Genomic DNA, 56,626 nt, shown 5'->3' on the forward strand with positions numbered 1-56,626 from the left:
CCGACCGCGACCGAGCCGACCTGGATCTTCCGGCTGACCCGGCGGTCGGCGAGCTTGGTCGGAACGGACGGCATTCCGAGAGAAATTGCAGTCATCTGCTGTGCAACCCCAAGGTGTGGATCGAGGTCCCGAGATCGGCGGGCTCCAGCACCCGAGATTACGGCACTGGCGTTCGGCGGAGCACATCGCACACGGGAAGTCCACCCAAAGGGGACGGCCGGACACGAGGAGTGTCCGGCCGTCGATGGCGTGTTCCGGTCTGCCGCCGACCCGCCGCCGGGTGCTTCCGGGGCGCTTCCGCTAGCTGATGCGCACCGGGTTGACGATGTCCGCGACCAGGACGAGCAGGGTGAAGCAGATGAAGATGCCGGCCACCACATAGGCCACGGGCATCAGCTTCGCCACGTCGAACGGCCCCGGGTCGGGGCGCCGGAACAGCTTGGCGAAGCCGCGCCGGACTGACTCCCACAGGGCGCCCGCGATATGACCGCCGTCGAGCGGGAGCAGCGGGAGCATGTTGAACAGGAAGAGCGAGAGGTTGAAGCCCGCGAGGAGCATCAGGAAGGTCGCGATGATGTTCTGCGTGGGCATGTCGAGGTTGAGGACCTCGCCGCTGAGCCGGGCCGCGCCGACCACGCCGACGGGCGAGTCCTCCGCGCGTTCGCCGTCGCCGAAGGCCGCGTCCCAGAGGGCGGGGATCTTGGTCGGCAGGGCGACGATGGACTCGGCGCCGTTCTGGATCATGTCGCCCATGCGGTCGACGGAGTCACCGAAGGAGAGCGGCAGGATCTCCGTCCTGGCGGCGAAGCCCAGGTAGCCGGCCTTCTCGTAGCCCTCGACCACCTCGCCGTCGGCGTCCTTCTTGACCACCACGTTCTCGCGGAGAGTGGCGTTCAGGGTCTGCTCGGCGCCACCCCGCTCGACGGTGATGGTGGCCGGGCCGATGGTCTCGCGGATGCGCTCGGAGAGGGTGGGCCAGTCGGCGACCGGCTGCCCGTTGAAGGCGACGATCTTGTCGCCCTCCTTCAGGCCCGCCTCCAGGGCCGGCGAGGGGTCGTCCGCGGCGGTGCAGGTGTCGCGCTTCTCGCTCTGCTCGATGACGCACTTCTGGACGCCGGCGACCTCGGTGGTCTGGGTGGGCGTGCCGAAGCTCATCATCACGCCGAGGAAGATCGCCACCGCGAGGACCAGGTTCATGAACGGTCCGGCGAACATCACGATCACGCGCTTCCACGGCTTGCGCGTGTAGAAGAGGCGCGTCTCGTCGCCCGGCTGGAGCTCCTCGTAGGCGGCGGTGCGGGCGTCCTCGATCATGCCCCGCCAGGGGGAGGTCGAGCGGGCCTCGATCCTGCCGTCGTCGCCGGGCGGGAACATGCCGATCATCCGGATGTAGCCGCCCATGGGGATGGCCTTGATGCCGTACTCGGTCTCCCCCTTCTGGCGGGAGAACAGGGTCGGGCCGAAGCCGACCATGTACTGCGGCACCCGGATGCCGAACAGCTTCGCCGTCGACAGATGGCCCAGCTCGTGCCAGGCGATGGAGATCAGCAGCCCCACGCCGAACAGCACTATGCCGAGGACCGTCAACAGAATCGTCATGCGCGAGCCTCCGCGGGCCGTTCACCGCCGCTGTGGGCGTACTTCGCTGCCGTCTCACGGGCCCGGGTGCGGGCCCAGGCGTCCGCTTCGAGGACGTCCGCCACCGTGAGGGAGGTTCCGGGCGCGGGCGTGCCGTGCTCGGAGACCACCTCGGTGACCGTATCCATGATGGCGTTGAACGGCAGCCTTCCGGCGAGGAAAGCCTCCACGCACTCCTCGTTCGCCGCATTGAACACGGCGGGGGCGGTGCCGCCCAGCTCCCCCACGTGGCGGGCGAGTCCCACGGAGGGGAAGGCCTCGTTGTCGAGGGGGAAGAACTCCCAGGTGGAGGCGGTGGACCAGTCGAAGGCGGGGGCCGCGTCGGGCACCCGCTCGGGCCAGCCGATGCCGATGGCGATGGGACCGCGCATATCCGGCGGGGTGGCCTGGGCGAGGGTCGAGCCGTCCGTGAACTCCACCATCGAGTGGACATAGGACTGCGGGTGGACGACGACCTCGATCCGGTCGAAGGGGATGTCGTAGAGCAGATGCGCCTCGATCACCTCCAGCCCCTTGTTCACCAGGGTCGCGCTGTTGACGGTGATCACCGGGCCCATCGCCCAGGTGGGGTGCGCGAGGGCGTCCTCGCGGGTGACCCCCTCCAGCTCGGCGCGGGTGCGGCCGCGGAAGGGGCCGCCGGAGGCGGTCACCACCAGCTTGCGCACATCGGCGCGGGTGCCGGCGGCGAGCGCCTGGAAGAGGGCCGCGTGCTCGGAGTCGACGGGGATGATCTGCCCCGGCTTGGCGAGGGCCTTGACCAGCGGCCCGCCGACGATCAGGGACTCCTTGTTGGCCAGGGCGAGGGTGCGGCCCGCCTCCAGCGCGGCGAGGGTCGGCGCGAGGCCGATGGAGCCGGTGATGCCGTTGAGGACCGTGTGGCAGGGGGAGGCGGCCAGCTCGGTCGCCGCCTCCGGGCCCGCCAGGATCTCGGGCAGCGGCTCGGTGCCGTAGCGGGCGGCCAGCGCCTCGCGCAGGGCGGGCACGGCCTCCTCGCGGGCGACCGCGACGGTGTCGACGCCCAGCTCGCGCGCCTGCTCGGCGAGCAGGTCGACCCGCCCGCCGGCGGCGGAGAGCGCGGTCACGCGGAAGCGGTCGGGGTGGCGCAGGACGAGGTCGATCGCCTGCGTGCCGATGGACCCGGTCGAGCCGAGGACCACGACGTCACGGCGTCCCGGTGCGGGATCGAACGTGAGATGCGGATCGGCGAGGGGTGCTGGGCTGTCGCTCATCCCCCCATTGTGGCCGCTGAACCTGTCACTCCGGGCACGGCCCCACCCGAGTCGGACGCGGGCACGGCCCCACCTGAGTGGGACGCGGGCGGGACCGTGGCACCGGCGGGCGGGGCCGCCGCGGGGAGGCGGGTCAGCGGATCGGGCGGTGGACGTTCTCCCGGGTGGACGGCCCGGGGGTCTGGTCGGCGATCCAGGGGCCCTCGCCGCTCGGGTCGACGATGCCGTCCTCCAGCCAGGTGTACGTCCCCGACAGCACGCCCTTGACGACGGTGGTGTCGATGTCGTCGGTGTTGGACCACAGCCGGCCGAACAGCTCCTCGACGCGCAGCCGGGCCTGCCGGCAGAACACGTCGGCGAGCTGGTACGCCTCGCGGCCGTGCTCGCCCGAGGCCCGCAGGTGCTCCGCCCGCACGCAGGCGGCGCTCATCGCGAACAGCTCCGCGCCGATGTCCACGATCCGGCCGAGGAAGCCCTGCTTGGTCTCCATCCGGCCCTGCCAGCGGGACATCGCGTAGAACGTGGAGCGCGCGAGCTTGCGGGAGGTGCGCTCCACGTACCGCAGGTGGACGGCGAGGTCCGGGTGGCCGGCCGGGTGGAACTCGCGGTACGCGACGGGGACCTGCCCGGCGCCGGTGACCAGCCTGGGCAGCCAGCGGGCGTAGAAGGCGGCCGCGTTGGCGCCCGCCCGGGCCTTGTCCTTGGCGGTCTTGTCCGGGTCGATGATGTCCCCGGCGACGGCCAGGTGGGCGTCGACCGCCTCCCGGGCGATCAGCAGGTGCATGATCTCGGTGGAGCCCTCGAAGATGCGGTTGATCCGCAGGTCGCGCAGCAACTGCTCGGCCGGTACGCCCTTCTCGCCGCGCGCGGTGAGGGAGTCGGCGGTCTCGAAGCCCCGGCCGCCGCGGATCTGGACCGTCTCGTCGGCCATCAGCCAGGCCATCTCGGAGCCGTAGAGCTTGGCGAGGGCGGCCTCGATGCGGATGTCGTTGCGGTCCTCGTCCGCCATCTGGGAGGAGAGGTCGAGCACGGCCTCCAGGGCGAAGGTGGTGGCGGCGATGAAGGAGATCTTCGCGCCGACGGCCTCGTGGCGGGCGACCGGCTTGCCCCACTGCTCGCGGACGGCCGACCACTCGCGGGCGATCTTCAGACACCACTTGCCCGCGCCGACGCACATCGCGGGCAGCGAGAGGCGCCCGGTGTTGAGCGTGGTCAGCGCGATCTTCAGCCCGGCGCCCTCCGGACCGATCCGGTTGGCCGCGGGCACCCGGACCCGGTGGAAGCGGGTGACGCCGTTCTCCAGGCCGCGCAGGCCCATGAAGGCGTTCCGGTTCTCGACGGTGATGCCCTCGCTGTCCGCCTCGACGACGAAGGCGGTGATACCGCCCTTGTGCCCCTCGCTCTTCGGGACCCGGGCCATGACGACGAGGAGGTCCGCGACGACGCCGTTGGTGGTCCACAGCTTCACGCCGTCGAGGACGTAGTCGTCCCCGTCCGGGACGGCGGTGGTGGCGAGGCGGGCCGGGTCGGAGCCCACGTCCGGCTCGGTGAGCAGGAAGGCGGAGATGTCGGTGCGCGCCAGGCGGGGCAGGAACCGCTCCTTCTGCTCCTCGGTGCCGAACTGCTTGAGGGGCTGCGGCACGCCGATGGACTGGTGCGCGGAGAGCAGCGCGCCGATCGCGGGGCTGGCCGAACCGACCAGGGCGAGCGCCTTGTTGTAGTAGACCTGGGTGAGGCCGAGGCCCCCGTACTTGGGGTCGATCTTCATACCGAGGGCGCCCAGTTCGCGCAGGCCGTTGACGACCTCGTCGGGGATACGGGCGTCCCGCTCGATCCGCGCGCCGTCGACGTGTTCCTCGCAGAAGCGGCGGAGCCTGTTCAAAAACTCCTCGCCGCGGCGGGTGGCCTCGCCGGTGGGCATGGGGTGCGGGTGGATCAGGTCGAGCCGGAAGCGGCCGAGGAAGAGCTCCTTGGCGAAGCTGGGCTTGCGCCAGTCCTGTTCACGCGCCGCCTCGGCCACCCGGCGCGCCTCGCGCTCGGTGACCTTGGGCTGGGCGCGGGTGGGGTCGGCAGCCGGGTCGATCGGCTTGTCGGGTGGGGCGGACATACAGCTCACCTCGCCACGGGTAGGGGCCGGACGGAAGGACTACCGGCCGGTACTGCCACTCGTCCCCTCGTACCCGATAAAAACAGCCCGCACCAGCCCTGCAACGGGATGTTCCGGACACGCGAAGCGGCCGGAGCCCCCGCACAGTGGGCTCCGGCCGCGGTCTCGCGGGCGCGCCGGCTACAGGGCCAGTCCGGTGAGGACCAGGACGCGCTCGTAGGTGTAGTCCGCCATGGCGTAGGCGACGCCCTCGCGGCCGACGCCGGACTGCTTGGCTCCGCCGTAGGGCATCTGGTCGGCGCGGTAGGACGGGACGTCGCCGATGATCACGCCGCCGACCTCCAGGGCGCGGTGGGCGCGGAAGGCGGTCTGCAGGTCGTGGGTGAACACGCCCGCCTGGAGGCCGTACTTGGAGTCGTTGACCGCGGCGAACGCCTCGGCCTCGCCGTCGGCGCGGGTGACGCTGAGGACCGGGCCGAAGACCTCCTCGCCGGCGAGGGTGACGCCGTCGGGCAGGTCGGTGAGGACGGTCGGCGCGTAGGAGGCGCCGTCGCGCTTGCCGCCGGCGAGCAGCTTGGCGCCCGCGGCGACGGCCTCGTCGACCCAGGACTCCACGCGCTTGGCGGCGTCCTCGCTGACCAGGGGGCCGACGTCGGTGGCGTCGTCGGTCGGGTCGCCGGTGACCTGGGCCTCGACCGCGGCGACGATCTTCGGCAGCAGGCGGTCGTAGACGCTCGCGTCCGCGATCACGCGCTGCACGGAGATGCAGGACTGGCCGCCCTGGTAGTTGGAGAAGGTGGCGATACGGCTCGCCGCCCAGTCCAGGTCCTGCTCGCTCGACCAGTCGGCGAGGACGACGGCCGCGCCGTTGCCGCCGAGCTCCAGGGTGCAGTGCTTGCGCGGCACCGAGTCCATGATCGCGTAGCCGACCGGGCCGGAGCCGGTGAAGGAGATGACCGGCAGGCGCTCGTCCTGGACGAGGGCGGGCATCCGGTCGTTCGGCACGGGCAGCACGGACCAGGAGCCGGCGGGCAGCTCGGTCTCGGCGAGCAGCTCGCCGAGGATCAGCGCGGAGATCGGGGTGGCCGGGGCCGGCTTGAGGATGATCGGCGCGCCGACGGCGATGGCCGGGGCGACCTTGTGGGCGCTGAGGTTCAGCGGGAAGTTGAACGGGGCGATGCCGAGGACGACGCCCTTGGGGATGCGACGGGTCAGCGCGAGGCGGCCCTGGCCGCCGAGGTCGGTGTCGAGGCGCTGCGCCTCGCCGCCGTTGAAGCGGCGGGCCTCCTCGGCCGCGAACCGGAACACGGACACGGCCCGGCCGACCTCGCCGCGGGCCCACTTGACCGGCTTGCCGTTCTCGGCGGAGATCAGCCGCGCGATCTCCTCGGTCCGCTCGACGAGCCGCCGCGACACATGGTCCAGGGCGGCGGCGCGGACATGGGCGGGCGTGGCGGCGAACTCGTCCACCACGGCGTACGCGGCGGCGACGGCCTCCTCGACCTGCGCCTCGGTGGGCACGGACACCTGGCCGACGAGGCTGCCGTCCCAGGGGGAGGTGACGTCGAACGCGGTCTCGCCGGTGGCCTGGCGGCCGGCGAGCCAGAAGGCGTGGGTGGAAGTCATAGCGGGGGTCCGGCCCTTCCGAAGTGATGGGGGTTACTGCCTCTGCCCACACGGTAGGGCCGCGGGGCGGTTCGGTCGTTTGTCCGCGGTGGAGTGGTGCGGCGCGGGGGCTCGCCGCTTTGGCGGGGCGGGTGGGCGGGGCGTCCCGCCCGGGACGAGGAATGACCTTCGCCAGGCACTGCGTGCGCACGCTGATGGTCGCGCTTCTCGTATGCGGCGGCGCCGCTTGCGGATCGGACGGCGGGACGAGTACGCAGGGGTCGTCGTCCTGTGCCCGGTTCTTCACCTTCGAGGGCAGGGAGTACCGGGACGTGGGGGACTTCCCTGCCGAAGCGGGCAGGCACGTCGGTACCGCCGTCCAGCCCGCGTGCGGCCGGCACGGAGGGGACGGGGAGAAGAGGGGGCCGGACAAGGCGGCCTACGAGGTGAAGGGTGTCTCGCCGGACGTGGCGATCGCGGTGGGCGACGATCCGGACGACGTGGAGATATTCGTTTCCTACGACGGGACGGAACCTCCCCCGGAGGTGCGGAAGCTGGAAGACGCGTCGCGCCAGACGGAAACACGCGCTCCGCGCGGCCCGGGCCCGGCGTTCGCCCCGTCTCGGGGAGTCGAACCGAGCCCTCAGTATTTCAGCGCCAGCCAGAGTTCCATGCGGACGTCCGGGTCGTCGAGGGAGCGGCCGAGGATTTCCTCGACGCGGCGCATGCGGTAGCGCAGGGTGTGGCGGTGCACGCCGAGGTCGGCCGCGGCCGCGTCCCACTGGCCGTGGCGGGAGAGCCAGGCGCGCAGGGAGGCGACGAGGTCGCCGCGGCCGGTGGCGTCGTGTTCGCGGAGGGCGCGGAGGAGGCCGTCGGCGAAGGCGCGGACCGCGTCGTCGGCGAGGAGGGGGACGATGGAGCCCGTCGCCAGTTCCTCGTGTTCGACGAAGGCGCGGCCCCGGCGGCGGGCCACCGAGAGGGCCTGTTCGGCCTGTTTGTACGCGCCCGCCGCCGCGGTCGGGCCGGTCGGGGCGGAGAGGCCGAGGAAGAGCCCGGCGTCCTCCGCCTCCGCGTCCCCGTACGCGGCCGCGCAGTGCGCGGCGACCGTGCCGCCGTCGGCGGCCAGGACGGTCAGCCGGTCGCCCGGGCCGGGGACGACGAGTACGGGCTCCCCCGCCTTGGCCGCCGCGGCCTCCAGGGCCTCGGCCAGGGCGGGCAGCGGCCGGGCGGCCGCGTCCCGGACGCCCCCGCCCTCGCGTTCGCCGCCCTCGACCCGCTCGCCCGCGGGCTCCGCGACCAGCAGCCGGAAGGGCACGTCGAGCAGGTCGCCGTACAGGTCGCCCGCGACGGCCCGGGCGTGGTCGGGCTGCCCCGCGAGCAGCATCCGGACCACGGCCGCGCCGAGGCGCTGCTCCGCCGCCTGGAGGGTGCGCGAGCGGGCGGTGGCGAGGGTGAGGAGGGCGACTGCCGAGTGGACGGCGTACCGCTCGCCGGTGCCGAGCGGCGCCCCGGTCCCGACCGCGAGCGCGCCGCGCACCCGGCGCCCGGTGCCCAGGGACTGGAGCTCCACGCGGTCGTCGCCGTCGGCGTCCCCCACCACGGCGCTGGCCGGGGCGGCCCGCTCCCGCAGGCGCACCACGTCGGCGGTGTGGCGGGCGGCCCGGCGGGCGGCCCACTCGGGGGCGGAGGCGACGACCGCGCCGGAGGCGTCGTACAGGGCCGCCCAGCCGTCGACATGGGCGGCGAGCCGGGCGACGACCGCGGCGGGGCCCTCGGCGAGGGCCGCGCGGGTCAGTTCGCGCTGCGCCTCGAAGCCCGCGGTCACGGACCGGTACTGCTCGGCGGCGATGGCGGCCGAGACCGCCTTGGCGATGGCGAGGAAGGGGGTGCGCCGGGGTACGGCGAGCAGCGGCAGCCCCTCCTCCTCGGCGGCCCGGACCAGGGCGTCCGGCACGTCCTCGTAGTAGACGCCGACGGCGAAGCCGAGCCCCACGACGCCCGCGCCGACCAGGCGGCGCACATAGCGGCGCATCGCGTCCGGGTCCTCGGCGTCCAGGGTCATGGCGGTGACGAGCAGCAGTTCGCCGCCCTCCATGTACGGGACGGGGTCGGCCAGCTCACTGACATGGGCCCAGCGCACCGGCGTCTCCAGCCGGTCCGCCCCGGCACGCACGGTGAGCTTGAGCGCCGAGTGCTGCACGAGCGAGGCGAGTGTGGGCGGCATGGGTCCTCGGGGGCTTCGTCGGGGGCTTCGCGGGCGGGGCCGTGGCGGCGCGCGCCGCCACGGGTTTACGCCGTCTCGTATGAACGGCCACCCCCGATTCTGCCAGGGAGTACCAAAGCAGGGGGTACCACGGGGAGTGGCCGCACGCGCTCCCGTCAGGCACGCCCCGCGCCCCCGCCCCGTCAGGTGCGCAGGTCCACCAGGAGCGGCGGCGCGTGGTCGCCGCCGACGCTGGTGAGGGAGAGCACGGCGTGCCCGGCCGGCACGGCGTGGGCGAGGTCGGAGGCGGACCAGCGGGCGCGTTCCACCTCGCGCACGGTGACCGCCTCGGCGGTGGCCGCCTTGCCCGTGACCAGGCGGCGCATCATGTGCAGGGCCTTGGTCAGGGGCTCGTCGGAGATGATCTGCCGGTTGGTGACGTCCCGGGTCTGGACCCACTCGGTGCCCCAGGTCTCCGCGAAGCGGTTGCCGTCCCAGGGGGCGAGCCCGGCGAAGGCCATCCGGCAGCCGACGGCCCCCAGCAGCGGCCCGCGCAGGGTCTCGGGGACGTCCTCCAGGCTGCGCAGGGCGAAGACGACCCCGGCGTTGGCGCTGCGCAGCCGCTGGACGGCGCGGACCGCGTCGGCGGTCACCGTGTAGGAGGCGTCGTCCAGGACGAGGCAGGCGAAGAGGGACCGGTCGTCGCGAGTGAGGGCCGCGTCGGTGAACTGGGCGAGGACCAGGCGGGCGATGATCCGGGACGCCTCGGCGTGGCCGCGTTCGGGGAGGTCGACGCGGACCCGCAGGGGGTGCTCGATCGCCCGCAGGGAGAAGGGGCGTCCGCCGCCGTCGGTGCGGAAGGACCCGGCGAACGCGGGCCGGTCCAGGAAGGCGACGCGTTCCGCGAGGAGGACGCCGATGTCGTCGGCGCGGGCGGACTGGCGTTCGCGGGCGTCGAGTTCACGGAGCTGGGACGCCTCCCCCGCGGCCCGGAGGGCGGCGCGCAGGGCGCCGGTCGCCTCGGGCGCTCCGCCGAGGAGCTCGCGGAGTTCGGGGATGCCGGGGAAGTGCCCGTGGACGGCGCGGTAGGGGCCGATGAGCTGGGCGAGGGCGGTGGCGGCCCGCCGGCTGTCGCCGCCGGGCAGCGCGGCGGCGAGGTCGCCGACCAGGGCCTCGGCGAGGGTGCGGGCGGCCTCGTCGGGGTCGTCGGCGCCGCCGTAGAGGTCCAGGTCGTGGGTGGAGTCGGGGCGGCCGACGGAGACGACCAGGTCGAAGGCGTCGTCGGGGGCGATCCCGGAGCCCTGGGCGGTGACGGCGACGACGGCGGCCCGGTTGGCGAGGGCCAGCAGGCACAGCGACTCGACGACCGGGCGCACCAGGCGCACGCTCTTGCCGGAGCCGGAGGGGCCGACGGCGACGAGGGAGGTGCCGAGCAGGGCGGGCTCCAGGGCGAGCCCGGTGGTGCGCCGAGCGTACGGGTTGCGGTCGTCGTCGACGACGGTGCCGATGCGCACCTGGGCGGTGGCGAGGTCGTGGCGGGCGGTGCGCACGGGCAGGTCGCGCAGTCCGGACGGGTGGCCGCAGGCGGCGGGGCCGTCGCGGCGCACGGTCTCGGCGAAGGCGGCGAGGCGTTCGGGGCGGGCGTGCACGCTCTGCCAGGCGCGCCGGATGCGGGCCACGTCGACGTCGCCGAGGGCGCCGGAGCGGGTGGCCTCGGCGAGCCGGGCGGCGGCCTCGGGCAGTCCGGCGCGCTGGATCTCGGGCCATTCGGCGGGGTCGGCCCCGGGCGGGGGCGGAGCCGCGGGGCCGCCCCGCCGGGCGTCCAGCCGGCGCCGCACGGCGGGCCAGCGGCCGGCCCGGCCGACGGCGGCGACCAGGGCGACGGCGAGCAGCACCCAGTAGACGTTGGACACCCACAGCAGCCAGCTGGTGCGGGGCATCTCCCGCCACACCCCGGGCAGCAGCACGAACAGCGGCCAGACCGGCACACCGAAGCGCTGCCACACCTCGCCCCAGTTGCCGACCCGGCCGAAACCGCGGGCGAGGAGGGAGAGGATCAGGGCGTAGTAGAGGTAGGCGACGACGACGTACAGCTCGGTGTAGGAGCTCGTGCCCGAGCGCCAGTCCTCGGGGACGAGCCACAGCATCGGCAGCAGCCACCAGTCGTCGACGAAGATCCACCAGCCTTCGAGGTAGCCGTTCCAGAGCAGCGACCAGAGCAGCCAGCCGCAGAGGTACGCGATGAACGCGCCGCTGAGGAGCTGGCGGGCGGGGACGAGGTCGGGGGCTTGGTCGGGGCGCTCGACGTGGCCGAAGCGCCAGATACCCGGCGCGGCGGCGGGCCGCGCGGTGCGCAGCCATTCGACGAGGGCGGGCCGGGTGACCGGGGCGTGGGCGGGGCGCCGGGGTGCGCCCGGGGGGACGAGGGGTGCCTCGGGTGGCGGTCCGGCGGGACGGGGCACGGGATTGGCGCGTGTGCCGCGTGCGTCGAATGTGCCTTCGGATTCCATGAAACCGCTGCCCCCTGACCAGCCAGGCCCGCCGTGTGCACGGTCAATCTAGTGCCAGGCGCTGGGGAGTTCAGCGACTCGGGCGGGTGTCGGGCCGCCGGGCCCGCGCGTTCCGGCCCCGGTGCCGGACTCCCGTGCGCGCCGCCCCGCGCCCCCTATGGCCGTCACGGACAACGACACACCCCCCAACACTCCCGATCGGCGCATGCCCGCACCCCGTCCCCGGACCTAGCCTGCGAAGAAGGACATCCCGCACATCCAGCGTCCGGACACGTCCGGGCGTCCGGACACATCCGGATACACCACTCCGTACCCCCGTACCTCCCGTACACCCCCAGGAGCCCCGCATGACCGCTATCCCGCAGGAGCGCCGCGTCGTCACCGCCATCCCCGGCCCGAAGTCGCAGGAGCTTCAGGCCCGCCGCACGGCCACGGTCGCCGGCGGTGTGGGGTCCGTGCTTCCCGTGTTCACGGCCCGCGCGGGCGGCGGGATCATCGAGGACGTGGACGGCAACCGTCTGATCGACTTCGGTTCCGGCATCGCCGTGACCTCGGTCGGCGCGTCCGCCGAGGCCGTGGTCCGCCGCGCCTCCGCGCAGCTCGCCGACTTCACCCACACCTGTTTCATGGTCACCCCCTACGAGGGCTATGTGGAGGTCTGCGAGGCGCTGGCCGAGCTGACCCCGGGCGACCACGAGAAGAAGTCCGCGCTGTTCAACTCGGGCGCCGAGGCCGTCGAGAACGCGGTCAAGATCGCCCGCTCGTACACGGGCCGCCAGGCCGTCGTCGTCTTCGACCACGGCTACCACGGCCGCACCAACCTGACGATGGCGCTGACGGCGAAGAACATGCCGTACAAGAACGGCTTCGGCCCGTTCGCGCCCGAGGTGTACCGGGTGCCGGTGGCGTACGGCTACCGCTGGCCGACCGGCCCGGAGAACTGCGGCCCGGAGGCCGCCGCCCAGGCGATCGACCAGATCTCCAAGCAGGTCGGCGCGGACAACGTCGCCGCGATCATCATCGAGCCGGTGCTCGGCGAGGGCGGCTTCATCGAGCCCGCGAAGGGCTTCCTGCCCGCGATCGCGAAGTTCGCCAAGGACAACGGCATCGTCTTCGTCGCGGACGAGATCCAGTCCGGCTTCTGCCGCACCGGCCAGTGGTTCGCCTGCGAGGACGAGGGTGTGGTCCCGGACCTGATCACCACCGCCAAGGGCATCGCGGGCGGTCTGCCGCTCGCCGCCGTGACCGGCCGCGCCGAGATCATGGACGCCCCGCACGCGGGCGGCCTCGGCGGCACCTACGGCGGCAACCCGGTCGCCTGCGCCGGTGCGCTCGGCTCCATCGAGACGATGAAGGAGCTGGACCTCAACGGGAAGGCGAAGCGGATCGAGGAGGTCATGAAGGGCCGCCTCGCCGCGATGCAGGAGAAGTACGACACCATCGGTGACATCCGGGGCCGGGGCGCGATGATCGCCATCGAGCTGGTGAAGGACCCGGCGAGCAAGGAGCCCAACCCGGAGGCGGCGGGCGCGCTGGCGAAGGCGTGCCACGCGGAGGGGCTGCTCGTCCTCACCTGCGGCACCTACGGCAATGTGCTGCGCTTCCTGCCCCCGCTGGTGATCGGCGAGGACCTGCTGAACGAGGGCCTGGACATCCTGGAGCAGGCGTTCGCGGGCATCTGACCCCGGGCCCGTCCGGGCCGACCAGGAGGGGGAACCCCCGCCTGTGAAGAAGCTGTGGGGGGCCGATGGCGGGATGGGAATCCGTCTGTCGGTCCCCCGCCCTCTGCCGTACGGTCGTCGCAGATGAGAGAAACACCCGCACCGGGGGCGACCCCGGGCGACTCCGGGCCGGAGCCTCCCCAGCCCCGACCCGGTCGTGCCACCGCGCACACCGCCGGAGCCCTGGGCTCCGGGTCTCCTCACCGATCGGACGGCCGCCCGCCCCACACCCCCCGGGGCGCGCGGCGAGCCGATCAGGCCGGCCGTGACGGAACAACCCCCCCTGTTCCGATACGGCCGGCCTCTCGGCGTTCCCGGCCGGCCGCTCTGTACGCGGTGTTCGCGCTCTGCTGTGCCCTCTTCGCCCTGGTCACCTGGCAGGTGGCGGCGGACGGGCCGCTGCGGGCGGCGGACGAGCGACTGGGGCGGGCGGTCTTCCGGGACGTGCCCGACGCGGTCACCGAACCCCTGGCCGACCTCGGCAATATGACGGTCGCGCCCCTTGTGCTCGCCGTCGCGCTGGCCTGGTCGCTGTGGCGGGGCCGGCGGGACACGGGCCGGACGCCGTGGCGGCCCGCCGCGGCCGCCGTCCTCGCGCTGCCGGCCGTGCCCGCGCTCGTCGCGCCCCTGAAGGCGCTGATCGCGCGGCCGGGACCGCTGGAGCCGGGCACGGGCTGGTACCCCTCCGGGCACACGGCGACCGCGATGGTCGCCTATCTGTGTGCGGCCCTGCTGGTCACCCCGTATCTGCGCCGCCGATGGGCGATGCCCGTCGCCGTGGTGCTCACGGTGGCGACGGGCGTCGGGCTGGTGCTGCGCGGCTACCACTGGCCGCTGGACGTGCTCGGGAGCTGGTGCCTGTTCGGCGCGGTGCTGCTGCTCCCGGCCGTGGTCCGCGGGCTCCCGGGTGTGCCGCGCCGGGGTCAGCGCCAGGCGTAGGCGTCGAAGTTCCGGGAGAACTCCCAGCCGTTGAAGCGGTCCCAGTTGATCGACCAGGTCATCAGTCCGCGCAGGGCGGGCCAGGTGCCGTGGGTGCGGTAGGAGCCGCAGTCGGTGCCGCGGGTGAGGCAGTCGAGCGCCTTGTTCACCTCGGCCGGGGTGGTGTACCCGTTGCCCGCCTGGGTGGAGGCGGGCAGGCCGATGGCGACCTGCTCGGGGCGCAGCGCGGGGAAGAAGCGGTTCTGGTCGCCCGCGACGGGGAAGCCGGCGAGCAGCATGTCGGTCATGGCGATGTGGAAGTCCGCGCCGCCCATGGAGTGGTACTGGTTGTCGAGGCCCATGATCGGGCCGGAGTTGTAGTCCTGGACGTGCAGCAGGGTCAGGTCGTCGCGCAGGGCGTGGATGACCGGCAGATAGGCGCCGGCGCGCGGGTCCTGGCCGCCCCAGGGCCCGGAGCCGTAGAACTGGTAGCCGAGCTGGACGAAGAAGGTCTCCGGGGCCATGGTCAGCACGAAGTCCTCGCCGTACTTCGCCTTGATGGTCTTCACCGCCGAGATCAGGTTGACGATCACGGGTGAGGTGGGGTTGCGGAAGTCGGTGTCGCCGGTGTCGAGGGAGAGCGAGTGGCCCTCGAAGTCGATGTCCAGGCCGTCGAGCCCGTACTCGTCGATGATCTTCGAGACGGAGGTGACGAAGGCGTCCCGGGCGGCCGTGGAGGCGAGCTGCACCTGGCCGTTGGCGCCGCCGATGGAGATGAGGACCTTCTTGCCGGCGGCCTGCTTGGCCTTGATCGCCGCCTTGAACTCGGCCTCCGACTCCACGTTCGGGCACTCGCTCTTCGGGCAGAGGGAGAAGCGGATGTCGCCGGAGGTGGCGGTGGTCGGCTCCCCGAAGGCGAGGTTGACGACGTCCCAGGAGTCCGGCACGTCCGCCATCCGCGTGTAGCCGGAGCCGTTGGCGAAGCTCGCGTGCAGATAGCCGACCAGGGCGTGGGCAGGGAGTTCGGCCCCGCCGCCCCCGCCGCTCTCCGTGGTGGTGGCGGAGACGGCGGCGGACTTCGCCGACTCCCCCGCGTCGTTGTACGCGGAGACCTGGAAGCTGTACGCGGTCGCGGGGGTCAGCCCGGTGACGGTGGCCGAGGTGCCGGTGACCGTGGCGACCCGCTGGGCGCCCCGGTAGACGTGGTAGCCGCTCGCGCCCGCCGAGGCGTTCCAGCTCAGCGGCACGAAGGTGGCGCCGGGGGCGCCCGCGCGCAGGTTCCCCGGGGCCGCGGGGACGGTGACCGGGTCGCCGCCGGGGCCGAGGACGGAGAGGTCGTCGGCGAGGTAGGCGGGGGTGCCGTACCAGCCGTGGGTGTAGATGGTGACGGACCGGGTGGCGGGGCCGGTGCGGAAGGTGGTGGTGAGCTTCTGCCAGGTGGGTGCGGAGGCGGTCCAGGTGGACACGTCGGTGGTGCCGGTGCCGGAGGCGCCCAGGTAGACGTAGGAGCCCTGGACCCAGCCGCTGAGGGTGTAGGTGGAGTCGGGCTGAACGGTGACGGTCTGGGAGCAGCGGGCGTTGTCGGAGCCGGCCGGGGTGGCCCGCAGGGCCGAGGTGCCGGTGCGGACGGGCGAGGTGACGGCCTGGCCGCTGCCGGCGGTGCAGCTCCAGCCGGTCAGCCCGGCCTCGAAGCCGCCGTTGCGGGCGAGTTCGGTGTCCGCGGCGGTGGCGGCCGGGGCGAGGGCGACGAGCAGGGAAGCGGCCAGGGCGGTGGCGGCGAGAACGGCGGCGGGTCTGGTGCGGTGCACAACTGCCTCCGGACAGGGGGGTGGTGGAGAGGTGCGGCGCGCACAACATGGTCCAGACCAATCATGTTGTCAAGACCTGTGGCACGCGCCGGCCGCTCACTCCCCCGGCCGCGCCCGGGCGATCCCCGCCGCCGCCTCGTGCATCGCCAGCTCCAGCAACTGGGGGTCGTTGAGGGTGCCCGAGCCGTCCGGGACGACGAGCCAGCGCACCTTGCCCGCCGTACGCCCCGGGTAGGGGACCACGATCCAGGTGCCGCTGCCCGCCGTGCGGATACCGGTGCCGATCCAGCGGCCCGCGGTGCCGGGCGGCACGAAGAAGCCCATCCGCTCCTCGCCGAAGTCGGCCAGCACCGGACCGGGCCTGCCGACCAGGCGGTTGAGCACGTCCAGCGTGGGATACCCCAGCTCACCGGGGAGGATCAGGACGTCCCAGCGCCTGCCCGCGGGCAGCAGCGCGATCCCGTGCGGGTTGCGCTCCCATGCCCACCGGCAGGCGCCGGGATCCGGTGCCGCCGACGCCAGCCATTCCACCGCGTTCCTGGCCCCCGAGCCGCTCATCGTGGTCTCCATTCCGTGTGGGGACGGTGCTGTCCCCCACAGAGAGAGCCCGGAACGGTGTTCATTACGCGACTTCGGCGATCTCGTCGGAGTGAACCGGGTCACCGCGACGGCCCGCGGGTCTTTGGCGGCTAGCTGTCGAAGCCGAGCCCCAGCCGGTCCATCGCCCGCAGCCACAGATTGCGCCGGCCGCCGTGGGCGTCCGCGCGGGCCAGGGACCACTTGGTGATCCCGATGCCCGCCCAGGCCACCGGCTCCGGCGGGAACGGCAGCGGCTTGCTGCGCACCATCTCCAGCCGGGTCCGCTCGGTGTCCTCGCCGCCGAGGAGGTCGAGCATCACGTCCGCGCCGAACCGGGTCGCGCCGACACCCAGGCCGGTGTACCCGGCGGCATAGGCGACCCGGCCGCCGTGGGCGGTGCCGAAGAAGGCGGAGAAGCGGGAGCAGGTGTCGATCGCCCCGCCCCAGGCGTGCGAGAAGCGCAGCCCTTCGAGCTGCGGGAAGCAGCGGAAGAAGTGCCCGGCCAGCTTGAGGTACGTCTCCGGCCGGTGGTCCATCGCCTCGCTCAGCCGGCCGCCGTACGGGTAGATCGCGTCGTAGCCGCCCCACAGGATGCGGTGGTCGGCGGTGATGCGGAAGTAGTGGAACTGGTTGGCGCTGTCGCCGAGCCCCTGCCGCCGCTGCCAGCCCACGGACTTCAGCTGCTCCGGGCTCAGCGGCTCGGTCATCAGCGCGTAGTCGTAGACCGGGACGGTGTACGGGCGCACCCGGCGCACCAGGGACGGGAAGACGTTGGTGCCCAGGGCCACCTGCCGGGCGTACACCCGGCCGTACGGGGTGCGCACGGCCATCCCCGCCCCGGCGCGGGCGAGTTCGAGGCCGGGCGTGTTCTCGAAGATCCGTACGCCCTTCTCCTCGCAGACCCGCTTCAGGCCCCAGGCGAGTTTCGCGGGGTGCAGCATCGCGACGCCCTCGCGGTCCCAGAGGCCGCCGAGGAAGGTCGGTGAGTCGACCTCGGCTCGCACCGCGTCCCGGTCCAGCAGCTCCAGCCCGGTGAAGCCCAGCCGGGCGGCCTCCTGGTGCATCTCCTCCAGTTCGCGCAGCTGGTGGGGTTCGGTGGCGACGTCGATCTCGCCGGTGCGCTCGAAGTCGCAGTCGATGCCGTAGCGGGCGACGGTCTCCCCGATGGCGTCCAGGTTGCGCAGCCCCAGCTCCTCCAGCAGGGGCAGCTCCCCCGGCCAGCGGGCGAGGCCGTTGCCGAGGCCGTGGGTGAGGGAGGCGGCGCAGAAGCCGCCGTTGCGGCCGGAGGCGGCCCAGCCCGCCTCCCGGCCCTCGATCAGGACGACGTCCCGCCCGGGGTCGCGCTCCTTGGCGAGCAGGGCGGTCCACAGTCCGCTGTAGCCGCCGCCGACGACCAGCAGGTCGCAGCGCTCGGTGCCGGTCAGGGCGGGCAGCGCGCCCGGCTTGCCGGGGTCCTCCAGCCAGAAGGGGACGGGCTGGGCGTCCGCGAGCGATGAGGCAAAGGTCATGGCTGCTGGGGCCATGGTTTCCACTCCTTCGTCGGCCGCCCGGGGGCGGCCTCCTGGTGCACCGGCCTGCTGCTTCAGGGCGGTTACAGCGCGGTCTTCTTCCGGCGGTTGCCGATCACCTGCGCGGCGACCACGACCAGGACCGCGATCACGAACATCGCGGTGCCGATCACATTGATCTGCACGGGGGTACCGCGCTGCGCCGAGCCCCACACGAACATGGGGAAGGTGACGGTGGAGCCGGAGTTGAAGTTGGTGATGATGAAGTCGTCGAAGGACAGCGCGAAGGCGAGCATCGCACCGGCCGCGATACCGGGCGCGGCGATCGGCAGGGTGACGCGCCAGAAGGTCTGGAACGGCCCCGCGTACAGATCGCGGGCGGCCTCCTCCAGCCGGGGGTCCATCGACATCACACGGGCCTTGACCGCGACCACCACGAAGCTGAGGCAGAACATGGTGTGCGCGATGAGGATGGTCCAGAAGCCGAGCTGCACACCGAGGTTGAGGAAGAGGGTGAGCAGCGAGGCGGCCATGACGACCTCGGGCATGGCCATCGGCAGGAAGATCAGCGAATTGATGGTGCCCCGCGCCCGGAAGCGGTAGCGCACCAGGGCGAAGGCGATCATCGCGCCGAGCAGGGTCGCGCCGACGGTGGCCCAGAAGGCGATCTGGAGGGACAGCACCAGGGAGCCGCACATGTCGGCGACACCGCAGGGGTCGGTCCAGGCGTCGGTGGAGAACTCCTGCCAGGAGTAGTTGAACCGGCCGGCCGGCTTGTTGAAGGAGAACACCATCACGATGATGTTCGGCACGATCAGATAGGCCAGCGTGAGCACGCCCGCCAGGACCACGAGGTTCCGCTTGAGCCACCGCATCAGACCAGGTCCTCCGTTCCCGCCCGGCGGATGTAGACGGTGACCGTGACCAGCACGACCGCCATGAGGATGAACGACAGCGCCGCGGCCGTCGGATAGTCGAGCACCCGCAGGAACTGCGACTGGATCACGTTGCCGATCATGCGGGTGTCGGTGGAGCCGAGGAGTTCGGCGTTGACGTAGTCGCCGCTGGCCGGGATGAAGGTCAGCAGGGTGCCGGAGACCACACCGGGCATCGACAGCGGGAAGGTCACCTTCCGGAAGACCGTCGAGGGGCTCGCGTACAGGTCGCCGGCCGCCTCGTGCAGCCGCGGGTCGATCCGCTCCAGCGAGGTGTAGAGCGGCAGGATCATGAACGGCAGGAAGTTGTACGTCAGACCGGTGACGACCGCGAGCGGGGTGGCGAGCACCCGTTCGCCCTCGGTCAGGCCGAGCCAGGCGGTGACGTCCAGAAAGTGGATGGTGTTGAGGAAGTCCACGACCGGGCCGCCGTCGGCGAGGATCGTCTTCCACGCCAGGGTGCGGATCAGGAAGCTGGTGAAGAAGGGGGCGATCACCAGCACCAGCAGCAGATTGCGCCAGCGCCCGGCCTTGAAGGCGATCAGATACGCCAGCGGGTAGCCCAGCAGCAGGCAGAGCAGGGTCGCGGTGCCGGCGTACAGCAGCGAGCGCAGGAACTGGGGCCAGTAGTCGGTCAGGGCGTCCCAGTAGGTCGCGAAGTGCCAGGTGACCTCGAAGCCCTGCTCCAGGGAGCCGGTCTGCACGGAGGTGGACGCCTGGTAGACCAGCGGCAGGGCGAAGAAGACCAGCAGCCACAGGATGCCCGGCAGCAGCAGCCAGTACGGGACCAGCCGGCGGCGCATCGACCGCTTGTGCACGACGGGCCCGCCGGGGGCCGGAGACGGGGACGCGGGCGGCGCCTCGGTGACGGTCACGGCGTCTCCTCCACCGACTCCACGCCCGCCGAGATGTCCTGGTCGGCGTCGAGCCCGAAGGTGTGCTCCGGGTTCCAGTGCAGGACGACCTCGGCGCCCGGGACCAGCCCGGCCTGCCGCTCCACGTTCTGCGCGTACACCTCAAGGCCCTTGCCCGCGGGGCTCTCCACGACGTACTGGGTGGAGACGCCGATGAACGAGGAGTCGGAGATCCGGCCGGTGACGGTGTTGCGGCCGGCGGCCACGGACTCGGCCGCGTCCGCCGGTACCAGGGAGATCTTCTCCGGGCGGATGCCGACGAGGAGCCGCCCGCCGGTGCGGGCGCCGTCCGGGCACCGGCTCTTCGGCAGGCGCAGCGTCCCGCCGCCGGCGCTCACCGTGATCTCCTCGCCCGCGGTGCCGACGACCTCGGCCTCGATGAGGTTGGAGGTGCCGAGGAAGTTGGCGACGAAGGTGGTGCGCGGGTTCTCGTACAGCTCCTGGGGCGCGCCGAGTTGCTCGACCCGGCCGCCGTTCATGACCGCGACCGTGTCGGCCATGGTCATGGCCTCCTCCTGGTCGTGGGTGACATGGACGAAGGTGATGCCGACCTCGGTCTGGATGCGCTTGAGCTCCAACTGCATCTGGCGGCGCAGCTTGAGGTCGAGGGCGCCGAGCGGCTCGTCGAGGAGCAGGACCTGGGGGTGGTTGATCAGGGCGCGGGCCACGGCGACGCGCTGCTGCTGGCCGCCGGAGAGCTGGTGCGGTTTACGCTGGGCGAAGTCGCCGAGCTGGACCAGGTCGAGCATCTCGGCGACCTGCTTCTTCACCGACTTCACGCCCCGACGGCGCAGGCCGAAGGCGACGTTCTCGTGGATGCTCAGGTGCGGGAAGAGGGCGTAGCTCTGGAAGACCGTGTTCACCGGGCGCTTGTGCGGCGGCAGGTCGGTGACGTCCCGCCCGCCCAGCGAGACGGTGCCGGTGCTGGGCTCCTCCAGGCCGGCGATCATGCGCAGGGTGGTGGTCTTGCCGCAGCCGGACGCGCCGAGCAGGGCGAAGAAGGAGCCCTGCGGGATGGTCAGGTCCAGGGGGTGCACGGCCGTGAAGGAGCCGTAGGTCTTGCCGAGCCCGGCGAGGCGGACGTCCCCGCCCGCGGTGGTGTCAGTCATGCGTCGCGTCCTGGTGTGTCGGTCGGTCCGGTGGCGGGGCCCGGCCCCGGGTGGCCCGGGGCGGGTGCCGGCAGCGGAGGGGCAGCTCCGGGTGGGGCGGAGGTCAGGCTCCGATGAGCCCGGCGAACTTCTCCTCGTACGCGGTCTCCTCGTCGGCGCTGAGCGAGCGGAAGGAGTGGGACTTCGCGGCCATGGCCTCGTCCGGGAGGATCAGCGGGTTCTTCGCGAGCTCGGGGTCGATCTTCGCCAGCTCGGGGCCGACGCCGGCGACCGGGGTGACGTAGTTGATGTAGGCGGCGAGCTGGGCCGCGACCGGGAGTTCGTAGTAGTAGTCGATGAGCCGGGTGGCGTTCTTCTTGTGCCGGGCCTGGGCGGGCACCAGCAGGTTGTCGGTGGCGGTCATGTAGCCGGCCGTGGGGATGGCGTAGCGGATGTCCGGGTTGTCCACCTGGAGCTGGATCAGGTCGCCGGCCCAGGCGACGCAGGCGGCGATGTCGCCCTTGTCGAGGTCCGAGGTGTAGTCGTTGCCGGTGAAGCGGCGGATCTGCTTCTTGTCGACGGCCTTCTGGAGGCGGCCGAGGGCCGCGTCGTAGTCGGCGTCGGTGACCTTCTCCGGGTCCTTGCCCATGTCGAGGAGGGTGAGCCCGACGGTGTCGCGCATCTCGGTGAGCAGGCTGACCCGGCCCTTGAGGCGGGGGTCGTCCAGGAGCTGGGTCATGGAGGTGACCTTGCGGCCGCCCGTCGCCCTGATGTTGTAGGCGATCACGGCCGGGATGCCGGTCCACGGGTAGCTGTAGGCCCGGCCCGGGTCCCAGTCGGGGCTGCGGAACTGCGGGGAGAGGTTGGCGTAGGCGTGCGGGAGCAGCGCGGGGTCGAGTTTCTGCACCCAGCCGAGGCGGATCATCCGGGCGGCGAGCCAGTCGGTGACGTTGATCAGGTCGCGGCCGGTGTCCTGGCCCGCGGCGAGCTGGGGCTGGATCTTGCCGAAGAACTCGACGTTGTCGTTGATGTCCTCGGTGTACTTGACCGCGATGCCGGTGCGCTTGGTGAACGCGGCGAGGGTGGGGCGGGTCCTCCCGTCCTCGCTGATGTCCATGTACTCGGTCCAGTTGGAGAAGCTGAGCCGCTTCTCCTGGTCCGAGCGGTCGTCCGACTCGGCGGCGCCCGCCTCGCGCTTGGCGGGCGGGATACCGCACGCGCTCAGCACGCCGGCGCCGCCGGCCGTGAGCGCGCCGATGCCCGAGGCGCGCAGCAGGGAACGGCGGGAGAGGGCGCCCCGGCCGCTGGTCATGCTGCGTCGCATCGCGGCGAGCTGGGCCGCCGAGAGGCGTTCGGGCTCGTACTGCTCCATGGCGCTCTGCCCTTTCGGGTGCTGCGGCCGCCGCCGTGCGGGCTGGTCCCCGCGCGGCGGGCGGCCGTGGGTCGTTACGGTCGGTCCCCGAAGATCGTGCGGTGCCAGTCCTTCCGGGCGACCGCGGTGTTGTCGTACATCACATGCTTGACCTGCGTGTACTCCTCGAAGGAGTACGCCGACATGTCCTTGCCGTAGCCCGATGCCTTGTAGCCGCCGTGCGGCATCTCGCTGATGATCGGGATGTGGTCGTTGATCCAGACGCAGCCGGCCTGGATCTCGCGGGTGGCGCGGCCGGTGCGGTAGACGTCGCGGCTCCAGGCGGAGGCGGCGAGGCCGTAGGGGGTGTCGTTGGCGAGGGCGATGCCCTCGTCGTCGGTGTCGAAGGGGAGGACCACGAGGACCGGGCCGAAGATCTCGGACTGCACGACCTCGCTGTCCTGGGCGGCGCCGGTGATCAGGGTGGGCCGGTAGTAGGCGCCGGCCGCGAGGTCGCCGCCGGGGGCCTCGCCGCCGGTGACGACGGTCGCGTAGCCGCGGGCGCGGTCGACGAAGCCGGCGACGCGGTCGCGCTGGGCGTGGGAGACCAGGGGGCCGAGGTCGGTGGCGGGGTCGAGCGGGTCGCCGAGGCGGACCCCGGCCATCAGCTCGGCGACCGCCGCGACGAAGGCGTCGAACAGCGGGCGCTGGACGTAGGCACGGGTGGCGGCGGTGCAGTCCTGCCCGGAGTTGATCAGTGATCCGGCGACGGCCCCGTGCGCGGCGGCCACCACGTCGGCGTCGTCGAACACCACGAAGGGGGCTTTGCCGCCCAGTTCGAGGTGGAGGCGCTTGACGGTGGCGGTCGCGAGCTCGGCGACGCGCCGGCCGACGGCGGTGGATCCGGTGAACGACGTCATGGCGATGTCCGGGTGTCCGACGAGGTGTTCACCCGCGTCCCGCCCGGCGCCGCTGACGATGTTGACGACGCCGTCCGGGATTCCCGCCGCGGAGGCGGCCTCCGCGAAGAGGAGCGAGGTCAGAGGGGTGATCTCGGCAGGCTTCAAAACGATGGTATTACCGGCGGCGACGGCCGGGAGGATCTTCCAGGCGGCCATCTGGAGCGGATAGTTCCAGGGCGCGATCGAGCCGACGGCGCCGATCGGCTCCCGGCGTACGTAGGAGGTGTGGTCCGCGCTGTACTCCCCTGCTGACTGGCCCTGGAGGTGCCGGGCGGCCCCGGCGAAGAAGGCGGTGTTGTCCACGGTGCCGGGGACGTCGAACTCGGTGGTGAGCCTGATCGGCTTCCCGCACTGGACGCTCTCGGTGCGCGCGAACTCCTCGGACCGCTCGGCGAGGACCCCGGCGAAGCGGTGCAGGGCGTCCGAGCGCTCGCCCGGGGTGGCGCCCGCCCAGCCGGGCAGGGCCTCGCGGGCGGCGGAGACGGCCGCGTCGACGTCGGCGGGGCCGGCGAGTTCGTAGGTGTGGAGGGTCTTGCCGGTGGCCGGGTCGACGATGTCCTGTGTCCGTCCCGAGGTGCCGGGGCGCAGCCGTCCGCCGATGTACTGCGCACCGGCCGCGAACCGTTCCTGGACCGGGTCGGGGTTGCCCATGACGCTCTCCGTTGTTCCAGCTCGATGTGAGTGCCGATCCTGACAGAGGGTGACCCACGCAACAAGGGATTCCGTTGTTGCCTTTGATTACGCAACGGAATCGGTCGACCATCTGTCGATCCCGCGGCGGAATACCCGTACGCAGTGTCCGTGGCTGCTGCGAGACTCCCGTGCATGGGGAACACCGGTAGAGACGGGTTGATCGAGCAGGCTGCCGCGGGACAGCGAATCAAGTACCTGCACTTCTGGGGCCACGCGCCACGCCGCGACGGCCGGATCGGCGCGAGCTGCCTCAGCCAGTGGTGGCCGTCGCCCTTCGAGGCCGGCGGGGTGCGCTACGCGACCGCGGAGCACTGGATGATGGCCGCCAAGGCGCGCCTCTTCGGGGACGCGGAGGCGGAGCGCCGGGCGCTCGCGGCGGGGCACCCGGCGGAGGCGAAGAAGGCGGGGCGGCTGGTGCGCGGCTTCGAGGAGGGGGTCTGGAAGCGGGAGCGGTTCGCGATCGTGCGCGAGGGCAGCGTCCACAAGTTCGGGCAGGACCCGGAGCTGCGGGCGTTCCTGCTGGGCACCGGGGACCGGGTGCTGGTGGAGGCGAGCCCGGTGGACCGGATCTGGGGCATCGGCCTGGCCGCGGACGACGAGCGCGCGGCGGACCCGCTGCGGTGGCGGGGGCTGAATCTGCTGGGCTTCGCGCTGATGGAGGCGCGGGAGGAACTGCGGGCGGCGGTCTGACCCCGCCCGCGCGACCCCGGGGCGCCCCGGCGCGAGGGTGGCCCGGACGCGCGGGCCCGGTCCGAGGCCGTGCGGGCTCCGGGGCCTGCGTGCCCCGGGGGCCGGCTGCTTCGGGCGGCCGGCTGCTTCGGGGGCGCGGCGACCCGGGGGCCGGCCCGGTCGTTCCGGGCCCGGCCCTCCCGGGGTCAGCGGCGGGTGTCGAGCACCAGGCTGTTCGAGTACGAGTCGTAGTCGGACTCCCAGCGGTCCTGCCGCTTCTCCTCCTCGTTGATCGCGGTGGTGATCCCCCACGCGATCAGCACGATGAAGACGATCCCGAACACGATGCCGATCGAGCCCGTGATGATGCCCGCCAGCGCCATGCCGCCGTTGGTCGCCTCGCCCCGCTGGGCGCGCTTGCGGCCGAGGATGCCGAAGATCAGGCCCAGCGCGCCGAGGATGATCCCGACGACGCCGTACAGGCAGAACAGGCACACGGACAGGATGCCGAGGACCATCGCGGCGATGCCCAGGCCGTTGGCGGGCTGCGGCGCCCAGCCGCCGGCCGGACCCGCGTAGGGCGCCGGGTAGCCGGCGCCGTACGGGTCGCCGGGGACGCCGAAGCCGCCCGAGGTGCCGGTGGCCGGGGGCGGCGGCATGCTCGCGGCCGGGTAGCCGTACCCGGGGGTGGCAGAGGTGTCCGGGTAGCCGTAGCCCGGTGTGGCCGTGGCGCCGGGGTAGCCGTAGCCGCCCGTGGCGGGGCCGCCCGGCGCGACCGGGGGCGGCGGGACGGACCCGGGGTCGCCGCCCGGCGCTCCGGGCATCCCGATGATCGTCGGCTGGTCGTGCACGCTCGGCGGGGTCGGCCCGGACGGCGGCTGCGACGGCTGCTTGTCCAGGGGCACCCGGTCCTGCGGAGCGCCGCCGGCCGGCGGTGCCCACGGGTCGTTCGGCTGCTGCGCCCCCGCGGGCTCCTGATTGTCAGACATTCATCTCCCCCATCGGTGGTCCGGCCATGCTACGGCCTCGGCCTCCGGCCCCCGGGGGCGCCTACGATGGTCCCCCGGCCAGGAGCGGCGCATCGCACACGGAGGTACCCGATGACCGATCTGCACCCCTTCATCGCAGGTCTCCCGAAAGCCGAGCTGCATGTGCACCACGTGGGCTCCGCGTCACCGCGGATCGTCGCCGAACTCGCCGCGCGGCACCCGGACTCCAGGGTTCCGACCGACCCCGAGGCGCTGGCCGACTACTTCGTCTTCACCGACTTCGCGCACTTCATCGAGGTCTATCTGTCGGTCGTCGACCTGATCCGCACCCCGGAGGACGTGCGCCTGCTCACCTTCGAGGTGGCACGGGACATGGCCCGGCAGAACATCCGGTACGCGGAGCTGACCGTCACCCCGTTCTCCTCGACCCGGCGCGGGATCGAGGAGAAGGCGTTCATGGCCGCGATCGAGGACGCGCGGACGGCGGCCGAACGGGAGTTGGGCGTGGTCCTGCGCTGGTGCTTCGACATCCCGGGCGAGGCCGGGCTGGAGGCGGCCGAGGAGACCGCGCGGCTCGCGGTGGACCTGCGCCCCGAGGGGCTGGTCTCCTTCGGGCTCGGCGGCCCCGAGATCGGCGTGCCCCGCCCGCAGTTCAAGCCCTACTTCGACCGCGCCCGCGCCGCCGGTCTGCGCTCCGTGCCGCACGCGGGCGAGACCACCGGCCCTCAGACCGTGTGGGACGCCCTCAACGAGCTGGGCGCCGAACGCATCGGCCACGGCACCAGCTCCGTCCAGGACCCGGCCCTGCTGGCGCACCTCGCCGAGCACCGGATCGCGCTGGAGGTCTGCCCGACCTCCAACATCGCCACCCGCGCGGTCGCCGACATCGAACGGCACCCCGTCCGGGAGATGGTCGCGGCCGGGGTCCTGGTCACCGTCAACAGCGACGACCCGCCGATGTTCGGCACCGACCTCAACAACGAGTACGCGGTCGCCGCCCGGCTGCTGGACCTGGACGAGCGGGGCGTGGCCGGACTGGCGAAGAACGCGGTCGAGGCGTCCTTCCTGGACCCGGCGGGCAAGGCCCGGATTTCCGACGAGATCGACGCGTACACCACCGCCTGGCTCGCCCGGTGAGCGCCGCCGCCGAGGCCCGGCCGGGTCACGGGCCGCGCCGCGTCACGGTCGTCGGCCACCGCGGCGACCCGTACCGGGTGCGGGAGAACACCCTGCCGTCGCTGCGGTCCGCCTTCGAACGCGGGGCGGACGTCGTCGAGATCGACGTCCGCCTCACCCGGGACGGTGTGCCGGTGCTGCTGCACGACGACTCGCTGAAGCGGCTGTGGGAGCACGACCGCCCGCTCGCCCGGCTCACCGCCGAGGAGGTCCGGGAGCTGACCGGGGGCGGGGTGCCGACCCTGGCCGAGGCGCTCACCGCGACGGAGGGCCGCCGTCTGCTGATCGACCTGCCGGGCGCGACCCCGGCGTCGGTGCGCACGGTCCTGGGGACCGTGCGCGAGTGCGGGGCGGCGGAGCGGGTCGCGTACTGCGCGGGCACCTCCACGATGCTCTCCGTCCGCGCCGCCGACCCCGGCGCCGAGATCTCCCTGACCTGGACCACCCTGGCCCCGCCCCGCCCGGTCCTGCTGGACGCGGTCCGCCCCAAGTGGCTCAACTACCGCTTCGGCCTGGTCCGCCCCGACCTCGCCGCCCGCGTCCACGACCGGGGCCTCCTCCTCTCCGTCTGGACCCCCGACACCCGCCGCACCCTCCGCCGCCTGCTCGCCGCGGGCGTCGACTCGATCACGACGAACCGGGTGGACGTCCTGGGGAACCTGCTGGACCGGGGCGGCCGGGGGGCCTGACCGGCCGCCACGCGCCGGTCACAACCCCACGATCGCGTTCCACCGCCCCGCCAGTTCCGTGCGTTCGTCCGCCGTGATGTCGCGGGCGATGGCGAGGCGGGCGCGCATCGCGGTGTCGGGGAAGATCAGGGGGTCCTCGGCGAGGGCGGCGGTGTCCGGGTCCTTGGCGGCGGCCAGGACGTCGCGGGCGGCCGGGACGGGGCAGACGTAGTTGACCCAGGCGGCGAGTTCGGCGGCGACCTCGGGGTCGTAGTAGTGGTCGATCAGGGCCTCGGCGTTGCGCTTGTGGCGGGCGAGGTTCGGGATCATCAGGCTCTCGGCCCAGAGTTCGCCGCCCTCCTCGGGGACGACGAACTCGATGTCCGGGTTGTCGGCCTGGAGTTGGATGACGTCGCCGGAGTACGCCTGGCAGGCGAGGACGTCCCCGGTGGAGAGGTCCTTGATGTAGTCGTTGCCGGTGAAGCGGCGGATATGACGGGCCCTCACCAGCTTCTCGACGCGCTCGCACATCCGGTGGAAGTCCTCGGTGCGCCAGCGCGTGACGTCGACCCCGTCCCCGCGCATCAGCAGGGCGAACGCCTCGTCGAGGCCGGAGAGCAGGGTCACCCGGCCGCGCAGGTCGTCCGCCCACAGGTCGGCGGTGGCGCGGATCTCCCGGCCGAGGCGGCGGCGGTCGTAGGCGATGCCGGTGATGCCGCTCTGCCAGGGGACGCTGGAGCGGCGGCCCGGGTCGAACGCCGGGGAGAGCAGCTGCGGGTCGAGGTGGGCGGCGACGTTCGGCTGGCGTGCGCGGTCCATCTCCTGCACCCAGCCGAGCCGGACGAAGCGGGCGGCCATCCAGTCGCTGACGACGATCAGGTCCCGGCCGGTCTCCTGACGGTTGATCAGGGACGGGCTGATCTTGCCGAAGAACTCGTCGTTGTCGTTGATCTCCTCCGAGTAGCGGACCGCGATCCCGGTGCGGCGGCTGAACGCCTCCAGGGTGGGCCGGCGGGAGGTCTCCTCGTCGGTGTCGATGTAGAGCGGCCAGTTGGCGAAGTCGACCCGGCGCTCCCGCCCCGAGAGGTCGGCGCGGGCGCGGTCCCCGGGCGCCACCCGTGCGGGCGGGACCCCGCAGCCGGCGAGCGCGAGACCGGCGCCGCCCGCACCGAGGGCGCGGAGCAGGGACCGGCGGGAGGGAGCGGGCAGGGGGTGCTTCCGGATCACCGTCACGCCCGCAGGATGTCGCCGGGTGCGGACGCCCGGCAATGGACGCTGCGTCGACCACTCCGGGTCCTCCGGGCGACAGCCTGTCGAGCACCGGGCGGGCGTCCGGGGCCCGGGCCACCCGCCCGGCACCCGGGCCGAGGCCGAGCGCAAGTCCGGCCCGCACGCCCACGCGAAGGGGCCCGGGGGAGCAATGCGCTCCCCCGGGCCCCTCAAGCCGCCGGCCGGCGGCTCACGCGTCCAGGGACGTCATCACGTGCTTGACGCGCGTGTAGTCGTCGAAGCCGTACGCCGAGAGGTCCTTGCCGTAGCCGGACTTCTTGAAGCCGCCGTGCGGCATCTCCGCGACCAGCGGGATGTGCGTGTTGATCCAGACGCAGCCGAAGTCCAGCGCCTTCGACATCCGCATCGCCCGCGCGTGGTCCTTCGTCCAGACCGACGAGGCGAGCGCGTACTCGACACCGTTCGCCCACTCCAGCGCCTGCGCCTCGTCCGTGAAGGACTGGACGGTGATGACCGGGCCGAAGACCTCGTTCTGGATGATCTCGTCGTCCTGCTTGAGGCCGGAGACGACGGTCGGGGCGTAGAAGTAGCCCTTGTCGCCGACCCGGTGGCCGCCCGCCTCGACCTTGGCGTGGGCAGGGAGGCGGTCCACGAAGCCGGAGACCTGGTCGAGCTGGTTGGCGTTGTTCAGCGGGCCGTAGAGCACGTCCTCGTCGTCCGGCGCGCCGGTCCTGGTCTCGGCGGCGGCCTTGGCGAGGGCGGCCACGAACTCGTCGTGGATGGACTCCTGCACCAGCACCCGGGTCGCGGCCGTACAGTCCTGGCCGGCGTTGAAGAAGCCCGCCACCGAGATGTCCTCGACGGCCTTGGGGATGTCGGTGTCCTCGAAGACGACGACCGGGGCCTTGCCGCCCAGCTCCAGGTGGACGCGCTTGACGTCCTTGGCGGCCGAGGCGGCGACCTGGATGCCGGCGCGTACCGAACCGGTGATGGAGGCCATCGCCGGGGTCGGGTGCTCGACCATCAGGCGGCCGGTGTCGCGGTCGCCGCAGACCACGTTGAAGACGCCCTTGGGCGCGATGGCGCCGATGATCTCGGCGATCAGCACGGTGGAGGCCGGGGTGGTGTCGGACGGCTTCAGCACGACGGTGTTGCCCGCCGCCAGCGCCGGGGCGAACTTCCACACGGCCATCATCATCGGGTAGTTCCACGGCGCGACCTGCGCGCAGACGCCCACCGGCTCACGGCGGACGATCGAGGTCAGACCCTCCATGTACTCGCCCGCCGAACGGCCCTCCAGCATCCGCGCGGCGCCCGCGAAGAAGCGGATCTGGTCCACCATCGGAGGGATCTCCTCGGTGCGGGTCAGCTCCAGCGGCTTGCCGGTGTTCTCCGACTCGGCCGCGATCAGGTCCTCGGCGCGCTCCTCGAAGGCGTCCGCGATCTTCAGCAGGACCTTCTGGCGCTCGGCGGGGGTCGTGTCGCGCCACGCGGGGAAGGCGGCGGCGGCGGCCGCCATGGCCGCGTCGACGTCGGCCTGACCGGACAGCGGCGAGGTGGCGTACGCCTCCCCGGTGACGGGGTTGACGACGTCGATGGTCCGGCCGTCGGCGGCGTCCTTGAACTCCCCGTTGATGTAGTTGCGCAGACGACGCAGCTCGGTGGTCACTGTTGCCACCCCTCCTGTGAGATGTCCGATGGGTGAGACACACCCACCCTAGTCCGAGTGCCGACGTTTTCAACAGGCCCGACCCTCCCGCACTTCGGATTCAGTCAGATCGAGAGCCCGATTCAACGAATTTCATCGATTTGGGGTTGCGAGACCGACGAGTCCCGGTGCAGAGTGAGCTCGTGGCCAGCCGTAGCGCAGACTCCAGGAACGGGACCGGCAGCGGATCGTCGCCGACGATCGACGCCGTCTCCCTCGCGATCATCGAACAGCTCCAGGAGGACGGTCGCCGTCCGTACGCCGCGATAGGCAAGGCCGTGGGCCTTTCCGAGGCGGCCGTCCGGCAGCGCGTCCAGAAGCTGCTCGACCAGGGCGTGATGCAGATCGTCGCCGTCACCGACCCCCTCACCGTGGGTCTGCGACGCCAGGCGATGGTCGGCATCACCGTCGAGGGAGACCTCGACCCCGTCGCCGACGCGCTCACGGCCATGGCCGAATGCGAGTACGTGGTGATGACCGCGGGCTCGTTCGATCTGATGGTCGAGATCGTCTGCGAGGACGACGACCACCTGCTCGAAGTGATCAACAAGCGGATCCGCGCGCTCCCCGGCGTGCGCTCCACCCAGAGCTTCGTCTACCTCAAGCTCAAGAAGCAGACCTACATGTGGGGAACCCGATAGCCGTGAGCCAGGACCGCAGCGACCTCTCAAAGTCCGCCTACGACCACCTGTGGATGCACTTCACCCGCATGTCGTCGTACGAGAACGCCCCCGTCCCCACCATCGTCCGCGGTGAGGGCACCTACATCTTCGACGACAAGGGCAAGCGCTACCTCGACGGCCTCGCCGGCCTCTTCGTCGTCCAGGCCGGCCACGGCCGCCACGAGCTCGCCGAGACGGCCTACAAGCAGGCCCAGGAGCTGGCCTTCTTCCCGGTCTGGTCCTACGCCCACCCCAAGGCCGTCGAGCTGGCCGAGCGCCTCGCCCACCACGCGCCGGGCGACCTCAACAAGGTCTTCTTCACCACAGGCGGCGGCGAGGCGGTCGAGACCGCCTGGAAGCTCGCCAAGCAGTACTTCAAGCTCAAGGGCAAGCCGACCAAGTACAAGGTCATCTCCCGCGCGGTCGCCTACCACGGCACCCCGCAGGGCGCCCTCTCCATCACCGGCCTGCCCGGCCTGAAGGCCCCCTTCGAGCCGCTGGTCCCCGGCGCGCACAAGGTGCCGAACACCAACATCTACCGCGCCCCGCTCTTCGGCGACGACCCCGAGGCCTTCGGCCGCTGGGCCGCCGACCAGATCGAGCAGCAGATCCTCTTCGAGGGCCCCGAGACCGTCGCCGCGGTCTTCCTGGAGCCGGTGCAGAACGCGGGCGGCTGCTTCCCGCCCCCGCCCGGCTACTTCCAGCGGGTCCGCGAGATCTGCGACGAGTACGACGTGCTCCTCGTCTCCGACGAGGTCATCTGCGCCTTCGGCCGCCTCGGCACCACCTTCGGCTGCCAGAAGTTCGGCTACGTACCGGACATGATCACCTGCGCCAAGGGCATGACCTCGGGCTACTCCCCGATCGGCGCCTGCATCGTCTCCGACCGCCTCGCCGAGCCGTTCTACAAGGGCGACAACACCTTCCTGCACGGCTACACCTTCGGCGGCCACCCCGTCTCCGCCGCGGTCGGCCTGGCCAACCTCGACCTGTTCGAGAAGGAGGGCCTGAACCAGCACGTCCTCGACAACGAGGACGCCTTCCGGGCCACCCTGGAGAAGCTGTACGACCTGCCGATCGTCGGCGACGTCCGCGGCAACGGGTACTTCTACGGCATCGAGCTGGTCAAGGACAAGGCCACCAAGGAGTCCTTCAACGACGAGGAGACCGAGCGCGTCCTGTACGGCTTCCTCTCCAAGGCCCTCTTCGACGCCGGCCTGTACTGCCGCGCCGACGACCGCGGCGACCCGGTGATCCAGCTCGCCCCGCCGCTGATCTCCGACCAGTCGACCTTCGACGAGATCGAGCAGATCCTGCGCGGGGTCCTGACGGAGGCGTGGACCAAGCTCTGACCCGGCCGCGGCCGGGCCCCGCGCCCGGCCGCACCACGCCCACCACGGCGTCCGCCCGCGCCGGTGCGGCCCCGCCGGCGGGGGCGGACCACCTCCCGGTCCCCTCGGGACCTCCCCGGTCCCCCTCGGGACCCAGGGCCCGGAGCACACCCTCCCCGGCTCCGGCGCCCGCCACGGCCCGGGGGCCGTCCATCCGAGTGAGATGGACGGCCCCCGGGCCGCGTGCTTCCCCGGACCCCGGCGGCGACTCCCTAGCGTGCCCAGTGACCCATCGGACCTGTCTTCGTTCCCCCGTACGGGGGGCCGGAAATCTGATGAGAACCGAGGAGTACGCGATGGTGGCCCCGCCGGACAACGATGTGATCTGGGCTCGCTCCCTGCACCACGCCCACCGCGGCTCGCCGGCGCTCGTCGGCGTCTCGCTCGGGGTGCGCGAGAGCGAGATCCTCGCCGTGCACGGCGCTCGCGGCAGCGGCAAGACGACCCTGCTGAAGTGCCTGTCCGGCCAACTCGTCCCGCAGCAGGGCGAGGTGTGGTTCAACAGCTCCCCCGTGCACACCATGGCCCCGCTCCACCGGGAGCGGCTGCGCCGCGACCGCTTCGGCTGGGTCGACCCCGAACCGGTCCTGGTCCCCGAACTGAAGGCGTGGGAGAACGCGGCCCTGCCGCTGCTGCTGCGCGGCGACTCCCGCCGGGCCGCCCGGGCCGCCGCCCTGGAGTGGATGGACCGGCTCGACATCGGCGCCGTCGCCAAGAAGCGCCCGCACGCCCTGGTCCGCGCCGAGCAGCAGCGGGTCGCGGTGGCCCGGGCGCTGGTGGCCACGCCCGCCGTGCTCTTCGCCGACGAGCCGACCGCGGCGCTGCACTCCGCCGACGCCGCCCATGTCCTGCGCACCGTCACCGCCGCCGCCCGCTCGCACGGCATCACCATGGTGCTCGCCACCCACGACGCGGAGACGGCCGGACTCGCGGACCGGGTGATCACCCTGGCCGACGGGCGGCGCGCCGGCCGCACCCCGGTCGCCGAGGCGGAGGGCCGGGCCGCGTGCTCGCTCTCCGTCTAGCCCGGGGCGCGCACGCCCTTGTCCAGCTGCGGCGGCTGATGGTCGCCGCCGCGTCGGCGGGCGTGGGCTTCCTGCTGCTGTGCGCGCTGACGTACGCCCTCGCCCACCCCGGCGACTCCGGGGCGACCCTGCGGCTGCTGTGGTGCCTCGTCCCGCTCGCCGCGACGGTGTACTTCGCCGTCGCCGTCGCCCGCACCGACCCGGGGACCCGGCCGCGGCCCGGACTCTCCTCGGTCGGGCTCGGCCCGGCACGACTCACGGCGGTCGCGGCGGCGACCACCGCCGTGGCCGCGACCCTCGGCAGCGCGGTGGCCCTGCTCTTCTTCCTGCATCTGCGGGGCGATCTGACGGGGCTGCCGTTCGACGGTGCCGCCGCCGACCTGCTCGCCGCGGGCGAATCGCTTCCGCTGGGGGCGGCGCTGCTCCTGCTGGCGCTCGTCCCGCTGACCGCCTCGGGCGCGGCGGCGCTCGCCCTGCGGCCCGGCGGCGGCAGGGGCGCACCGGCTCAGGAGGCGTCCGAGGGCACCGAGGACGTGGCCCAGGAGGTGCCGCCGGCCGCGCCGGCCGGGCTGCCGTGGGGTGTGGCGCTGGTCGCCGCCGGGCTCGCCGTCGAGGCGTACGCGGGCGGACGGCCGGGCGGCCGGACCGTTCCGCTGCCCGGGCAGGCCGAGAACCTGCCCGCCGCGGTCCTGGGCGGCTGGTGCCTGACCGCGCTCGGGCTCTGGCTCGCCGGCCCGGCCCTGACCCATCTGTGCGGGCGGCTCCTCCAGGCGTTCCGGCCCGGTGCGACCCGGCTGCTCGCGGGCCGGATCCTGATGTCGGAGGCCCGCCGCATCGGCCGCCCGCTGGGCGTGGTGTGCGCGGTGGCCTCGGCGGGGCTGGCCTCGGCGACGGTCTACGGCGGGTCCGGGAGTCCCTGGGGGCCGCTGACCGTCCTCGGCGCGGTCCTCGTCGCCGCCTGCACGGGCGCGACGCTGCTCACGGCGGCCCTCGAAGCGCGCCGGTCACGGGAGGCGACCAACGCCGCGCTGCTGCGGATGGGCGCCTCCCCGACGGCGCTGCGCCGTGCGGCGGCGGTCCGGGTGGGCGCGCTGCTCCTGCTGTTCGTGCCCCTGACCTGGGCGGTCGCCGTCCTCGCCGCGGCGCCGCTGACGGGCTGACCGCCCGCGCCCGCCCGCGCCCCCCGATCCCGCGCCCCGGCCCCGGTCTCGCCACCGGCGGCCGGGGCGCGTCCGTGCGGGGGCGTCTCCGTGCGGGGGTCCGTCCGTGCGGGGGTCCGTCCGTGCGGGGGGGCTCAGGAGGTGTCCGGCGGGTCACACGTGGTCGAGGACCACCACGTCCTCCGGGTCGAAGCGGACCCCCACCGCCGCGCCCTCCGCCGGGGCGTCGCGCAGGGTGCACTCGGCCTCCAGCACGGGACCGGTCTCCGGGCGGAGGCGGACGGCGACACGGCTGCCGCGGAAGGTCCGCGCCTCGACCGTGGCCGGGAGCCCGGCCGCCGGATCGGTCAGCCGGACGCCCGAGGGCCGCACCAGCAGCGTCCGCTCCCCCTGCGCCGCCTCCTTGGGGACCGGGACCTCGCCCCAGGGCGTGGCCGCCGCCGTGCCCGTCACCGTCGCGGCCACCACATTGTCGAAGCCGAGGAACCGGGCCACGAACGCGGACGCGGGCCGCTGCCACACCTCGGTCGGCGTCCCGGCCTGGGCGATCCGCCCGTCCCGCATCACCACCACCCGGTCCGCGAGCGCGAACGCCTCGCCCTGGTCGTGCGTGACCGCCAGCACCGTGGTGCCCAACCGCCCGAACAGCCCGCGCAGTTCGACGACGAGCCGCTCCCGCAGCCCCCGGTCGAGCTGCCCCAGCGGCTCGTCCAGCATCAGCAGCTTGGGCTCCGGGGCCAGCGCCCGCGCCAGCGCCACCCGCTGCTGCTCACCCCCGGACAGCGCGGCCACCGCCCGCCCCTGCGCACCCGGCAGGCCCACCAGGTCCAGCAACTCCCCCACCCGGCGCGCCTGTTCGGCGCGGGAGACCCCGTGCATCCGCAGCCCGAAGGCCACGTTCCCGGCCACGTCCCGCTGCGGGAAGAGCTGGTGGTCCTGGAACATCAGGCCCACTCCGCGCCGGTGCGCCGGCACCCCGGACTGGTCCGCCCCGGCGAGCAGCACCCGCCCCGCGTCCGCCCGCTGGAGCCCCGCGACCACCCGCAGCAGCGTCGACTTGCCGCTGCCGCTCGGCCCGAGGACGCACACGGTCTCGTGCTCGGCGACCTCCAGGTCCACCCCGTCCAGCGCGGTCCGCCCGCCGAACCGCACGGTCACGTCCGCCAGTTCCAGCAGCGCCATCAGAACTCCCCGGAGGTCTTGTCGGGACGGATGCGTTCGAGGAGGAGCAGGGCGACGGCGCAGACCACCATCAGGATCACCGACAGGGCCATCGCCTGCCCGTAGTTCAGCTCCCCGGGCCGCCCGAGCAGCCGTGCGACGGCGACGGGCAGGGTCGGGTTGTCGGGTCGGGCGATGAACACCGTCGCCCCGAACTCGCCCAGCGACACGGCGAACGCGAACCCGGCGGCGACCAGCAGCGCCCGCCGCACCAGCGGCAGATCCACCTCCCGCCAGGCGCGCAGCGGGGACGCTCCCAGCACCGCCGCCGCCTCCCGCAGCCGGGTGTCCACGGCCCGCAGCACCGGCAGCATGATCCGCACCACGAACGGCACCCCGACCAGGGCCTGGGCGAGCGGCACCAGGATCCAGGAGGCCCGCAGGTCCAGCGGCGGTTCGTCGAGGGCGATCAGGAACCCGAAACCGACGGTCACCGCCGAGACGCCGAGGGGCAGCATCAGCAGCGCGTCGAAGCCGCGCACCAGCCGCCCGGCCCGCCGGGTGAGCGCGGCGGCGGCCAGCCCGCCGACCGTGACGGAGATCGCGGTCGCGGCCAGCGCGTACCGGAGGGAGTTGGCGACCGCCTCGATCGGCGGGACGAGGAAGACCCCGCCCCGGGAGTCGACCTCGGTCAGCACCCGGTAGTAGTCCAGGCCGTAGCCGGCGGGGGTGTCGAAGGACCGCTCGACCAGCACGGCGAGCGGGGCGAGGAGGAGCACCAGCACGGTCGCCAGCACTCCCCCGAGCAGCGCCCACTGCGCCGCGCCGCGCGGCCGGTGCGCGGTGCGCGCGGGGTCCACCAGCCGCAGGGCGCTCTCCCGGCGCCGGACGGTCCACGCGTGCACGGCGAGGACCGCCCCCACGGCGGCGAACTGCACCAGGGTGAGGACGGCCGCGGTCGGCAGGTCGAGGAGGTCGGCGGTCTGCCGGTAGATCTCCACCTCCAGGGTGGCGAAGGTGGGCCCGCCGAGGATCTGCACGATGCCGAAGGAGGTGAAGGTGAACAGGAAGACCATCAGCGCGGCCGCCGCCAGCGAGGGGGCCAGCGCGGGCAGGGTCACCGTCCGCCAGGCCCGGAACCGCCCGGCGCCCAGCATCCGCGCGGCCTCCTCCTGCCGGGGGTCGAGCTGGGCCCACAGCCCGCCGACCGTGCGCACCACCACGGCGTAGTTGAAGAAGACGTGCGCCAGCAGGATCGCCCAGACCGTGGTGTCCAGGCGGACGCCCCACAGCTCGTCCAGCAGCCCGCCGCGCCCGACGAGGGCGAGGAAGGCGGTGCCGACGACCACCGTCGGCAGCACGAACGGCACGGTGATCACGGCCCGCAGCAGTCGTCTGCCGGGGAAGTCGAGCCGGGCGACGGCGTAGGCGCCGGGGAGGGCGATCAGCAGGGTGAGCGCGGTGGAGGCGAGAGCCTGCCAGGTGGTGAACCACAGCACGGACAGGATGTCCGGGCGGGTGACCACCTCGCCGATCCGGTCCAGGTGCCAGGCCCCGTCCGCGTGCAGGCCGCGGCCGACGATGGCGGTGACCGGGTAGGCGAAGAAGACCGCGAAGAACGCGACCGGCCCGGCCATCAGCGCGAGCCGGGCCACGCTCCCCCGGCGCCAGCCCGGCCCGGGGCCGGGCTCGCGGCCCGGGCCCCGGTCCGTGGCGGGGTCTACTTCAGGACGAGCGAGGACCACGACCGGACCCACTGCTCGCGCTTGCCGGCGATCGTGGCGGGCGCGACGGTCTCGGGCTCGTCCACGACCACGCCGTGCTCGGTGAACAGCTCGGGCAGCTTCGCGTCGGAGACGACCGGGTGGACGAACATGTTGAGCGGCATGTCCTCCTGGAAGGTCCTGGAGACCAGGAAGTCCAGGAGCGCCTTGCCGCCCTTCTCGTTCTTCGCGCCGTCGAGCAGGCCCGCGAACTCGATCTGCCGGAAGCAGGTCCCGGTGGCGACGCCGGTGGGCGCCTCCTTCGGCTGCGGCTCCGCGTACAGGACCTCGACGGGCGGGCTGGAGGCGTAGGAGACGACGAGCGGGCGGTCCGCCCCGGCCTTCCTGCCGCCGGCCGAGCCGGAGAACTCCTCGTTGTACGCCTGCTCCCAGCCGTCGACGACCTTGACGCCGTTGGCCTTCAGCTTCTTCCAGTAGTCCTGCCAGCCGTCCTCGCCGAAGGCGCCGACGCTGCCCAGCAGGAAGCCGAGTCCGGGCGAGGAGGTGGCGGCGTTCTCGACCACCAGGAGGTTCTTGTACGCGGGCTTCGCGAGGTCGGCGAAGGTCTTCGGCGGGGCGAGCTTCTTCTCCGCGAAGTACTTCTTGTCGTAGTTGACGCAGACATCGCCGGTGTCGACGGGCGTGACCCGGTGCTTGTCCTTGTCAAGCTGCACCTCGGGCGCCACGCGGTCCAGGCCCTTCGCCTCGTAGGGCGTGAACAGGTCGTTGTCGAGGGCGCGGGAGAGCAGGGTGTTGTCGACGCCGAAGAAGACGTCGCCCTGCGGGGAGCCCTTGGTGAGGATCTCCTTGTTGAGCGCGGTGCCGGCGTCCCCGCTCTTGAGGATCTTCACGGTGTAGCCGGTCCGCTTGGTGAACTCCTTGAGGACGGCCTCGGAGGCCGCGAAGGACTCGTGGGTGACCAGGGTGACGGTCTTGGACCCGGCCCCGTCGCCGCTGCCCTTGTCCTCGGAGCCGTTGCCGCAGGCCGCGAGGGAGGTGATGCCCAGGGCGGCGGCGAGGGCCGTGCCGACGGCACGGCGAAGCTGGCTGTTCATGGTGTGCTGACTCCCTACGCCGGTATGACCCGGATCAGGTCCGAGGGTCTGCGGCCGTGCCGCACTCTCAGCGCTGTGGTGCGCTCCCCTGTCGGAATGTTTCGTTGTGTCGGCCGTCCGCGCCGTGCTCCGGCGCGAACGGGGTCGTCCGCTCAGCCGCTGTTCATCTGTGCGAACGTACAGGGCGCACAGTATCAGCCACCTTCGCCGGGCCCCGGCCGGGCCGGGGGCCTCAGCGCTCGTGGGCCGCGAGCTGCCCGCACGCCCCGTCGATCTCCTGCCCGCGGGTGTCCCGGACGGTGACCGGGACGCCGTGCGCGGCGATCGCCTCGACGAAGGCCCGCTCGTCCTCGGGACGGGAGGCGGTCCACTTGGAGCCCGGGGTCGGGTTGAGCGGGATCAGGTTGACGTGCACCCGCTTGCCCTTGAGGAGGCGGCCGAGGAGGTCACCGCGCCAGGCCTGGTCGTTGATGTCCCGGATGAGGGCGTACTCGATGGAGATGCGGCGGCCGGACTTCTCCGCGTACTCCCAGGCCGCGTCGAGGACTTCGCGGACCTTCCAGCGGGTGTTCACCGGCACCAGGGTGTCGCGCAGCTCGTCGTCGGGGGCGTGCAGGGAGACGGCGAGGCGGCACTTGAAGCCCTCGTCGGCGAAGCGCAGCATGGCCGGCACCAGGCCGACGGTGGAGACGGTGATCCCGCGCTGGGAGAGGCCGAGGCCGTCCGGCTCGGGGTCGGTGAGCCGGCGGATGGCGCCGACGACCCGCTTGTAGTTGGCCAGCGGCTCGCCCATGCCCATGAAGACGATGTTCGACAGCCGGGCGGGGCCGCCGGGGACCTCGCCGTCGCGCAGGGCGCGCATGCCGTCGACGATCTGGTGCACGATCTCGGCCGTGGACAGGTTGCGGTCCAGCCCGGCCTGGCCGGTGGCGCAGAACGGGCAGTTCATCCCGCAGCCGGCCTGCGAGGAGATGCACATGGTGACCCGGTCCGGGTAGCGCATCAGCACGGACTCGACGAGGGTGCCGTCGTGCAGGCGCCAGAGGGTCTTGCGGGTGGTGTCGTCGTCGCAGGAGATATGGCGGACGACCGACATCAGGTCGGGCAGCAGCTCCCCGGCGAGCTTCTCGCGGGCGGCGGCGGGGATGTCGGTCCACTGCGCGGGGTCGTGCACGTACCGGGCGAAGTAGTGCGTCGACAACTGCTTTGCGCGGAACGGCTTCTCGCCGATCGCGGCGACGGCCTCCTTCCGCTCGGCGGGCGTGAGGTCGGCGAGGTGCCGCGGCGGCTTCTTGGCTCCGCGGGGCGCGACGAAAGTGAGTTCTCCGGGCTTGGGCATGGTGCTACCAGTGTCGCAGAGATGAGAGTGAGGACCCGCCGCCCTGTGGACGACGGGCCCTCGCCCACAGAAGCGCAGGTCAGCCCGTGCCGACGAAGATCACTAGGAGCAGCCAGACCACGGGCGCGGTCGGCAGGAGGGAGTCGAGGCGGTCCATGATGCCGCCGTGGCCGGGGAGGAGGGTGCCCATGTCCTTGATGCCCAGGTCGCGCTTGATCATCGACTCGCCGAGGTCGCCCAGCGTCGCGCTGGCCGCCACCGCAAGACCCAGCAGCAGGCCCTGCCACCAGGCGCCGCCGTCCACCAGGAACTGCATGCACAGCGCGCCCGCCGCCATCGCGAAGCCCACCGCGCCGAGCAGCCCCTCGCGGGTCTTCCCGGGGCTGATGCGCGGGGCGAGCTTGTGCTTGCCGAAGCGCCAGCCGACCGCGTACGCGCCGGTGTCGCTGACGATGGTGAGCACCAGGAAGGTGAGCACCCGCTGCGGGCCGTCGTCGGCGGCGAGCATCATCGCCACGAAGGTGGCCAGGAACGGGACGTAGAAGGCGGCGAAGACACCGGCCGTGACGTCCTTGAGGTAGCCCTCGGGCGGTTCGGTCATCCGCCACACGAGGACGGCGAGCGCGGTCAGCGCCATGGCCACCCAGGCGCCCTCCGCCCCCCGGAGGTAGCCGGCCACCACCATGGCCGCGCCGCCGACGGCGAGGGGCACCAGCGGCGCCTTGATCTGCTTGCGCTCCTGGAGGCGGGTGGTGAGCTCCCACAGCCCGACGACGACGGCGACCGCTATCACGCCGATGAACACGGCCTTGACGAAGAAGAGCGAGGCGACGATCACGGCGCCGAGCCCGACCCCGACCCCTATGGCCGCCCGCAGGTCCCGGCCGGCGCGCTTCTTGCCCGTCGGGTGCGCGGGCATCGGGGGCGGCGGCTGCTGGGCGTGCTGCCGGGCCTCGTCCTGCGGCGGCTGCGACGGGCCCCCGGAGGGCCGCGGCGCGGCCGGCGGGGGCTGGTGCGCGGCCGACGGCGGGGTGGACATGGGCTCCTGCGGATTCTCGTCACGGAACAGGGGGCCGCCGGGCCGGGCGGCTCCCTCCTCGGGGCCCCCGCGGCGGCCGTGACGGCCGCCGGGGCGGTTTGCGGACTGGGCGTCTCTCCCTGCGTCGGGAAAGTCCGGCACGATGGGCATGGGCCGAGTCTGCTGTGCGTCGTGCCCATCGCGGGCAGGACCCGCCGGGAGGGGCCCCTGGTCGGGCGGTGGCCAGGCACCGGCGTATCCCGCGCCGGCGGAGGCCCCCCAGGAAGAGTCGTTCATCAGACCTCGAGCAGCTCGGCTTCCTTGTGCTTGAGCAGCTCGTCCACCTGCGTCACGTACTTCGCGGTGGTGTCGTCGAGCTCCTTCTCCGCACGCCGGCCCTCGTCCTCGCCGACCTCGCCGTCCTTGACGAACTTGTCGATGGTCTCCTTGGCCTTGCGGCGGACGGCGCGGATCGAGATCTTCGCGTCCTCGCTCTTGGTCTTGGCGACCTTGATGAACTCCTTGCGGCGGTCCTGCGTGAGCTCCGGGAAGACCACGCGGATGATGTTGCCGTCGTTGCTCGGGTTGACGCCGAGGTCGGAGTCGCGGATGGCCTGCTCGATGTTGCGCAGCGCGGACTTGTCGAACGGCGTGACGACGGCCATCCGCGGCTCGGGCACCGAGAAGGAGGCGAGCTGGTTGATCGGGGTCAGGGCACCGTAGTAGTCCGCCACGATCTTGTTGAACATCGCCGGGTGCGCACGTCCGGTACGGATCGCGGCGAAGTCGTCCTTGGCGACCAGGACGGCCTTCTCCATCTTCTCCTCGGCCTCGAGGAGGGTCTCTTCGATCACCACTTGCTCCTGCGTGTCTTGAGTTGGGCCCGGCATCCCACTGGGCCGTCGGAACCTGCGTCGCGTGTTCCCTGCACGGTGTCCGACCGGCAGGACTTTGTCCATCCCCGGAAGTCGCCCCCCGGGGCCCGGGGATCAGACCCGGGTGTCGCGGTCGCTCACGAGCGTGCCGATCTTCTCACCCTTCACCGCGCGGGCGATATTGCCCTCGGCGAGGAGTTCGAAGACGAGGATCGGCAGGGCGTTGTCACGGCAGAGCGTGATGGCCGTGGCGTCGGCGACCTTGAGGTTGCGGGAGAGGACCTCGCCGTACTCCAGGGCGTCGAAGCGGACCGCGTCGGGGTTCGCCTTGGGGTCGGAGTCGTAGACGCCGTCGACGCCGTTCTTGCCCATCAGCAGGGCCTCGGCGTCGATCTCCAGGGCGCGCTGGGCGGCCGTGGTGTCGGTGGAGAAGTAGGGCATGCCCATACCGGCGCCGAAGATGACGACGCGGCCCTTCTCCAGGTGGCGCACGGCGCGCAGCGGGATGTACGGCTCGGCGACCTGGCCCATGGTGATGGCGGTCTGGACGCGGGAGTCGATGCCCTCCTTCTCCAGGAAGTCCTGGAGGGCGAGGCAGTTCATGACGGTGCCCAGCATGCCCATGTAGTCGGAGCGCGCCCGGTCCATGCCGCGCTGCTGGAGCTCGGCGCCGCGGAAGAAGTTGCCGCCGCCGATCACGATCGCGATCTCCGCGCCGTCGCGGACGACCGCGGCGATCTCGCGTGCGATGGCGTGCACGACGTCGGGGTCGACGCCCAGGCCGGTGCCGCCGGAGAACGCCTCTCCGGACAGCTTCAGCATGAAGCGGCCGGCCTTCTTGCCGTGGTTGTCGTCGCCTGTAGCGGCGCCCTGATTCATGGGGATCTCCTCGTGCACATACGAAGAAGGCCATTGCCCTGGGGTCCTTGCGGTTTCCCGTACGGCAATGGCCTCCTCGTCAGATCTGCGGTCGTCCGGCGCGGGCGCGGACGACTGCCTCAGACCCTACCGGGGTCCGGTGTCCGTCGCGTACGGACTCAGATGCCGACCTTGATGCGGCTGAAGCGCTTCAGGCTGACGCCGGCCTCGTCCAGGATCTGCTGAACGGTCTTCTTGTTGTCCAGCGCGTAGGGCTGGCCGAGGAGGGTGGCCTCCTTGAAGAAGCCGTTGACGCGACCCTCGACGATCTTCGGGAGGGCGGCCTCGGGCTTGCCCTCGGCGCGGGTGGTCTCCTCGGCGACGCGGCGCTCGGACTCGACGACCTCGGCCGGGACGTCCTCGCGGGACAGGTACTTCGGCGCGAAGGCGGCGATGTGCTGCGCGACGCCCTTGGCGACCTCGGCGTTCTCCTTGTCGAGCTCGACGAGGACACCGATCTGCGGGGGCAGGTCGGGCATGGTGCGGTGCATGTACGCGGTCACGTAGCCGCCGGTGAACTGCGCGAAGCGGTCCAGGACGATCTTCTCGCCGAGGTTGGCGTTGGCCTCGTCCACGTACGCCTGGACGGTCTTGCCGGGCTCGATCTCGGAGGCGAGCAGGGCCTCCAGGTCGGCCGGGGCCGTCTTGGCGACGTGGGCGGCCAGCGAGTTCGCCACGGCCTGGAACTTCTCGCCCTTGGCGACGAAGTCCGTCTCGCACTTCAGCTCGACGATGACACCGGAGGTGTTGTCGTCGGCGATGAGGGAGACCACGGCGCCGTTCTCGGCGGAGCGGCCCTCACGCTTGGCGACGCCCTTCTGGCCCTTGATGCGCAGCGCCTCGACGGCCTTGTCGACGTTGCCGTCGGCCTCGTCCAGCGCCTTCTTGCAGTCCATCATGCCGGCGCCGGTGAGCTCGCGGAGCTTCTTGACGTCAGCGGCGGTGTAGTTCGCCATGAGTCTGGGTTTCTCTCTCGAAGTCTGTGAGATCGGTCTGAGATCTGCGAAAGACCCGGGCCCGGTGGATCGTGCGGACCGGGCGGATCTACGGGTGGACGGCGGGGGCATCGTGTGCCCCCGCCGTCGTCGACCGGTCCGTGCGGGCCGGTCCCGCGGGTCAGGCCTGCTCGGCCTCGGCGGCGGGGGCCTCGGCGGCCGGAGCCTCGGCGGCGGCCTCGGCCGGCTTCTCCGCGGCGGGGGCCTCGGCGTCGTCGGCCTTCTTCTCACCCTCGAGCAGGTCGCGCTCCCACTCGGCGAGCGGCTCGCCCTGGGCCTTCTCGCCCGGCTTGGAGTCGCCGGTGGCGGCGCCGGAGCGGGCGATGAGGCCCTCGGCGACGGCGTCGGCGATCACGCGGGTGAGCAGGGTGACGGAGCGGATCGCGTCGTCGTTGCCCGGGATCTTGTAGTCGACCTCGTCGGGGTCGCAGTTGGTGTCGAGGATCGCGACGACCGGGATGTGGAGCTTGCGCGCCTCACCGACGGCGATGTGCTCCTTCTTGGTGTCGACGATCCAGACGGCGCTCGGCACCTTCTGCATCTCGCGGATACCACCGAGGGTCTTCTCCAGCTTGGCCTTCTCGCGGGAGAGGACCAGGAGCTCCTTCTTGGTGAGACCGGAGGCGGCGACGTCGTCGAAGTCGATCTGCTCCAGCTCCTTGAGGCGCTGCAGACGCTTGTAGACGGTCGAGAAGTTGGTGAGCATGCCGCCCAGCCAGCGCTGGTTGACGTACGGCATGCCGACGCGCGTCGCCTGCTCGGCGATGGCCTCCTGGGCCTGCTTCTTCGTGCCGACGAACATGATGGAGCCGCCGTGGGCGACGGTCTCCTTGACGAACTCGTAGGCGCGGTCGATGTACGACAGCGACTGGAGCAGGTCGATGATGTAGATGCCGTTGCGCTCGGTGAAGATGAAGCGCTTCATCTTCGGGTTCCAGCGACGGGTCTGGTGACCGAAGTGGACGCCGCTCTCCAGCAGCTCCCGCATCGTGACGACGGCCATGGCCGTATCTCCTTGGATTCTCGGTTGTGTCCTGACGCCCCGACGCGCCGTGCCACAGAAGGACCGAGGAGCGCGGCCACCGTCCGCGAAGAGACCGGTGGCGGGGCGTGCGAAGTCGACCCGGTGACCCGGATCGCCGTAAGAAGTGTACGGGACCCGGAGGCCCCCGGGTGACGCCGCTGTCCACAACGCTCTCCTTGTCCACAGGCCGGGCGGGTGCGGGGGCGCGTTCCGTCACGGTGGACGCATGAACTGCTGCGCCGCGCCGCCGATTCGCCCTGCCGGGCGCCACTGTCCTCCGGACCCCTGCGCCCGGGGTGCGCGCGGGGTCGCCGCCGCCGTGGCCGCGCGCGGGGCGGGCGCCCGCGCCCCGGGTGCGCGGGTGGCCACCGTGCGGCGGGCGTGCGCGCTGGCCCTGTCCGTGGCGCTGGGGCTGTCCGTGGCGCTGGGGCTCCTCGCGGTGGGCGCGGGGGCGAGCGGGCCGCCGACGCGTGACCGCCCGCCGGGGGCGGGGGCGCACGAGTCGGTCCCGGCCGGGGCGGTGGCCACCCGGCACGACCCGCACGCGGGCGAGGCGCGGGCGCGGACCGCGCCGGGGCCGCCGGGGCCGCCGGGGCCGCCGGGGGCTGGACTCGCGCGGAGCCGGCAGGTCGGGGCGGACGTCCGGCAGACCGCGGCCGGGGCGGTGGCGCCGGGCCGGGGCGGGGCGGTGGCGCCGAGCCCGTACCGGGCGGGCATCCGGTACGGCCCGTACGCGGGCGAGGCGCGGACCGCGTCGCGGGCGCCGGGGCCGCCTGGCACGGGCCCGGACCCGGCGGCGCGGAGCTGGCCCGTCGGGGCGGTGAGGCCCGTGGTGGTGCGGGGGTGGGACCCGCCGGGGTCGCCGTACGCGGCCGGGCACCGGGGCGTGGATCTCGCCGCGGCACCCGGCGCGGCGGTGCGCGCCGCCGCCCCGGGGCGGGTCGTGTTCGCGGGGCGGGTCGCGGGGCGCGGGGTCCTGAGCATCGCGCTCACCGGTGCGGGGGACCCGCCGCTGCGGATCACCTATGAACCGGTGCGCCCGCTCGTCGCCGCGGGCGAAGAGGTGGCCGCCGGCCAGGCCGTCGCCACGCTGGAGCCGGGCGGCACGCACTGCCCCGTGAGCTGTCTGCACTGGGGCCTGCTGCGCGGGGACGCGTATCTGGACCCGCTGTCCCTGCTGCCGCCGTGGATGCTGCGCCGGGCTCCGTCCCGTCTGCTGCCGGTGCTCACCGCGCCCTGAGGCGCGCAGCGGGGCAGAGCCCGTCAGCCCCGGACGCCCCGCAGGGCCATCGCCACCGCCGCGTCCGCGATGGTGGACGGGTCCTCCGCCGCACCCAGCTCGATCCGGCGGACCGCCGCGTCCACCACGCCCTGGAGGAGCATCGCGGCCAGGCGCGGCTCGCGCTGCCCGAGTTCGCCGAGCGCCTCGACGATCATGGCGATCAGGCCGCCGTGCGCGGCGCGGATCTTCTCCCGCGCCCCCGCGTCCAGTTCACTCGCCGAGATCGCGACGACGGCACGGTGCTGCCGGTCCCCGACCAGCTCCAACTGGCGCCGCACATACGCCTCGACCTTGTCCTCGGGCGTGCTCGCCCGGGCCATCGCGTCCTCGACCTCGGCCGCCCAGACGGGGAAGTCGACGGCGCAGAGTTCCTCGACGACCGCCGCGCGTGAGCGGAAGTACTCGTAGACGGAGGACCGCGCGAGACCCGTGCGCTCGGCCAGCGCGGGGAAGGTCAGCGCCTCGGTACCGCCTTCGGACAGGAGGGAGCGCGCGGCGTCCAGCAGGGCGCCTCGCTGCATCGTCCGGTGCTCGGCCACGGAGGCCGCTCGAATCCTGGGCACCCCTCCACTTTACGGATGCCGCCGCCTCCGTGGGGCTCAGCGTCCGACGTCGGCCAGCTTCGCCCGCAGCTGGAGGACCGACTTGGTGTGGATCTGGCTCACCCGGCTCTCGGTGACGCCCAGCACATGACCGATCTCTGCGAGGGTCAGGCCCTCGTAGTAGTAGAGCGTGACCACGGTCTTCTCCCGGTCGGGCAGGGTGTTGATCGCCCTGGCGAGCAGCCTGCGCAGTTCGCGGTCCTCGGCCACCTCGACCGGGTTGTCCGCGGCCGTGTCCTCCAGGGTGTCCATGAGGCTGAGCCGGTCGCCGCCCTCACCGCCGACATGGAGCAGCTCCTCCAGGGCGACCACGTTGGCCAGCGACAACTGACTGAAAACCGAGTGCAGTTCCTCGACCGTCACCTCCATCTCGGCCGCGACCTCGGCCTCCGACGGGGTGCGCCGCAACTGTGCTTCGAGCGTGGCGTACGCGCGCTCGACCGCGCGGGCCTTCTGCCGCACCGAGCGCGGAATCCAGTCCAGCGCCCGGAGTTCGTCGATCATGGCCCCGCGGATACGGGTGATCGCGTACGTCTCGAACTTGATCGACCGCTCGACGTCGAACTTCTCGATGGCGTCGATGAGCCCGAAGACCCCGGAGGACACGAAGTCCGCCTGCTCGACGTTGGAGGGGAGCCCTACGCTGACGCGGCCGGCCACGTACTTGACCAGCGGGGAGTAGTGCAGGATCAGCTGTTCCCGCAGCCGCTCGTCGCCGGTGGCCTTGTACGACCGCCACAGCTCCTCCAGCGACGAGGGAGCCGAGGGCCGCACGGCGCCACGGGCAGCAGCGGGCACTACCGCGCGGTCGGACCCGGACGTGTGCTGGGGCATGCGTTGCCTTGAGCCGTTCTGCTGTGGACGGTAAATCGGGTGAGGCGGCCGAGGCCGGAAATCGCGAGCGTAGCGTGACTGCGCCGTCGCGGTGGGCGAGCGGGCGCGGATCGGACCGATGGGGGTATGCGCCCTCGCCCACACCTTCGAATAGGGGCCGATGCGCCGCGCACCGGCCCCCACGGCGTCACAGGCACGACGGGGAGGGCCATCGCCCCTCACCTTTTCACCCGAATGCTCCAGGTCAAGCACCGCCTCGCCGGGTGTTCGAGCAGCGATCCGCCCGGGGTGCCAGCCGCCATGCCCGTCCGCTGCGCTCGACGAACCCCAGGGAGTGCAGTTCGTACAGCCGGGCCAGCGCCTCGTCGGGCCCGGTCCCGGCCGCCCGGGCGATCTCCTCCGCGCCCGCGCCGCCCCGCCCGGGCAGGGCCTCCAGCACGCTCCGGCTCACCGGGTCCAGCAGGTCCCGGGGCAGCACGGGACCGGTGTGCTCCGGGGCCAGCTCTCCGATCTCCCCGACCAGCTCGACCACCTCCGCCGCGTCCCCGACGAGGACCGCCTCGCCGCGCAGCAGCTCGTGCACCCCCGCCGAGAGCGCGCTGGTGACCGGCCCGGGGACGCCCATGGTGAAGCGGCCCAGGCGCTGCGCGCTGCGGGCGGTGACCAGCGAGCCGCTGCGGCGCGCGGCCTCGACGACCACCGTGCCCCTGGTCAGGGCGGCGATCACCCGGTTGCGCAGGACGAACCTGCTGGGCGTGGGGTGCTGCCCGGGCGGCAGCTCCCCGAGGACCAGGCCCTGGCGCACGATCCGGTCGATCAGCTCCCCGTGGCCGCGGGGATAGGCGACGTCGACCCCGCACGCCAGGACCGCGGCGGTGACACCCCCGGCGGCGAGCGCGCCCCGGTGCGCCGCGCCGTCGACCCCGTACGCGGCACCCGACACCACGACCCACCCCCGCTCGGCCAGACCGCCGGCCAGCTCCGCGGCGATGTGCGCGCCGTACGGGGTGCAGGCCCGCGCGCCGACCAGGGCGACGGATCGCAGCGCCCATCTGCGCAGGTCGGGGCTCCCGCGCACCCAGAGCCCGATCGGGCGGGCGTCGCCGAGGTCGTCGAGCTGGGTCGGCCACTCCGGGTCGCCGGGGACGACGAACCGGCCGCCGAGGGCCCGGACGGTGGCGAGGCTCCGGCCGGGAACGACCCCGGCGGCACGCGCCCGCAGCCCCGCGGACCGCTCCCGGGTCAGCCCCGGCAGCCCGGCCCCCTCGCCCGCACGGCGGGGCAGCAGCCGGGCGAGGAGTTCCTCCGCACCGAGGTCCCTGAGCCAGCGGCCGGCTCTCGCGTCCCCGGGCTCCAGGATCTCCGTCAGAGCTGATCTGGCGACCCGCTCCGCGTCGGGTGCGGAGTGCGCCGGTCCGGCCGCCCGGCTGACCTCTGCCTCGTCCACGCCGAAGGCCGGTCCGGACGGGACAGCCGACCGGGCGACGCGCTCCGTGCCGGGTGCGGGGGCCGGCCCGTGGGCCTCGGCGGTCATGGCGGGCCCCCTCCCGGGCCGGGAGCCGCGCCGGGGCGCACGCCGGAGCCCACACCCGGGCCCGGCTTCGCGAGCCACGCCGCCGCGCACGCCCTCGCCGGGCCGCGCCGGCGCCCGCGACGAGCCCCCGCCGCCCGGCCGATCCGGCGGCTCATCGCGGGGCCCCGGCCAGGTCGGGGACGCCCCGGGCGATCCCGGTGCGCAGCTGGAGGGCATGGGCCACGTCCCGCGCCTCGGGGCGGTCCCGCCCGGCCAGGTCCGCGAGCGTCCAGGCGACCCGCAGGACCCGGTCCAGCCCCCGGGCCGTGAGCAGCCCCCGCTCCACATCCCGCTCGGCGGCGGCGAGGGCCCCGGGCGCGACCGTCCACCGGGTGCGCAGGGCGTGGCCCGGGACCTCGGCGTTCATCGTCCAGCCGGTGTCCGCGAGGCGGGCGGACGCCCGCTCCCTGGCCTCCCGCACCCGGACGGCGACCTCGGCCGAGGACTCCCCGCGCACGCCGGGGCCGAGCAGATCGGCCCGGCTCACCGGTTCCACCTCGATGCGCAGGTCCACCCGGTCCAGCAGGGGCCCGGAGAGCCGGGCCTGATAGCGGCGGACGACCGAGGGAGGGCACTCGCAGCCCGCGCCGACCAGCGTGTGCCGCCCGCAGGGGCAGGGGTTCGCCGCGAGGACCAGCAGGAAGCGCGCGGGCAGCCGCACCACTCCCCCGCTGCGGGCCACCACCACATGGCCCGCCTCCAGCGGCTGCCGGAGCGCGTCCAGTGCCTTGCCGGTGAACTCCGGGGCCTCGTCGAGGAAGAGGACGCCCCGGTGCGCCAGGGAGACGGCCCCCGGTCTCGGCAGCCCGTGCCCGCCGCCGACCAGGGCCTGCATGGTGGCCGAGTGGTGCGGGGCGCAGTAGGGGGCGGCCCGCACCAGCGGCTCCCCGGGCGGGAGGATTCCGGCGACCGAGTGGACGGCCGTGACCTCAAGGGACTCCTGTCTGCCGAGCGGCGGCAGAATCCCGGGCAGGCGTTCGGCCAGCATGGTCTTGCCCGCGCCGGGCGGCCCGGAGAGCAGCAGATGGTGCCCGCCGGCGGCCGCGACCTCCAGCGCGGTGCGCGCCGCGCGCTGGCCCGCGACATCGGCCAGGTCGGGGCCGGTGGCGCGGTCCATCGGGGCCACTCCCGTGCCCACCCCCGCGCCGGGGACCAGCAGGCCCGCCAGGGCTGGGTCGGGCCGCCCCGGCTCCACCGGCTCCTCGTCGGGCACCGGTTCGTCGGACAGAATGGCGATCAACTGGCGCAGGCTGCGGACGCCGAGCACCGAGACCCCGGGGACGAGGGCGGCCTCGCCCGCGGTCTGTTCCGGCACCACGACCTGGTCGTATCCCGCCTCCGCCGCCGCGAGGACGGCGGGCAGCACCCCGCGCACCGGCCGGACGCGGCCGTCCAGCCCCAGCTCTCCGATGAGGACCAGGTCGGTGATCTGCCGGGGGTCGATCCGCTCGGCGGCGGCGAGCACGGCCGCGGCCACAGCGAGATCGAAACCGGAGCCGCTCTTGGGAACGGACGCCGGGCTGAGCCCCACGGTGAGCTTCTTCTGCGGCCAGTCCGCGCCCGAGTTCACCACCGCGGCCCGCACCCGGTCCCGGCTCTCCACCAGGCTCTTGTCCGGCAGCCCGACGAGGGTGAACGCGGCGACACCCGGTTCCAGGTCGGCCTGCACCTCGACCACCACGCCCTCGACCCCGACGAGGGCCACGGAGCAGGCGCGTGCGAAGCCCATCACGCCACCCCCTTGGCGTGCTCCACGACGGCGGCCCCGCGACGCGGCAGGACCACGCCCACCAGATCGATGCGGACCCCGCCCGGTGGCGCGTCCCCGTGGCGGTCCAGCCAGCAGTCGGCGAGCCGCCGCAGCCGCCGGGCCTTGGCCGGGGTGACCGCGGCCATCGGATGCTCGTACGCACCCTCTCTGCGGGTCTTGACCTCGCAGACGACGAGTGTGTCGCCGTCCCGGGCGACGATGTCGATCTCACCGGCGCGGCCGCACCGCCAGTTCCTCGCGAGCAGCCGCATCCCCGATCCGGACAGCAGCCGTGCCGCCCGGTCCTCGCCGTACCGTCCCAGTGCCCTCGTGGCGTTCATGTCGGCACCACCTCCGGCACCGACTCTGACCGCCCGCAGTCCAGGGAGTGGATCTTGCTCGAAACCCGTGGACAACCCGGCCCATGTGGAGAACTCCGCCACCCGGACGAGTGAACCGGCGGCCCGGACGTGCGGCCGGAACCGGCAGAGGACCGGACCGGCGACAACCCGGACCGTCGCCGGTCACCCGGCGGCGGCGTGCGCTAGCTGCCCGGCAGCTCCAGGTCGCTCTTGTTGAGCTCCTCGATGTTCACGTCCTTGAACGTGAGGACCCGGACCTGCTTCACGAAACGAGCAGGCCGGTACATGTCCCAGACCCAGGCGTCCGCCATCGAGACCTCGAAGAAGACCTCGCCCTGGACCGAGTGCACCTGCATCTCGTAGTCGTTGGTGAGGTAGAAGCGGCGCTCGGTCTCGATCACGTATTTGAACAGCCCGACGACATCTCGGTACTCCCGGTAGAGCTTCAGCTCCATCTCGGTCTCGTACTTCTCGAGGTCCTCGGCGCTCATGGCATGTTCCCCTTCAGCCTTGCGTCTCCCTATTGTGCTCCAGCGTCCCGCGCCCCTAGGCGATTTCCGGGGCGAGGACCACGGGCTCACTCGGAGGCCCCTCGTCGAGCAGCGTGCGGAGCAGCTCGGCGAGTCCGGTCGGGTACACCGTCTCACGCGCCGCCAGCAGTTCGGCGGAGGTCCACCACCTCAGGCCCGCGACACTGCGGCGCTCCAGCTCCGTCAGCCCGGCCGGGGCGGCCTCGGTGCGGGCCGTACGGGCCAGGAAGTACCACTCGTCCTGGTTCCAGCGCCGCCCGTCGAACGGGAAGGAGCACCGCCGCCGCCACAGCACCGGCCCGAGGTCGACCTCGGTGATCCCGGTCTCCTCGGCCAGTTCGCGCAGCGCCGCCTCCTCCCGGGACTCGTCGCCCTCCAGGCCGCCGCCGGGGGTGAACCACCAGTCGCTGGCCGGGTCCGCGGGCTCGAAGCCGTGCATCAGCAGGATGCGGTCCGCCGGGTCGAGCAGGACGACCCGGGAGACCCGGCGCACCACCGGCGCCTGCGGGGTCTCAGGCGGCACGCGCCGGCTCCGTCCCCCGGCTCCGCTTCCGGGCCGCCCGGGCCGCGATCGGCCCGTAGGCCGCCCCGCCCAGGATGAGCACGACCCCGACCGCGATGGTCGCCACGACCAGCCGGAACGGGCCGGGCTGCGACACTCCGCCCGGCAGCTCGGCGAAGGCCGCGGGCCGGTCGATCGCGCCGCCGCCGAGGGGCCAGGCGATGGCGTCCACCCGGCCGTCGACGGCCGAGCGCGGGACCGAGCCGTCGCCCGCCTGCTCCAGGTGGGAGCGGGAGTCCAGCGAGGTGCGGCGGTCGTCGCCGAGGAGGAACAGATGGCCTTCGGGGACCTTGGCCGTGAACGTTTCGGCCGCCGGGCCCTCGGCCCGCAGATAGGGCTCGTCGACCGGCTTGCCGTTGACCGTCAGCCGGCCTCCGTCGCCGCAGCAGGCGACCTCGTCGCCGCCGACCCCGACGACCCGCTTGATCATGGGGAGGTCCCCCCACTCCTCGTCGCGGAAGATCACCACGTCACCGCGGCGGACGTCGTCGCCGTCCATCCGCTGGGCGAGCACCCGGTCGCCCACGTTCACCGTGGGGACCATGGAGTCGGTGGGCACCGTGTAGGGCTGGTAGACGACCGCGCCCCAGACGAATCCGCCGAGGAAGAGCACACAGCCGACCGCCACGGCGATGCCGGAGAGCGCGTTGCCCAGCCGGCCCCGGGCCTCGGCGTCCTGTTGTGTACGGCTCACCAGCGCTCCCCAGCTCCGATGTCGCCCCGGGACGGGCCCGGGGAAGTGCGGTCCGGCATCGCACCCTACCCGGCGGTACGCGAACGGTCAGCCCCTCGATCGGCCCCGCCCCGGCGGGCGCTCGCCCCGGTCGGCCCCGGCGGGCGCCCGCCCACAAGGACCGCGCTGCCGGACCGCCCCGGACCGCGCCGCCCGGCGGGCCCGGCAGCCGGAAGCGCGCCTCAGCCCGCCGTCAGGCGACGGCGGCGCCACAGCACCAGCGGCACCGCGCCCGCGAGACCCAGCGCCGGGGGCGCCAGCGCGGCGGCCGCGTTGATCCCCGGCTGGTCGTAGGTGTCCGGGACGGGCAGGGTCGCCCAGCGGTTCAGCGGCCACGCCACCACGACCGCCCGGCCGACGACCTCGTCCACGGGCACGAAGCCCCGGTTGGCGTCCTCCATGTGGTACCGGGAGTCCTGGGAGTTCTGGCGGTTGTCGCCCATGACCCAGATCCGGTCCTCGGGGACCTTGAACGGGCCGAAGGGCGCGTCGTCGCAGGCGGAGCTGCCCGGGTAGAGGTACGGCTCGTCCAGGGCCTTGCCGTTGACCTTGACCGGCCCGCCCTTCTTGCACTCCACCGTGTCGCCGGCGACCGCGATGGTCCGCTTGATCAGGTCCTTGTCCTCGGCCGAGGGCATCAGGCCGATGAAGGACAGGAACTGCTGGAACACGTTCTGCTCGGGGGTGGGCTCACCCACCAGCCAGCCGCCCGGGTCGTGGAAGACGACGACCTCGCCGCGCTCCGGCTCCGATCCGAACCAGGGCGTGAGCTTGTCCACCAGCACGCGGTCGCCGCGCTGGAGGGTGTTCATCATCGAATCCGACGGGATGGAGAAGGCCTGGAGCAGGAAGGTCTTGATCAGCAACGCGAGGAGCAGCGCGATACCGATCAGGAGCGGCAGTTCCTTCCAGAAGGATCGCTGCTTCTTCTGTCCCGTACCGCCGTGCTGTCCCGTGCCGCTGCCCTCCGGCTCGTCGTCGCCGCTGTCCGGCGGAGCCGTCCTGCCACCGCCGTCCGAGGACTGCTCGGGGAACGCCCCGGGCCTCTCCTCGGGATCGCCGTGCCCGGACCGCGCGCCGACCGCCACGTCCCCCACATCCACTCCTCACTCCGTGCGAACCGCCTGCTCCATACAAGGAACAGGCCCACCACTCCCATAACGAGCGGGAGTTCCGCAGGGGTCGGGAGCAGGACCATTCCGTTCAGATCCTGGGAGGACACACTATTCGACGATGCCTCCGCGGCCGCCCGCGCGCCACTCCCGGGCGGGACCGCGGCGAAGGGCTCCTCGTCCCCCAGCCGGGTCCAGTGGTCGAGCGGCCAGGCGATGTAGACGGCCCGGCCGACGACCATGTCCTCGGCCACCGTCCCCTGCCCCTCCTCGGTCAGGTGGAAACGGGAGTCGGCGGAGTCGGAGCGGTGGTCGCCGAGCACGAAGAGCCGGCCCTCGGGGACGGTGACCTCGAAGTCGATCGTCGACGGGGCGTCCCCGGGGAAGAGGTAGGGCTCGTTCAGCGGCATGCCGTTGACGGTGACCCGGCCCTGCTGGTCGCAGCAGACCACCCGGTCGCCGCCGACCGCGACGACCCGCTTGATCAGGTCGCGTTCGTCGTCCGAGGGCAGCAGGCCGATGAAGGTGAGGGCCTGCTTGACCTGCTTGACGACGATCGGGTCCTCGCCCTGCTGCTGCTCCTCCTGGGGCAGCCAGCCGCCGGGGTCCTTGAAGACGACCACGTCGCCGCGCTGGGGGCGGGAGCCGAACCACGGGGTGAGCTTGTCCACCAGCACCCGGTCCTGGATGCGGATGGTCTGTTCCATGGAGCCGGAGGGGATCACGAACGCCTGGACCAGGAAGGTCTTGAGCACCAGGGCTATACCCAGGGCGACGGTGATCAGGAGGGGCACCTCCTTGACCGCCGAGCGACGGCGCTTGCGCTTGACCTTCTGGGCCAGCCGGCGCCGCTCGGCGCGCCCCGGGAGGGACCGGCCGCCGTCCGTCGGGCGGGTGCCGGTGGGCAGCCGGGTGTCGGCGCGGTGGCTCGCGCGGGGCCGTCCGCGGTTACCCATGGCCGCCGCCCGGCGGCGGGGCGGGCGGGGGGACGTGGCGGAAGGCGTCGGTGGGGGCGAGGGAGGTCCGGCGCCCGAACGGCCAGCCGATCCAGTCGGCGCGGCCGATCACGCGGTCCACCGGAACCATGCCGCCGCCCGGGGAGCCGAGGTGGTCCCGGGAGTCGCTGGACCGGCTGCGGTGGTCGCCCATGACCCACAGCCGCCCCGCGGGCACCACGATGTCGAACGCCACCTCGGACGGGAGGTCGCCGGGGTGGAGGTACGTCTCGTCCACCGGTGCACCGTTCACCTCGACCCTGCCCTCGTCGTCGCAGCAGACCACGCGGTCGCCGCCGGTCCCGACGACGCGCTTGACGAAGTCGGTGTCGGCAGGCTCGGCGAGTCCGAGCATTGCCAGTCCCTCTCGTACTACGGAACTCACGGGGTTTTCCGTCAGTTCCTCCTGTACGAAGGAACCTCGGCCGTCGAAGACGACGATGTCGCCGCGGGCGGGCGGCTCCGCGGCGTCATAGGCGAGTTTGTTGACCAGGATCCGGTCGCCGACCTGGAGCGTCGGCTCCATGGAGCTGCTGGGGATCTGGAAGGGCTGGACGACGAAGGTGCTCAGCAGCAGGACGAAGACGGCGCAGACCGCGCCGACGAGGGTCGCGGTCCGCACCGACAGCCGCAGCCGCCCGGCGCCCTTCCCGGGCCCGGCCCGCAGCCAGGAGCGGGCCCGGGAACGCGTGGAGCGCGACCCCTCCTCCGTGCTCCCCTCGTCGGGGGCGGAGGAGCGGTCGCGCTCCAGGGGCTGTGCGTCGGTGTCCATCGGGGGCCGAGCCTATCCGGCCGCCCCGAGACACCGGCGGCGCGTGTGAGCCGGGGCTCAGTTCTCGCGCTTCTCCTTGATCTTCGCGGCCTTGCCGCGCAGCTCACGGAGGTAGTACAGCTTGGCGCGGCGGACGTCACCGCGGGTGACGAGCTCGATCTTCTCGAAGATCGGGCTGTGCACCGGGAAGGTGCGCTCCACGCCGACGGAGAAGGAGACCTTGCGGACCGTGAAGGTCTCGCTCACGCCCGCGCCCTGGCGGCGGATGACGACGCCCTTGAACTGCTGGATACGGGAGCGGTTGCCCTCGATGACGCGCACGTGGACGTTCACGGTGTCGCCGGGGCGGAAGGACGGGATGTCGGAGCGGAGCGACGCCGCGTTGACGCTGTCGAGCAGGTGAGCCATGGTGGTCTGCTTCCTCGCCGATGCCACAGGTCATCGACGGTATGTCGGTTCGAGATCAGGGATGCTGCCGGTCGGGCGGGCGTCGTTCCCCCTGTGGCAGGGGCGCCGGCCGGACGCACAGCAGCGGCTCATTCTTCCACGGCCTGCGGCCTGCGCCAAAATCGCCCACCGGGCTCCGGGGCCCAGCCCAGGATGGAGAGCATCTCCCGGTCCTTCTTGTCGAAGGCCGAGGGGTCGCAACGCTCGATCAGGTCGGGCCGGTTGGCCGCGGTGCGGCGGATCGCCTCGTCCCGCCGCCAGCGCGCGATCTTCCCGTGGTGGCCGCTGACGAGCACCTCGGGGATCTCCCGTCCGCGCCAGGCGGGGGGCTTGGTGTAGACGGGCCCTTCGAGCAGGTTGGCCATGGCCCCCGGCGCGAAGGAGTCGTCGCGGTGGGACTCGGCGTTGCCGAGGACGCCCGGCAGCAGCCGGGCCACGGCCTCGGTGACGACCAGCACCGCGGCCTCGCCGCCGGCG

The 56,626-nt window shown here is 73.0% G+C and carries 49 protein-coding genes, 1 pseudogene and 1 riboswitch (1 of these 51 cut by a window edge); of the genes and pseudogenes, 11 read left to right on the forward strand and 39 right to left on the reverse strand.

Annotated features, from left to right (window positions below; genetic code table 11):
• Nucleotides 1–300: 300 nt before the first annotated feature.
• From ABZ457_RS14330 to ABZ457_RS14345, 4 genes are all read right to left on the reverse strand, one after another.
• Entirely contained in the window at nt 301–1,599 is a 1,299-nt protein-coding gene (locus tag ABZ457_RS14330) for a site-2 protease family protein (protein WP_359157605.1), read from the reverse strand.
• The gene (gene dxr / locus ABZ457_RS14335) at nt 1,596–2,867 is read right to left on the reverse strand and encodes a 1-deoxy-D-xylulose-5-phosphate reductoisomerase (RefSeq protein ID WP_359157607.1); all 1,272 of its coding nucleotides are present in this window, start codon (nt 2,865–2,867) and stop codon (nt 1,596–1,598) included. The genes ABZ457_RS14330 and dxr overlap by 4 nt, the downstream gene beginning before the upstream one ends.
• Nucleotides 2,868–3,000: 133 nt before the next feature.
• Nucleotides 3,001–4,974, reverse strand: a complete 1,974-nt coding sequence (locus ABZ457_RS14340) for an acyl-CoA dehydrogenase family protein (RefSeq protein ID WP_359157609.1) — start codon at nt 4,972–4,974, stop codon at nt 3,001–3,003.
• 180 nt (nt 4,975–5,154) lie between these two features.
• Nucleotides 5,155–6,600 (reverse strand): aldehyde dehydrogenase family protein, encoded by a 1,446-nt coding sequence (locus ABZ457_RS14345; RefSeq protein ID WP_359157611.1) that lies wholly within the window; start codon nt 6,598–6,600, stop codon nt 5,155–5,157.
• Between the two features lie 194 nt (nt 6,601–6,794).
• Here ABZ457_RS14345 and ABZ457_RS14350 point away from each other — a divergent pair, with 194 nt between their 5' ends.
• Nucleotides 6,795–7,313: a DUF6281 family protein gene (locus ABZ457_RS14350; protein ID WP_359157780.1), complete on the forward strand. Its 519-nt coding sequence runs from the start codon at nt 6,795–6,797 to the stop codon at nt 7,311–7,313.
• Here the strand turns inward: ABZ457_RS14350 and ABZ457_RS14355 are convergent.
• Both ABZ457_RS14355 and ABZ457_RS14360 read right to left on the reverse strand, forming a co-directional pair.
• Nucleotides 7,223–8,803, reverse strand: coding sequence for a PucR family transcriptional regulator (locus ABZ457_RS14355; RefSeq protein ID WP_359157613.1), 1,581 nt, complete (start codon nt 8,801–8,803; stop codon nt 7,223–7,225). The two genes, ABZ457_RS14350 and ABZ457_RS14355, sit on opposite strands and share 91 nt — an antisense overlap.
• Before the next feature lie 182 nt (nt 8,804–8,985).
• The gene (locus ABZ457_RS14360; RefSeq protein WP_359157615.1) at nt 8,986–11,292 is read right to left on the reverse strand and encodes an ATP/GTP-binding protein; all 2,307 of its coding nucleotides are present in this window, start codon (nt 11,290–11,292) and stop codon (nt 8,986–8,988) included.
• Between the two features lie 347 nt (nt 11,293–11,639).
• Here ABZ457_RS14360 and gabT point away from each other — a divergent pair, with 347 nt between their 5' ends.
• Together gabT and ABZ457_RS14370 are read left to right on the forward strand one after the other, a co-directional pair.
• Entirely contained in the window at nt 11,640–12,974 is a 1,335-nt protein-coding gene (gene gabT, locus ABZ457_RS14365) for a 4-aminobutyrate--2-oxoglutarate transaminase (protein ID WP_359157617.1), read from the forward strand.
• Nucleotides 12,975–13,349: 375 nt separating this feature from the next.
• On the forward strand, nt 13,350–13,952 hold the full coding sequence (locus ABZ457_RS14370; protein WP_359157619.1) for a phosphatase PAP2 family protein: 603 nt from the start codon (nt 13,350–13,352) through the stop codon (nt 13,950–13,952).
• Here the strand turns inward: ABZ457_RS14370 and ABZ457_RS14375 are convergent.
• The 8 genes from ABZ457_RS14375 to ABZ457_RS14410 form a co-directional block, all read right to left on the reverse strand.
• Nucleotides 13,937–15,739, reverse strand: a complete 1,803-nt coding sequence (locus ABZ457_RS14375) for a glycoside hydrolase family 18 protein (protein ID WP_359157622.1) — start codon at nt 15,737–15,739, stop codon at nt 13,937–13,939. The two genes, ABZ457_RS14370 and ABZ457_RS14375, sit on opposite strands and share 16 nt — an antisense overlap.
• Before the next feature lie 96 nt (nt 15,740–15,835).
• Nucleotides 15,836–16,297 (reverse strand): bifunctional DNA primase/polymerase, encoded by a 462-nt coding sequence (locus tag ABZ457_RS14380; protein WP_359157624.1) that lies wholly within the window; start codon nt 16,295–16,297, stop codon nt 15,836–15,838.
• 131 nt (nt 16,298–16,428) lie between these two features.
• A complete protein-coding gene (locus ABZ457_RS14385; protein ID WP_359157626.1) occupies nt 16,429–17,841 on the reverse strand; it encodes an FAD-dependent oxidoreductase in 1,413 nt (470 codons plus the stop codon).
• Between the two features lie 68 nt (nt 17,842–17,909).
• Nucleotides 17,910–18,701: an ABC transporter permease gene (locus ABZ457_RS14390; protein WP_359157628.1), complete on the reverse strand. Its 792-nt coding sequence runs from the start codon at nt 18,699–18,701 to the stop codon at nt 17,910–17,912.
• Nucleotides 18,701–19,636, reverse strand: a complete 936-nt coding sequence (locus tag ABZ457_RS14395; protein WP_359157630.1) for an ABC transporter permease — start codon at nt 19,634–19,636, stop codon at nt 18,701–18,703. The genes ABZ457_RS14390 and ABZ457_RS14395 overlap by 1 nt, the downstream gene beginning before the upstream one ends.
• Nucleotides 19,633–20,784, reverse strand: coding sequence for an ABC transporter ATP-binding protein (locus ABZ457_RS14400; protein ID WP_359157632.1), 1,152 nt, complete (start codon nt 20,782–20,784; stop codon nt 19,633–19,635). Before ABZ457_RS14400 ends, ABZ457_RS14395 begins: the two co-directional genes overlap by 4 nt.
• 103 nt (nt 20,785–20,887) lie before the next feature.
• Nucleotides 20,888–22,135, reverse strand: a complete 1,248-nt coding sequence (locus ABZ457_RS14405; protein ID WP_359157634.1) for a spermidine/putrescine ABC transporter substrate-binding protein — start codon at nt 22,133–22,135, stop codon at nt 20,888–20,890.
• Nucleotides 22,136–22,209: 74 nt separating this feature from the next.
• A complete protein-coding gene (locus tag ABZ457_RS14410) occupies nt 22,210–23,727 on the reverse strand; it encodes a gamma-aminobutyraldehyde dehydrogenase (RefSeq protein WP_359157636.1) in 1,518 nt (505 codons plus the stop codon).
• A gap of 174 nt (nt 23,728–23,901) precedes the next feature.
• Here ABZ457_RS14410 and ABZ457_RS14415 point away from each other — a divergent pair, with 174 nt between their 5' ends.
• Nucleotides 23,902–24,459, forward strand: coding sequence for an NADAR family protein (locus tag ABZ457_RS14415; RefSeq protein ID WP_359157638.1), 558 nt, complete (start codon nt 23,902–23,904; stop codon nt 24,457–24,459).
• Between the two features lie 185 nt (nt 24,460–24,644).
• On the opposite strand, the gene ABZ457_RS14420 is transcribed toward ABZ457_RS14415, so the two are convergent.
• Nucleotides 24,645–25,427 (reverse strand): DUF4190 domain-containing protein, encoded by a 783-nt coding sequence (locus tag ABZ457_RS14420; RefSeq protein WP_359157640.1) that lies wholly within the window; start codon nt 25,425–25,427, stop codon nt 24,645–24,647.
• A 111-nt stretch (nt 25,428–25,538) separates the two neighbouring features.
• Between ABZ457_RS14420 and ABZ457_RS14425 the strand changes: the two genes are divergently transcribed.
• On the forward strand, nt 25,539–26,564 hold the full coding sequence (locus ABZ457_RS14425) for an adenosine deaminase (protein WP_359157642.1): 1,026 nt from the start codon (nt 25,539–25,541) through the stop codon (nt 26,562–26,564).
• Nucleotides 26,561–27,292 carry a glycerophosphodiester phosphodiesterase gene (locus tag ABZ457_RS14430; RefSeq protein WP_359157644.1) on the forward strand — a complete coding sequence of 244 codons (732 nt, stop codon included), beginning with the start codon at nt 26,561–26,563 and terminating at the stop codon, nt 27,290–27,292. Before ABZ457_RS14425 ends, ABZ457_RS14430 begins: the two co-directional genes overlap by 4 nt.
• 18 nt (nt 27,293–27,310) lie before the next feature.
• Here the strand turns inward: ABZ457_RS14430 and ABZ457_RS14435 are convergent, their stop codons facing one another.
• Both ABZ457_RS14435 and ABZ457_RS14440 read right to left on the reverse strand, forming a co-directional pair.
• Entirely contained in the window at nt 27,311–28,504 is a 1,194-nt protein-coding gene (locus ABZ457_RS14435) for a spermidine/putrescine ABC transporter substrate-binding protein (protein ID WP_359157646.1), read from the reverse strand.
• A gap of 226 nt (nt 28,505–28,730) precedes the next feature.
• Complete coding sequence (locus ABZ457_RS14440) at nt 28,731–30,170, reverse strand: gamma-aminobutyraldehyde dehydrogenase (protein WP_359157648.1); 1,440 nt, start codon at nt 30,168–30,170, stop codon at nt 28,731–28,733.
• A gap of 182 nt (nt 30,171–30,352) precedes the next feature.
• On the opposite strand from ABZ457_RS14440, the gene ABZ457_RS14445 reads away from it, so the two are divergent.
• The 4 genes from ABZ457_RS14445 (at nt 30,353) to ABZ457_RS14460 (ending at nt 34,447) form a co-directional block, all read left to right on the forward strand.
• A complete protein-coding gene (locus ABZ457_RS14445) occupies nt 30,353–30,850 on the forward strand; it encodes an Lrp/AsnC family transcriptional regulator (protein WP_026278041.1) in 498 nt (165 codons plus the stop codon).
• Complete coding sequence (locus ABZ457_RS14450) at nt 30,835–32,223, forward strand: aspartate aminotransferase family protein (RefSeq protein WP_359157650.1); 1,389 nt, start codon at nt 30,835–30,837, stop codon at nt 32,221–32,223. Before ABZ457_RS14445 ends, ABZ457_RS14450 begins: the two co-directional genes overlap by 16 nt.
• A gap of 335 nt (nt 32,224–32,558) precedes the next feature.
• The gene (locus ABZ457_RS14455) at nt 32,559–33,287 is read left to right on the forward strand and encodes an ATP-binding cassette domain-containing protein (protein ID WP_359157782.1); all 729 of its coding nucleotides are present in this window, start codon (nt 32,559–32,561) and stop codon (nt 33,285–33,287) included.
• Nucleotides 33,269–34,447: a hypothetical protein gene (locus ABZ457_RS14460; RefSeq protein WP_359157652.1), complete on the forward strand. Its 1,179-nt coding sequence runs from the start codon at nt 33,269–33,271 to the stop codon at nt 34,445–34,447. Before ABZ457_RS14455 ends, ABZ457_RS14460 begins: the two co-directional genes overlap by 19 nt.
• A gap of 153 nt (nt 34,448–34,600) precedes the next feature.
• Here the strand turns inward: ABZ457_RS14460 and ABZ457_RS14465 are convergent, their stop codons facing one another.
• From ABZ457_RS14465 to rpsB, 9 genes are all read right to left on the reverse strand, one after another.
• Complete coding sequence (locus ABZ457_RS14465) at nt 34,601–35,629, reverse strand: ABC transporter ATP-binding protein (RefSeq protein ID WP_359157654.1); 1,029 nt, start codon at nt 35,627–35,629, stop codon at nt 34,601–34,603.
• A complete protein-coding gene (locus tag ABZ457_RS14470) occupies nt 35,629–37,245 on the reverse strand; it encodes an iron ABC transporter permease (RefSeq protein ID WP_359157784.1) in 1,617 nt (538 codons plus the stop codon). Before ABZ457_RS14470 ends, ABZ457_RS14465 begins: the two co-directional genes overlap by 1 nt.
• 83 nt (nt 37,246–37,328) lie before the next feature.
• Nucleotides 37,329–38,426, reverse strand: coding sequence for a thiamine ABC transporter substrate-binding protein (locus ABZ457_RS14475; RefSeq protein ID WP_359157656.1), 1,098 nt, complete (start codon nt 38,424–38,426; stop codon nt 37,329–37,331).
• A riboswitch (TPP riboswitch) is annotated at nt 38,421–38,526 on the reverse strand. Its footprint overlaps the gene before it by 6 nt.
• Nucleotides 38,527–38,658: 132 nt before the next feature.
• Nucleotides 38,659–39,765, reverse strand: coding sequence for a 23S rRNA (adenine(2503)-C(2))-methyltransferase RlmN (gene rlmN, locus ABZ457_RS14480; RefSeq protein ID WP_359157659.1), 1,107 nt, complete (start codon nt 39,763–39,765; stop codon nt 38,659–38,661).
• Nucleotides 39,766–39,844: 79 nt separating this feature from the next.
• Entirely contained in the window at nt 39,845–41,080 is a 1,236-nt protein-coding gene (locus tag ABZ457_RS14485; RefSeq protein ID WP_359157661.1) for a phosphatidate cytidylyltransferase, read from the reverse strand.
• On the reverse strand, nt 41,080–41,637 hold the full coding sequence (gene frr / locus ABZ457_RS14490; protein ID WP_018850000.1) for a ribosome recycling factor: 558 nt from the start codon (nt 41,635–41,637) through the stop codon (nt 41,080–41,082). The genes ABZ457_RS14485 and frr overlap by 1 nt, the downstream gene beginning before the upstream one ends.
• Nucleotides 41,638–41,772: 135 nt before the next feature.
• The gene (gene pyrH / locus ABZ457_RS14495) at nt 41,773–42,537 is read right to left on the reverse strand and encodes a UMP kinase (protein WP_359157665.1); all 765 of its coding nucleotides are present in this window, start codon (nt 42,535–42,537) and stop codon (nt 41,773–41,775) included.
• Nucleotides 42,538–42,695: 158 nt separating this feature from the next.
• Nucleotides 42,696–43,532 carry a translation elongation factor Ts gene (tsf, locus tag ABZ457_RS14500; protein WP_018850002.1) on the reverse strand — a complete coding sequence of 279 codons (837 nt, stop codon included), beginning with the start codon at nt 43,530–43,532 and terminating at the stop codon, nt 42,696–42,698.
• A gap of 160 nt (nt 43,533–43,692) precedes the next feature.
• Nucleotides 43,693–44,574 (reverse strand): 30S ribosomal protein S2, encoded by an 882-nt coding sequence (gene rpsB, locus ABZ457_RS14505; protein WP_018850003.1) that lies wholly within the window; start codon nt 44,572–44,574, stop codon nt 43,693–43,695.
• Nucleotides 44,575–44,956: 382 nt separating this feature from the next.
• Here rpsB and ABZ457_RS14510 point away from each other — a divergent pair, with 382 nt between their 5' ends.
• Nucleotides 44,957–45,835: a peptidoglycan DD-metalloendopeptidase family protein gene (locus ABZ457_RS14510; RefSeq protein ID WP_359157669.1), complete on the forward strand. Its 879-nt coding sequence runs from the start codon at nt 44,957–44,959 to the stop codon at nt 45,833–45,835.
• 23 nt (nt 45,836–45,858) lie between these two features.
• Here the strand turns inward: ABZ457_RS14510 and ABZ457_RS14515 are convergent, their stop codons facing one another.
• From ABZ457_RS14515 to trmD, 13 genes and pseudogenes are all read right to left on the reverse strand, one after another.
• A complete protein-coding gene (locus ABZ457_RS14515; protein WP_018850005.1) occupies nt 45,859–46,416 on the reverse strand; it encodes a TetR/AcrR family transcriptional regulator in 558 nt (185 codons plus the stop codon).
• A 60-nt stretch (nt 46,417–46,476) separates the two neighbouring features.
• Entirely contained in the window at nt 46,477–47,313 is an 837-nt protein-coding gene (gene whiG / locus ABZ457_RS14520; protein ID WP_359157672.1) for an RNA polymerase sigma factor WhiG, read from the reverse strand.
• Between the two features lie 244 nt (nt 47,314–47,557).
• Nucleotides 47,558–48,847, reverse strand: a complete 1,290-nt coding sequence (gene dprA, locus ABZ457_RS14525; RefSeq protein WP_359157675.1) for a DNA-processing protein DprA — start codon at nt 48,845–48,847, stop codon at nt 47,558–47,560.
• Nucleotides 48,848–48,998: 151 nt separating this feature from the next.
• The gene (locus tag ABZ457_RS14530; protein ID WP_359157677.1) at nt 48,999–50,615 is read right to left on the reverse strand and encodes a YifB family Mg chelatase-like AAA ATPase; all 1,617 of its coding nucleotides are present in this window, start codon (nt 50,613–50,615) and stop codon (nt 48,999–49,001) included.
• On the reverse strand, nt 50,615–50,977 hold the full coding sequence (locus ABZ457_RS14535) for a YraN family protein (RefSeq protein ID WP_359157679.1): 363 nt from the start codon (nt 50,975–50,977) through the stop codon (nt 50,615–50,617). The genes ABZ457_RS14530 and ABZ457_RS14535 overlap by 1 nt, the downstream gene beginning before the upstream one ends.
• A 203-nt stretch (nt 50,978–51,180) precedes the next feature.
• The gene (locus tag ABZ457_RS14540; RefSeq protein WP_005311352.1) at nt 51,181–51,489 is read right to left on the reverse strand and encodes a DUF2469 domain-containing protein; all 309 of its coding nucleotides are present in this window, start codon (nt 51,487–51,489) and stop codon (nt 51,181–51,183) included.
• 55 nt (nt 51,490–51,544) lie between these two features.
• Nucleotides 51,545–52,051, reverse strand: a complete 507-nt coding sequence (locus ABZ457_RS14545) for an NUDIX hydrolase (protein WP_359157681.1) — start codon at nt 52,049–52,051, stop codon at nt 51,545–51,547.
• Complete coding sequence (lepB, locus tag ABZ457_RS14550) at nt 52,041–52,784, reverse strand: signal peptidase I (protein ID WP_359157683.1); 744 nt, start codon at nt 52,782–52,784, stop codon at nt 52,041–52,043. Before lepB (ABZ457_RS14550) ends, ABZ457_RS14545 begins: the two co-directional genes overlap by 11 nt.
• 221 nt (nt 52,785–53,005) lie before the next feature.
• Nucleotides 53,006–53,911, reverse strand: coding sequence for a signal peptidase I (lepB, locus tag ABZ457_RS14555; protein ID WP_359157685.1), 906 nt, complete (start codon nt 53,909–53,911; stop codon nt 53,006–53,008).
• Nucleotides 53,865–54,891 (reverse strand): annotated as a pseudogene (gene lepB, locus ABZ457_RS14560) (signal peptidase I); the annotation flags it as partial. The gene lepB (ABZ457_RS14555) and the pseudogene lepB (ABZ457_RS14560), both read right to left, overlap by 47 nt.
• Nucleotides 54,884–55,702, reverse strand: coding sequence for a signal peptidase I (lepB, locus tag ABZ457_RS14565; RefSeq protein ID WP_359157687.1), 819 nt, complete (start codon nt 55,700–55,702; stop codon nt 54,884–54,886). The pseudogene lepB (ABZ457_RS14560) and the gene lepB (ABZ457_RS14565), both read right to left, overlap by 8 nt.
• 57 nt (nt 55,703–55,759) lie before the next feature.
• A complete protein-coding gene (gene rplS, locus ABZ457_RS14570) occupies nt 55,760–56,110 on the reverse strand; it encodes a 50S ribosomal protein L19 (protein WP_359157689.1) in 351 nt (116 codons plus the stop codon).
• A gap of 128 nt (nt 56,111–56,238) precedes the next feature.
• On the reverse strand, nt 56,239–56,626 hold the 3' end of the coding sequence (gene trmD, locus ABZ457_RS14575) for a tRNA (guanosine(37)-N1)-methyltransferase TrmD (protein ID WP_359157691.1). It continues 434 nt past the right edge of the window; only the last 388 of its 822 coding nucleotides appear in the window; its start codon lies off the right edge, out of view; its stop codon occupies nt 56,239–56,241.

Origin of the sequence: Streptomyces sp. NPDC005805, from assembly GCF_040630445.1 — a bacterium.
Lineage (GTDB): Bacteria > Actinomycetota > Actinomycetes > Streptomycetales > Streptomycetaceae > Streptomyces.

Bases quoted from the DNA above. Each gene is read 5' to 3' on its own strand.
- ABZ457_RS14425 (WP_359157642.1), top strand. From the start codon at position 25,539: ATGACCGATCTGCACCCCTTCATCGCAGGTCTCCCGAAAGCCGAGCTG.
- ABZ457_RS14390 (WP_359157628.1), bottom strand. From the start codon at position 18,701: ATGCGGTGGCTCAAGCGGAACCTCGTGGTCCTGGCGGGCGTGCTCACG.
- ABZ457_RS14420 (WP_359157640.1), bottom strand. From the start codon at position 25,427: ATGTCTGACAATCAGGAGCCCGCGGGGGCGCAGCAGCCGAACGACCCG.
- ABZ457_RS14530 (WP_359157677.1), bottom strand. From the start codon at position 50,615: ATGGGCTTCGCACGCGCCTGCTCCGTGGCCCTCGTCGGGGTCGAGGGC.
- rlmN (WP_359157659.1), bottom strand. From the start codon at position 39,765: ATGCCCAAGCCCGGAGAACTCACTTTCGTCGCGCCCCGCGGAGCCAAG.
- ABZ457_RS14360 (WP_359157615.1), bottom strand. From the start codon at position 11,292: ATGGAATCCGAAGGCACATTCGACGCACGCGGCACACGCGCCAATCCC.
- pyrH (WP_359157665.1), bottom strand. From the start codon at position 42,537: ATGAATCAGGGCGCCGCTACAGGCGACGACAACCACGGCAAGAAGGCC.
- rplS (WP_359157689.1), bottom strand. From the start codon at position 56,110: ATGGCTCACCTGCTCGACAGCGTCAACGCGGCGTCGCTCCGCTCCGAC.
- tsf (WP_018850002.1), bottom strand. From the start codon at position 43,532: ATGGCGAACTACACCGCCGCTGACGTCAAGAAGCTCCGCGAGCTCACC.
- dxr (WP_359157607.1), bottom strand. From the start codon at position 2,867: ATGAGCGACAGCCCAGCACCCCTCGCCGATCCGCATCTCACGTTCGAT.
- ABZ457_RS14470 (WP_359157784.1), bottom strand. From the start codon at position 37,245: ATGGCCGGGCCGGTCGCGTTCTTCGCGGTCTTCTTCGCCTACCCGGTC.
- ABZ457_RS14400 (WP_359157632.1), bottom strand. From the start codon at position 20,784: ATGACTGACACCACCGCGGGCGGGGACGTCCGCCTCGCCGGGCTCGGC.
- ABZ457_RS14405 (WP_359157634.1), bottom strand. From the start codon at position 22,135: ATGGAGCAGTACGAGCCCGAACGCCTCTCGGCGGCCCAGCTCGCCGCG.
- rpsB (WP_018850003.1), bottom strand. From the start codon at position 44,574: ATGGCCGTCGTCACGATGCGGGAGCTGCTGGAGAGCGGCGTCCACTTC.
- lepB (WP_359157687.1), bottom strand. From the start codon at position 55,702: ATGGACACCGACGCACAGCCCCTGGAGCGCGACCGCTCCTCCGCCCCC.
- ABZ457_RS14415 (WP_359157638.1), top strand. From the start codon at position 23,902: ATGGGGAACACCGGTAGAGACGGGTTGATCGAGCAGGCTGCCGCGGGA.
- ABZ457_RS14540 (WP_005311352.1), bottom strand. From the start codon at position 51,489: ATGAGCGCCGAGGACCTCGAGAAGTACGAGACCGAGATGGAGCTGAAG.
- ABZ457_RS14535 (WP_359157679.1), bottom strand. From the start codon at position 50,977: ATGAACGCCACGAGGGCACTGGGACGGTACGGCGAGGACCGGGCGGCA.
- ABZ457_RS14485 (WP_359157661.1), bottom strand. From the start codon at position 41,080: ATGAACGACTCTTCCTGGGGGGCCTCCGCCGGCGCGGGATACGCCGGT.
- dprA (WP_359157675.1), bottom strand. From the start codon at position 48,847: ATGACCGCCGAGGCCCACGGGCCGGCCCCCGCACCCGGCACGGAGCGC.
- ABZ457_RS14355 (WP_359157613.1), bottom strand. From the start codon at position 8,803: ATGCCGCCCACACTCGCCTCGCTCGTGCAGCACTCGGCGCTCAAGCTC.
- ABZ457_RS14475 (WP_359157656.1), bottom strand. From the start codon at position 38,426: ATGAACAGCCAGCTTCGCCGTGCCGTCGGCACGGCCCTCGCCGCCGCC.
- ABZ457_RS14345 (WP_359157611.1), bottom strand. From the start codon at position 6,600: ATGACTTCCACCCACGCCTTCTGGCTCGCCGGCCGCCAGGCCACCGGC.
- ABZ457_RS14385 (WP_359157626.1), bottom strand. From the start codon at position 17,841: ATGGCCCCAGCAGCCATGACCTTTGCCTCATCGCTCGCGGACGCCCAG.
- ABZ457_RS14465 (WP_359157654.1), bottom strand. From the start codon at position 35,629: ATGGCGCTGCTGGAACTGGCGGACGTGACCGTGCGGTTCGGCGGGCGG.
- ABZ457_RS14340 (WP_359157609.1), bottom strand. From the start codon at position 4,974: ATGTCCGCCCCACCCGACAAGCCGATCGACCCGGCTGCCGACCCCACC.
- ABZ457_RS14380 (WP_359157624.1), bottom strand. From the start codon at position 16,297: ATGAGCGGCTCGGGGGCCAGGAACGCGGTGGAATGGCTGGCGTCGGCG.
- ABZ457_RS14330 (WP_359157605.1), bottom strand. From the start codon at position 1,599: ATGACGATTCTGTTGACGGTCCTCGGCATAGTGCTGTTCGGCGTGGGG.
- gabT (WP_359157617.1), top strand. From the start codon at position 11,640: ATGACCGCTATCCCGCAGGAGCGCCGCGTCGTCACCGCCATCCCCGGC.
- ABZ457_RS14350 (WP_359157780.1), top strand. From the start codon at position 6,795: ATGGTCGCGCTTCTCGTATGCGGCGGCGCCGCTTGCGGATCGGACGGC.
- ABZ457_RS14455 (WP_359157782.1), top strand. From the start codon at position 32,559: ATGGTGGCCCCGCCGGACAACGATGTGATCTGGGCTCGCTCCCTGCAC.
- whiG (WP_359157672.1), bottom strand. From the start codon at position 47,313: ATGCCCCAGCACACGTCCGGGTCCGACCGCGCGGTAGTGCCCGCTGCT.
- ABZ457_RS14410 (WP_359157636.1), bottom strand. From the start codon at position 23,727: ATGGGCAACCCCGACCCGGTCCAGGAACGGTTCGCGGCCGGTGCGCAG.